Below are 57,671 nucleotides of genomic sequence, written 5' to 3' on the forward strand. Positions count from 1 at the left end.
TGGCTACGTCCCAGAACTGCACTACGCCGGTGCCGTTGTCGAGGTTGCTGCCGCCGCTGGCGAGGGTTTTGCCGTCGGGGCTGAATGCGACGGTTTCCACGCCGTTGTCGTGTGTGAGGGGTTCGCCGCGTGGTTGGCCGGTGGCTACGTCCCAGAACTGCACTACGCCGGTGCCGTTGTCGAGGTTGCTGCCGCCGCTGGCGAGGGTTTTGCCGTCGGGGCTGAATGCGACGGTTTCCACGCCGTTGTCGTGTGTGAGGGGTTCGCCATGTGGTTGGCCGGTGGCCACGTCCCACAGCCGCACCAGACCGTGGCTGCCGCTGGCGAGGGTTTCGCCGTCAGGGCTGAAGGCCACCGAAGTCACCATATCGCTGGCCGAGGGGAGATCAGCCTGTGGTTGACCCGTTTCCACATCCCATAGCCGCACTACGCCGACACCGTCAACGAAATCGACGCCGCCGCTCGCAAGCGTGCGCCCGTCGGGGCTGAAAGCCAGCGAAGTCACTTCTTGTTCTGTGGGCAGAAGACCGACAAGCTTTCGGTCGGCGGCCCGGAGGAGGCTCGCGCGAGCTTCAGCGGTCGGCGAGGTGCGGTAGGCGCTGACAGCCATCAGAGACGCCAGCTCGGGGTTCGTATCGAAGAGAGCTTGCGATTGGGCAGCGAGTTGGCGGGACTGTGCTTCATTTCTCGCAGCGAGAGCGTCGTTACGGGCGGCATCGGCCGCCTGCTGTTGCCAGAACGCGAATCCCGTCGCGATGAGGGCCAGGGCGAGCAGCGTGGCGAGAACGGTGTTGAGACGTCGGGTGCGGCGCTCGCTCGCCTGCTGATGGTGCTCGCTCGCCGCCAGGAAGTCGTCGATCCCCGGGGGTAGGCGGCCAGTCCAGTCACGTCCTTCCGCGAGCGCGGTGCCGGACAGAAGGTCCGCCGAGAGGCCGGACTCGGTGTGGCGGTGATGTTGTTCCGTGGCGCGGTGGAGCCAGGTCTGGAAGCGGCGATCGCGGTCGACCCAGTCTCGCAGGGTGGCCCAGTCGCGGAGCAGCGCGTCGTGGATGAGTTCCGCGGTGGGCTCGCCGGGGGAGCCGTCGGGGCCGAGCGCGGTCCTGGTGGTGATGATGCGGTCCCTGCTCAACGCGGCCAACGTCCCCTCGAAGACCACCTCCGAGGGGACGGGGCCCTCGGCGTGGCGACCGGCGCTCGCCAGCTCCTTCAGCCGTGACAGGGGAACGTGCTGGCGGGTGGCGGGGATTCCGAGGATCTCGTCGGAGGGGCGGACGAGTGCGGTCAACAGGCGTTGCGCGGTGGGGCGGTGGCCCGCGGGCAGGGCGTCAAGCGCGTTGTCGCACCAGGCCGTCAGCGCTCCGGTGGCCTCGCCGATGCGCTGGTAGGCGCCGTGGGTCAGGCGGCCGTCGACGCGGTGGTCCCAGAGTTGGACCAGGGCCAGTTGCAGTGGTGGGAGCAGAGTGGCGGCGACGCGTCCGTCGGGGTCGGTCGCGCGCAGGTCCTCGATGACGCGTTCAGGCAGCCCGTCTTCGAAGTGGGCGCCGGCGTCGTGGGCGGGGCGCGTGATGATGTCCCGCAGATCGGGGATGGTGACAGCGGCGGGGAGGTTGACTAGTCCAGGTGTCGCGGCCTTCAGCAGTTGAGGGCAGAGCTCGGCCAGCCGGGGGTAGAAATCGTTGCGTACCGCCAGCAGCAGGCTGACCTTTGGATGCGCCTCCAGCGTGCCGAGCAGGTCGTCGATGGCGGCCAGTCCCGCGCCCGTCTGGTCGGCTGAGGCCGCTGGCTGAGTGAGGAGTTCTTCGAACTGATCGATCACCACCAGCAGGCGCCCCGATCCCTGATCGGCAGTCAGCCGGTGCTCCACCGCCGGGCCGATTCCCGCTGTGGCGGCGCCCTCCAGACCTGCGCGTTCCAGCTCCGACGGAAGATCCTCGCCCGGCCGGGCCACCACCCGCGCCCAACCGTCGCTGCCTGGCAGCCTGCTTTCGTCCAGCGCGGGCAGGACCCCGGCCCGCACCAACGAGGACTTCCCCGCACCGGAAGGCCCCAGTACCAGCACCAGGCGATGTCGGCGTAACCGCTCCACAACGTCGTCCACCACGGCCTGCCGGCCGTGGAACCAGTCCGCGTCCTGCTCGGTGAACGGTTCCAACCCCCGGTAGGGCGCAAGCTGTTGCTCGGCCAGCCCCGGCACCACGTCGCGCAGGACTTCAGCGGGTGTGGCGTAGGCGATGCCCACGCCCCGGCTGTAACGGTCCGCCGGGGAGATCGCCGTGACCATGCCCACCACCAGACCGGTCATCTCGTCCCTGACCGGCCCGCCGGAGAACCCCGTCGTCAGATCGTTGGCCCCGGTCAACTGCAACAACCTGCCCGCACGCTCGCCAGGCAGCAGGTCCCCCGCCGTGCCGTATCCGTAGTGCCCACCGTCCGGGGCCTGAGCCGGAAAGCCGAACGACGAGACCCGGCGCCCGCTGCACCCCGCCGCCGAACCCAAAGGCGCCCGGCCCGCACTATCCGGTACCCGGACCAGCCGAACAGCGGCCACGTCCTCCGCGTCAGGCGCCCGCCACGCCTCCGCCGACACGACGCCCTCAACCCTTGGTGCCCGGGGCAGGTGCGGGAAGCGCACCGTAACCGATTGCCCGGGGCCGCTGCCGGCCGCTCGCACCACGTGCGCGCAGGTCATCACGACCTCTCCGGCAGCCAGGAAACCGGCACCGGCCACGCTCCCGTCCTGCGCCACCACCTGCACCATCGCGTCGAGCAGCCGGGAACCCGACGCCTCCACGCCGCACTCCCCGCCCGTCCTCGGCTCCTGGCCGTCCCCCACCGTCTTCGCCCCTCCTACACCCCGTTCCCGTCCCCGGGCCCGCGCTGCCACAACACCCGCACCCGTAGATGGGCTGTCGCCTCACCTTTGCTGACGACGACTCCGACCTGAGCCGAGAGATCCACCCCGAACTCCACCTCGACCTCCGCTGGCCCCGCCTCACGCAACTGAGTCACCACCGCACCCGCCAACTCCCGCACCGGTGCTAGGGCCTCCTGCAACGTGCGGGGCAAGTCCCGCATCGCGTCCCCCACTCGCCCGGCCTTCACCGGCCCCGCAGCGTCCGACTCCCCGACTGTCTCGAACAGAACCTCCCCGCCGCCCTCCAGTGGAATCCGCCCCACCGACGCCATCAACGCCCCCTACCTCTCTTGGCCGTGTCCTACGGCATTCTGCCCACAAGTCCCTTCCCCTGTTCTCGGTATCCAGGAAAATTGACGCCTGACGATCCATACGGTGATAGCAAAGGATTTCCCGGCCCGGCTATCAGACCTTCGCTTGCACGGCGAGCGGACGTAGGGAGGCGGTTCGGCCTCACGAGCGTCGCGACGCGCGTTCGCAGTGGTCACCGTCGCCCTGCCACGATGGCCCTCGACGCTCGGCAGCGGGCGCCCTCAGATCCTCGGTTCCCGCACCCGCGGTGCGAGCGCTCTCGGGCGTTCTTCGGTCCGGCGGTCGTCGTCGCCGTAGGCGTCCGCGAGTTGCATCTCCAGGTCCGGGCGGACGGGTGGGAGGCGGTACTGGGGGTCGCGGGAGGTGATGCGTCCATGGGTGGTGGCGGGGGTGGTGACGCCGGCGACGTGGGGTGGTGTCCAGTGCTCGGCCTCGGAGAGCAGCGCGTGGACGATCGAGTCCAGCCGGGCGCGGGGGAGGTCCGTGCCGAGGGTTCGGGCGGCGCGTTCCAGCTCGGTGGTGGCTCGTTCCTGGGCGGTCGCCGCGGAGTGGAACACCTCGCAGAGTCCGTCGAGTTGGCGTGCGGTGATCGGATACCACCTGGTTCGGGTGGGCGAGGGAACGGGACGGTGCTCGGGGGCGTCGCTGACCAGGTGCGGCCTGGCGCGGCGCAGCAGGCGCGGCGCCTGGTGGGCCAGGAAGCGGGCGGCTGCCAGCGGTTGGTGGAGCACGCGCAGCAGCCCGCCCGGCGTCCCGGCCCCGGCGTCGGTCAGGAGGTCGGCGGCGGGCCGGGCCAGGGGACGTGGGTCGGTGGGCTGCCACCGTTCCCCGTAGAGGAGTTGGCCGACGCGGACCCCCAAACCCCAGGCGGTCTCGGTGGCCGGGTGGGGTGCGGTGCGGGGCATGGGGTTGGCGCGACCGGAGCGGACGTCGTGGTGGGTGTAGCGCGGGAGGCGCGGGGTCTCGCGCGGGTCGGACAGGTCGACGACGCGGGCGAAGGCACGGGCGACGAGCCCCCACTGCCGGGCCGACTCCCGGAGCGCGTTCGCCGTGTGGCCGAGCCGCTGCCCGGCGGCGGGGTCGGCGGATTCGGAGACGTGGAGAAGCAGCCGGCCGGTCAGGAGGTTGACGAGGGTGAGGTGGCGGGCGATCTGGTGGAGGTCGCTTCCGCTGAGCGGTCGGCCGTCGGCGCGGGTGGCCTGGAAGACGGCCCGGATCAGTCGGTCGCTGTTCTGCGGCAGGTCAAGTGGCCGTACGCCGTCGGGTTGAACGGTCGGGGTCGGCGCGGTGGGCAGCTCCGCGTACTCGGGCATCACCGGGCGGCCGGCGTCTCGGCCGAGGACCACGGCCTGGTGCAGTGCCCGGCGGGCACCGGCGAGCAGCTCGGCCACGCCCGGGTCGGCGGTGCGTTCGGCGAGGTGTCCGGCCAGCCGGCCGGCCTCCCAGGCGAGGTCGGTGATCCGCAGCAGCACGTAGCGCTGCGCGCCGGCCTGCGTCTGAAGGGAGAGGTACGGGGTGAGTGGTTCGCCGTCCGGGCCCCGGTGGCTCGCCAACACCTCCTGTGCCAGGCGCAGTCGCACCCGCGCCTCGGCGAGGTGGCTCCCGGCCGCGCCGCCCGGGCTGCTCAGCGGCGCGCAGCGGGTGAGCGCCAGCTTCAGGCGGTCCTCGGCGGCGGTCAGGTGCGGGGTGAGATGCGCCCGCGTGCGCCCCATGACGGTGGCCGGGCGCGGCACGCGGACCGTGCTTCGGGTGAAGTGGTCCGGGGCGGTGCGCAACGCGGCGACGAGCCCCGTCAGTTGGTGGATCAGGGTGCGCACCTGTCCTCGGGGCGGCAGGGCGGGGAGGGCGCGGACGGACGCCCGCGTCGCCTCGACGGAGGCGTCGAACGCCGAGCCGAGTGTGAGGGGCATCGGATCAGTCCGAGACGAGGGCGCGCAGCGACCGGGCGGACTGGTCGGCCAGTTCCCCGGCGCGACGCAGAACGTCCCCGGAGAGGGGGAGTTCGGCAGTCGGGCAGCCGTCGGCCAGCGCGGTGAGCGCGGCGCTCGTGTCGTCCAGGAGCGTGGCGCAGCGTTGGGCGCTCGCGGCCGAGGGGGCGGGTGGCGTGATCGGGCGGCCGTGGACGGGGAGCGGGAGCAACGCTCGTCCCTCCGCGCAGAGTTGACCGGCGACGACGGCCTGGAGTTCGTCGAGGCCGTCCTCCCAGGCGGCGGCGTCGGCCAGACCGAGGCCGACATCGAACGCCTCCCAGGCGGCGGCGAGCATCTCCTCCGGCCGGGGGCTGGCCAGGGCCCGGTTCAGATCGTCGAGTGCGGCGGACATGGTCATGGCGCTCCTGGGTTTCAGATGGCGGGTGGTTCGGGGCGGTACGGCGCGGGGCGCGGTGAACGGTCCTCGCGGTAGGCGTCTTCGAGGCGCGCGTCCACCTCGGCGGGCGCGGGGCGGGGAGGCTCGGCGGCCCGCCGGGCGTCGGCGTGGGCTCGGAGCAGTTCGGGGGCCAGCTCCTCCAGCGCCCGGCGGGCGGTGTCGCGTTCCTCCGCCGCGTGGCGTGCGCGTTCCCGGGCGACCTCGGCGCGTCGCACCAGCCGGGGGTCCGCCGAAGTCCCGACGGTCGCGGCACGGTTGGCCGCGTCCCGCGCCTCCTGAGCCGTCAGCACCGCTTGGCGCTCGGCGGCGTGGAAACGGTCGGCGGCTGCCTCGGCGGCCTCGACGTGTGCCCGCGCCGCGTGGCCGCGCGCCTCGACCAGGTCCGGGGAGACGTCGCCGTTCTCCGGAGCGGCGGTCAGGTGCCAGCGTGCGAGGGCGCGGGAAGCGGCGCGGTGGTCGGCGGCCCGGACCGGGTCGTTCGGGGCGGGGCCGAGCGCGTCGGTCTCGTGGCCGTGGTCCCAGAGGGTGCGGTACAGGTTCACGGCGTGGGCGGCGCGGTCCCACAACGGGCGCTGCCGATGGCCGGGTTCGGGGCGGGGGCCCAGAACAGCGAGCCAGCGGGGCGGTCGGGCGGCCAGACGGGCGGCGGCCAGGGGCGCGGGCGCGTCGTCGGGTTGGGCCGCGCGCCAGAGGCCGCGCAGGTGGCGGTGGTCTTCGTCGGGCGCGGGCCCCGTGGGGTCGGCGCCCCGGTGGTTGGCGAGGTCGCGGTAGGCCGCGGCGGCGGCGAGGCGGTCGCGCCAGGCGAGTTGGTTCGCGACATCCGGCGGCTCGGGGCCGTAGTCGGCGGCCCAGCCCCGGCCGGCGCGGGCCTCGTCGAGGGCTGAGGCGGCCAGTGCCTCGGCGCGGTCGGTCAACTGCCGCGCCAGGGCGTGGGCGTAGTCGCGGAGTTCGTCTCGTCCGTCGGCCGGGCGGGCGGCCGGGAGGCGCAGGCCGAGGGCCGCCAGCAGGTCGTCGCCACGGGCGACGGGCGGGGCGAGGTGGGTGGCGGCGGTGGCCGGACGCGGCGCGTGCTCGCGTCGGCGGTAGCCGTCGGGGGAGCCGCCGTCGTCCGGGTCCAGGGCGCGGCGGTTGCGGGCGTGGAGGATGGCCGCCATGTCGTCGACCGGCTTTCCCTCCGCGTCGACGAAGTCCCGTTCGTGGTAGGTGCGGCGCAGGAGCCGGTCGGTGTCGACGCCCTCGTCGGCGAGCTGGTCGAGCTGGGCGCGGAGCGCGGGCCAGGCGGGTGCGGTGGTCAGCTGGTCGGCGGCCTTCGCGCCGAGGAGGCGGGCCAGCGCCTCGGCGGTGTCGGCTTCGGCGAGGTCGGTGAGGACCTGGCGCAGCCGGGGTTCGTGGGTGCGGAGGGCCTCGCTCTCGTCGAGGGCCGCGCGTTGCCGGGCGGTGGCGGTGCGCGGGGTGCCGTCGCGGGCGACGATCGCGGCCCAGAGCTGTCGCCCGGTCAACTCCGGGCCCAGCTCGCCGGTTTCGGGGTCGGTGGCCGGTTGGCGGACGAGATAGCCGTGGTTCTCCAAGGCGCCGCGGGTGAGCGCGGGGTAGGCGCCGTTGCGGTCCATCCCGGCCAGGAGCAGGGCGTGCGCGGTGTGGACGGTGACGCCCTGGGCGCGGCTGTGGGTGAGGGCGTAGCCGAGTTCGGCGGAGGTGGCGCGGTAGTCGGCGGGCAGGGTGAGCACGCCGCCGGTGCGGGTGTGGCGCACCCGCAGGCCGCCCTCGTCCGTGACGGCGACCACGGCCCAGACGTCACCGTTGCGCACATACTGCCGATGGCGGTTCTCGCAGGTCAGGCGACGGTCGTTAACGCGGGTGACGAGCTGGTCGCCGACGCCGGCCGCTTGATCGTCGGCCAGGGGAACGGTCCGCCGGTCGTCGACCAGGCCGGCGGCGATCCGCTCGGCGCGCACGGTGTGGGAGAGGCGCGCGGCCAGCGCGTTGGTCGGGGCGATCAGCACGCTGGCCAGCCCCTCGCCGACGTCGCGTCGCCAGGCGGCGCACACCTCCCCGACGACCTGGTCGAGCGCGCCCTCGTGGAGCCGGCCGCGCTCGGCGTAGGTGCGCCAGGCGGCGTCACCGTCGCCCTCGGAGACGGCGCGGGCGGCCTCGATCTCCCAGGTGCGGGGTCGGCCGTCGGCGTCGCGGAACCGGCGGATCTCCGTCAACGTCAGGCAGTCGGCGTCGCTGGCGAGGGCGTCCAGCACGCCGGCGGGGCCGGGGGCACCGAGTTGGCGCGGGTCGCCGATCGGCAGCAGCCGGCCGCCGGCCGCCTCGACCTGACACAGCAACGCGTGCAGCGTCCCGGTGTCCGCCTGCCCGGCCTCGTCGACGATGACGACGGCGTCGGCGGGCACCGTCCACTCCGGGGTGCCCGGGGCGTGCACCTCGGACATGTGGCGCCAACGGGCCAGGTTCTCGGCCCGGACGCCGGCGCGCTCGGCCAGGGCGTCCGCCTGCATCTGGCCGGACGCCAGCCCGAGCACGGGGATGCCGTGGGCGTGCGCGACCTCGCGGACCAGCGCCATGATCGTGGTCTTCCCGGTCCCCGCCCGGCCGATGACCGCCCGCACCCGCACGTCCCCGGTGAAGACTCCGCGCACCACCCGGCGCTGCTCCTCGGAGGGGGCGAAGCCGCGGACCGCCGCGCCCTCGTCCAGCACCCGGTCGACCTGTGCGGCGGTCAGCCGGCGCACGGGCGCGGGCCGGCGGGCGGCGTCGACCAGCGCGGCCTCCTTCGCCTTCAACGTGTGGCTGGTGTACCGGGCGGCGTCGTGCGCGACGAAGACAGGTGAGCCGTCGGCGCGCAGGTAGCGGGCGGGGATCGGCACGGATTCCGGTGCGGAGATCAGCTCGCAACGGTCCGGGTGCAGGACGTGCTCCACGACGCGGGCGATGTCCGCCTCCCACCCGGGCGCGAGATGCCGGCCGGCGGCGGCCAGCTGACGGTACGTCTCGGCCTCGACGTTGGCCCGCGTCCACGACTCCCGGTCGCCCTCGACGGTGGCCAGCACCCGGGCGGCGACCACCGGCAGCGGAACGGTCTCCCGCCGGTGCGCGCGCGAGGCGCGGCGGGCGCGGCGGAGCCAACGTTCCGGGTGGCGCACGCCCAGCCGACGAGCGCCCGCACGCCACCGCGCGCGCTCTCCCTCACGGTCGTGCGCCTGCTTGTCGGGGCGCGCGGTGAGCGTCGCGCGCTGGGCCAGTTCGTACTCCTCCGCCCTGCTCGGCTCGCGCCCCCGCAGCTGCCGGAACTCGGCGAGCAACCCGGCCAGCTGCCGTTCCGTCTGCGCCCGGCGCGCGGAGAACGCCCGCACCACCGCGTCCGGCACCCCGAGGAACTCCCGCACCGGTCGCCTGTCCGGCCGCACGGTGTCCGCGCGGGGCGCCGCGAGCACCCCGAACTCCCGGTGCATCCCGCGCTCGATCTCCGCCGTGTACCGCGCCGAGAGCGACACCACCAGCCGGTGCAGCGGTCGGGCGTCCAGCGCCAGCCAGCGACCGTCCTCCGTGTGCACCTTCGCTGAGATCGCCACGTGCCGGTGCCAGTCCGGATCGCCCGCCCGACTGGACCGGTGCTCGAACGCGGCGGCGATCAGCCCGCGCCCCGCGACCCGCACCACGCCGCCCGGCCCGCTGCGCGTCCAGCACGCCTCCCGTTCCAGCTGGTCGAACACCGAGTGGAACGCCGCGCGCTCCACCGCCTCCAGCCGCTCGCGCGTCGCGTCGTCGGCCGTTCCCCACAGCAACGCGAAGCTCTTGACCGGTGAGCACACCATCTCCCAGCCCGAGCGCGCGGTGCGGTTGCCGACCTTCTCCGCCTGCTCCCGCAGCTGCTCCCGACGGGCGGCCGAGGCCGCCGGCTCGGCGGCCAGCAGGGCGGCGAAGTGCTCCTCGGCGGTGGGGTAACGCGGCCAGAGCCGGCCCAGCGCGGCGCCGGTCGCGGGGTCGACGCCGTCCTTGAAGACCGCGTTCGCCGCGTCCTCGGCGACTCGGCCGGTCAGCCCGAGGTCGGTGGCCTGCCGACCGAGCCAGACGCCCGGGGTGTCGCCGCCGGAGGACCAGTAGGCGGCGGCCTCCTGACGGCCCAGCGGAACGTCCCCGGAGGCGACCGTCCGCATCAGGTAGTCGATGCCCGAACCCGCGCTGATCGGATGCAACGTGATCACGGCAGCGCACCCCGGACGGCCAGTCCGGTCACCATCAGAAGCGATGTGGTCACAGTAAGAGATCGTACGAGGTCGCGGGCGAGTTCGCCGGAGTGCAAACGGTGTGCCTGAAGAAGATCGTCCAAAAATCGGATGCTCGGTGGATCGGTTCTTTCTCTGCTGGCTCTCCCATCTGGTACTTCTCCGAGTCCTCGCCTTCGGTGCTCCCTCTCTCACGCTTCGATGGATGTGAGTGCGTGCGGTCCGCACGGGGGAACGGGTCGGCGAACGGGTGAGCGCGGGCGGCCATCGCGGGGAGCGCGGCGAGCCGCCACGGTTCGTGTGATCATCCGGCGACAGCATGGGCGCCATGGCATCGCGAAACGACAAGGCTGTTCAGGAACGCCGACGCCGACTTCGGGAACGACAGGAGCGCGAACGCCGCGAGGTGAAGCGCCGACAGCAGACTCAGATGGCCGTGCTCAACGACCTGGACGCAGCCGTCGAACGCGTCACCGCCGCACGCGCCGCACTGGCCGCCACCGTCGTCCGGGGCGTCGAGACGTTCGACTCGGTCGACGCGCTCGCCGAGGTCACCGCCTTCGACCCGCGCGAGATCCGCGCACTCCAACGCGAACACCGGCGCCGCCACGTCCCCGCGCAGATCGAAGCCGGCAAGCCCACCGTCACCCCGGCCGACGCGTAGCGTCCACGAGTTCGGCGCGGGCCTGAGCGACGAGCCGCTCCGCCTGACGGCGCGAGACGGACAGCTCCTCCGCGAGCTGTTCGGGGCGCGGCCACCGGCCCTCGACGAGCAGCTCCCGCACCCGCTCGCGCCGTTCCTCCGCTCGCCGGTGGCGGGGGTCGCCGGAGCGGTCGCGCGGCCGGCTGTCCCGCGCCCCCTCCGGGCGCCCTCCGCCGGCCCCGCGCCCCGGGCGCGCGGCCAACCAGGCGGGGAGTGTGCGGCGACGGAAGTGCGGCACCCCGAACACGAACTCGTCGGGTTCCGGCCCCCGCCCGGTCGAGACATAGCTGGCCCAGGTCGCGGCCGTGGGACGTCGCTCCTCGGGGAGCGCCAGCCGGGCCTCCTCCAGGTCCAACAGATCGTCGGGGTGCGGGGCGTCCGGCAGCGGCGGCACCGGCCACCCCTCGACGGCCGCCACCAGCTGTTCCTCGTCCCAGATCCGCTGCCGCGCCCCGGGCCGACTCACGATGCGCGGCAACCGTTCCCACGCCCGTCGGTTGCGGAAGGTGCCCAGGCTGACGCCGAGAAGTTGGGCGGCGCGCGCGGAGTCGGCGGGCGTGCGGCCGGCTGGGATCAAGGGGGCCTCCGTCACCTCGCTGGCGAAGTTCTGGAAGCCATGATCCGCGAGAACCCGGCGCGAGACGACCCGCCCCCGCCGGCCGCCGCCCAGGACGGTCAGCCCTTGACCAGGCGCGGCCGGGGCCTTTCCGGTCCGGCGAGCAGGTAGAGGTGGCCGACCGTGCGGGCCACCAGCTCCCGTTCCTCCGCTCCACGCTGGAGGAGGCGGAAGAACAGGCCGGTGGCGCGTTCGTGGACGCGGCTGTCGGTGTGCCGGAGGGTGACCATGTAGGCGAGGACGTGGATACCGAACGCCTTGGACTCGACGAGGGCGCGCAACGGCTGGCCGGTGAGGTCGGCGATCAGCCTCAAGTGCTCCATCAGGTAGGCGGTCGCTCGTGCCACCTCCTTCTCGTCGTGCTCTTCCCGATGGTCCGGGTCGGGAACGGGGCGCAGATGGTCTGCCATGGGAACGCCTTTCGCGAGGGTGGTGGTTCGTGGTGGGGCGGCCGGGGCCAACCGGCCGGACGGAACGAGACGCGGTCGCCGCGTCACGTCGTGTGACGGGGCGGTAGGGTGAAGCATCTGCGTATCTCACCTTTGGGTGGGTGCGTGGTTCGTGGGAACGGCGGCCGGGCCAGCCTCTTCGGAGGTCCGTCCTGGTGGCGGACGGCCGCCGTTCCGTCAGCTCGACTCAGCTCTGTGCCTGCGGCACTCGATCGACGCTGACGCGGCGTTCGATCTCGCTGAGGGTGTAGCCCTCAGCTGCCAGGAAGCCGAGCCATTCACGGAGTTCGGTACTCGGGGCGTGCCAGGCGCGGTCGCCCATCACCTCGCTCTCCCAGGCGGCTGCCACCTGAGCCAACAGGGGACGCCAGCGGCGGGTCCTTCCCGTGCGTGCGACCACCTGCCGCAGCTTGTCCACCGACCCGCGGTCGGCCTCGGCGACGCCGAGGAACCGGGCGATCAACTCCGAACACCGCCGCTGCCCGAATCGGCTGTAGAAGCGGGGGTTTTCGAGCACCGTCGACAGCACGAGCTGCCACGTCGCGTCGGACGCGGTCTTCCGCGCGCACAACTCGACCAGGAACGACCAACGCACTTCACGGGCCGCACGCCACGCCTGCTCGTTCTCGCTCAGGTGCTGGCGCCTGGCCGCCTCCGCCGCCCGATCCTCCGATCGGCGCCCCTCGTCCTCCCGCGCCCGCTGGTTGAGGAGGTGGCCACGGCGGCGCCAGTCCGAGCAGACGAACACCGGCTCTGAGTCCGGACCGAGCGCCGCCGCGTGCCCCGGGCAGCTCGCGGCGTGCGCCTCCGGTGTCAGAGGACGCCGCAACCCGGTCGTCAGATCCGCCAACGGCCGTGCGGGACCGCTGGACCACGAGGGTCGGTGGGCGACAACCGGGACCTTGGCGGCGGCCAACTCCGCCTCCACGCGCTCCCGTTGCTGGCGTTCGGCTTTCTCCTGCCGCAACCGCCCCAACGCGTGGGCCCAGTGGCCCCGGCCGTTCTTCCCCTCTCGCCGATCGTCCGCCTTGGCCGCCGACAGCGCGTCCAGGGCGCCCGGCACGTCGTTCACCTCGGCGAGCTCGGCGGCCTCGACCAGATCGAACGACGCGGCCAGTGCGGAGGCCAGCTCCCGATCACCCAGCCCCGCCGCCCCGTTGGCCGCCCGAACCTCGGCCGCGCGATAGCCCAGGGCCTTCGCGTAGCGTGCCCGCCTGCCGTCGCTCATCTCCATCAACGACAACTGGACCAACGCGTCCACGTCATCGCGCTCGCCCGCCGCCGCGCGGTGGGTGTTCTCCACCATGCTGGCCATCAGCGCCTCGTCGTCCGCCCCGGCCAGATCCTTCCGTACCAGGCAGGGCACCAGGGCGTACGGACGCCCGCGCTTCCGCGCCTCGGCCGCTACGGCCAACGCGGCCCTCAACCGGCGCTGGCCCCACACCACTCCCAACCCGGCTCCGTCCGCCTGCGGACGGACCAGCAGCGGCACCTGCACCCCCACGGCGCGCACACTTGCCAACAGGGCCGCGTCCGGCTCGGTCGCGTCACCGGACTCCCGCTTCTTCCGGTGGTTGAACGCGTCGACCACGAGGTCGTGCGGGTCCAGATACTCCAGCCGTCCGACATCACGCCGAACGGTCAGTTTTTCCCGCTCCTCGTTCTTCGAGGCGCTTTTCTTCGCCGTCTTCGTGGAACTCATTCTGTGTCTCCGTATCTCGACTCACATTTCCTACGGGAATGCGAGGATTCGCTCTCTTCTGTGCGCTCGGTCAGCCGAGGCGGTATCAGAACTCAGGACTCCTCGTGCCGCATGACGGCCAGTACCGGCTCCCCGGAATCACCCGGGGCCGATCTCCACGACCAGCAGCACCCGCTGCGTGGGAGGTGAGGCACCGCACGACGCGACGGCCCCGCTTGGCGCGTCCGACGCGTGGCGCAGCCGGTCATGACCAGCAGATCCGGCAGCCGTCCGGTCTCGTCCTTGGGCGTGTCGTCCCCGTTGCCTCAGGCGACGCGGTCGCCGTACACCTCGGCGATCAACGCCACCGGGACCCGGAATTCGGCCTCCCGGGCGAGACGTTCGTCAACGGCTCCCAGAAAGCAGTCCGCCAGTGTTTCGTCATGCGGGTGCCGGCCTTCGGGTTCCTGTGCGGGCTTTTCGAGGTCCGGATCGGGATGAGTAGACATAATTCTGCCCTTCGGGTCGGCGTGTGGTTCGTGGCGCTTCCCGGGGCCAACCGGTTGGCGACATGCACAACATTACCAATTCTTACGCACCATCTGGCGCTGAATTCACCCCGCTGAGGAGTGAATGGCCGTGGTTTTTCTGGCCGAGTTGGGAACTGTCCCGCGTGCTTAGCGCTAATTTGCGGAAGTGGCCGACGCGCGGGATATGTCGACTGGGAATATGTTCACGCGGCAGCGTGGTCGTTGACCTGCTGAGACCCGGATACCTCGTGTGGGCGCCGTCTGCCGCGCCACTCCTCGGGTAGTCCAGCGCTGGGTTGGGCCCGGGACGGCGCTGCGCCGGGGCAGGCCCGGCGCAGCCGGGTGCGCGCCACGCCCGCCCCCACCGGCCGACCGGCCTCCGGCATCGACGCGGTCATGGCGCCCGGATGGCACGGCCGCAAGGGCCGATCCCCGCTCGACAACGACCACGGATCCCGGGAGCCGCCCTCCCCTCCCAGCCGCCTTCTTGCGGCCATCCGCTGAACCCGCACCCGGCCGACCACCCGCCACGTAGACCGCCCACCGTGGTCGCGTTGCCAGCCCTCACCGGCGATGGTGAGCAGCGTTGGTTGGTGGGTGGTAGGAGGAAGGGCGCAGACTTCGTTGCGGCTACTCGCGGAGCCCGGCACGGCTGCCCTTTCTCCCGCAGCCAGCCGGACCACTTCCGCTCGCGCGGAGAGCACTGCAGATCGCCGTGGCCAAAGGCACCAACCGCGGACCACCTCCGCTCGCGCGGAGAGTACCTCTCCCGGGCCGGCGCCCGGGTCGTGCGGGTCGGACCACCTCCGCTGGCGCGGAGAGCACGCCTCACGGTAGAGGTTCCAAGCCTCCGCCCCCGGACCACCTCCGCTCGCGCGGAGAGCACGGTGACACCGTCGATGGCACCCGCGTACCTCCCGGACCACCTCCGCTCACGCGGAGAGCACCCTACCCGGCGCCGCAGAGGACGGCAGCAGGGCGGACCACCTCCGCTCGCGCGGAGAGCACGGTCGGCATCACGCCTCCAGAGGGACGGTCGCCGGACCACCTCCGCTCGCGCGGAGAGCACCGAGCCGCCGGCCGCCCCCAGCACCTCGGCGGCGGACCACCTCCGCTCGCGCGGAGAGCACGCGCCTCTACGCCGAATGGCACCGGGCTACCAAGGACCACCTCCGCTCGCGGAGAGCACCAGGGCGCGTTCGGCGGCCCGCTGGGTGGTGACGGACCACCTCCGCTCGCGCGGAGAGCACGGCGACAGCGATTTCGTCGGTTACATGGGCGACGGACCACCTCCGCTCGCGCGGAGAGCACACGCGGGCCGCTTTGAGTTGCGCGCCCAGTCGCGGACCACCTCCGCTCGCGCGGAGAGCACTCAGATACGTGCGTCCGGTGGACGTAGCGGGCCGGACCACCTCCGCTCGCGCGGAGAGCACGCGTCGCAGAAGAAGTCGCAGTGTGAATCAAGCGGACCACCTCCGCTCGCGCGGAGAGCACGGATGCCGGTGGCCTCGGTGATGGCGCGCTCCAGGACCACCTCCGCTCGCGCGGAGAGCACGGTCGCCCCGCCCATTCCGGTGGCCAGCCGCGCGGACCACCTCCGCTCGCGCGGAGAGCACACTACGCGTCGGTACGCCCGTAGCGCAGATGACGGACCACCTCCGCTCGCGCGGAGAGCACGCCCGGCGCCCCGGACCCAGCCGCGCCCCAGTCGGACCACCTCCGCTCGCGCGGAGAGCACTCCAGAATCCGCCGTACCTCAGGGTAGAGGCGCGGACCACCTCCGCTCGCGCGGAGAGCACTTGGCGATAGCGGCGTTCCACGTACCGAGGTACGGACCACCTCCGCTCGCGCGGAGAGCACGGCGGCCTGCTCGGCGTCGTCCGGGTGCACGTCGGACCACCTCCGCTCGCGCGGAGAGCACGGCACCACCGGACCCGACCGCGCCAATCGTCCCGGACCACTTCCGCTCGCGCGGAGAGCACAGGGCCCGCACCGAGCGAACCGGTGCGGGCCTCGGACCACCTCCGCTCGCGCGGAGAGCACGGGATGGAAGACGCGAACGAAGAACCCCGCGCCGGACCACCTCCGCTCGCGCGGAGAGCACCGAAGCCGGCCGGCCTTGATGAAGTAGAGAAACGGACCACCTCCGCTCGCGCGGAGAGCACATCTCGCCTCCGTGGTGTTCCGCCTGCTCCAGCGGACCACCTCCGCTCGCGCGGAGAGCACGGCCAGCCACTCAGCGGCCTGGACCCATCCCGCGGACCACCTCCGCTCGCGCGGAGAGCACGCGGCGAGCGTCTGCCTCGTCCTCTTCACCAGCGGACCACCTCCGCTCGCGCGGAGAGCACGCCACGTTCAGCAGCTCCTCGGCGCGGGCTGGAGGACCACCTCCGCTCGCGCGGAGAGCACCAGCCGTCCGCACGGCCGACCAGGCGTGCCCGAGGACCACCTCCGCTCGCGCGGAGAGCACCAGACCGGTGCCGAGCTGGCGGCCGAGAAGCGCGGACCACCTCCGCTCGCGCGGAGAGCACCATACCTCCGTCAGCACGGCCAGGCTGTAGCTCGGACCACCTCCGCTCGCGCGGAGAGCACACATGTTCCCCGGCCGCGATGCCCTCCAGCACCGGACCACCTCCGCTCGCGCGGAGAGCACACAGGAGCGTGAACTGCGCCAGCACGCTGGTGCGGACCACCTCCGCTCGCGCGGAGAGCACCAGGTAGCTGATGAGCGCCACCCACGTCGGGGCGGACCACCTCCGCTCGCGCGGAGAGCACTCCGAGCCATCAGCCCTGCGCCTTCCTGTTCTGCGGACCACCTCCGCTCGCGCGGAGAGCACGCTGCCCGTTTGAGCGCGCGGTTCGACCCGGGCGGACCACCTCCGCTCGCGCGGAGAGCACGGGCGCCGAGTAATGCTCGGCGCCCCCTTCCTCGGACCACCTCCGCTCGCGCGGAGAGCACATCACCATCACCGACGCCGCCAGCGACGGCGCCGGACCACCTCCGCTCGCGCGGAGAGCACGAGGAGAAGCCACTCAGTGCGTCAACCAGCTACGGACCACCTCCGCTCGCGCGGAGAGCACGGAAACGCACTGGATTTGGTGCCTGGTGCCGACGGACCACCTCTGCTCGCGCGGAGAGCACGGCCATGCGCGGCATCCTGCCCAACGCGGCCAAGGACCACCTCCGCTCGCGCGGAGAGCACGAACATCTGCGACAGAGCGGGAAGCAGGGACCCGGACCACCTCCGCTCGCGCGGAGAGCACTTGTTGCCGGCGACCGTGGCGAAGCCCACCAACGGACCACCTCCGCTCGCGCGGAGAGCACACGCCCCGGTAGCCGGCGGCCGTGGCTCCGGACGGACCACCTCCGCTCGCGCGGAGAGCACGTTCTGGGCCATGCTGTGCGCCATCTCGCGGCCGGACCACCTCCGCTCGCGCGGAGAGCACCCTTTTTGACCTGCGGCGTTAGAGGCGGTTTGCCATTCCTTTACCGTCGGCGACCGCACGCCTCTGGTCGGTCCTGCTACTCATGCCCGTGAGTCTAGGCGCCGTTTGATGCGCCGTGCCGGGTTCCAAAGTGTGGGTGGCGTGCGTCGTCGGCGAGGCCTGTCGTACACGGGGGCTATACGGCAACGACCGTGCGATAGGGATGTTTTCTGGACGTGAGCGGCAGGAGTCGATTTTCCCTGGCGTTTGTCTCGAAAACGACGGTGGTGAACACCGCCTCCGGCGCTCGTTCGCAGCGATTGGGCACTTCACGGCTGGTCACTAAGAGTCCGTGTGATCGTTCAGGTGGTGACGGCCGCATGGTGATCTTTCCGTGTATGGCCGGAAGTTAGTCGCTGTCGAGCCCCCGTAGGCGTCCGGAACCCGCTTCGTAGGGCTCGATTGTCAGTGGGGCTTGCTTCGATACCCCCGTGACTGACGAGCGACTCAGAGTGGCGACGTGCGCAGCGCTGGACTCCCGGCTGTGGGGCAAGGAGCACGGTCTGGACAGGCCATACCCCGTGGTGTGTCACCTGCTGGATACGGGGGCGGTCTACCGCGTGCTGTGGGGGACCGTGTTGGGCGAGACCATGCGGGCCCGTATCGCCGCGGCGCTCGGTCTCACGATTGAGGAGGCGCGCGAAGTCACGGCGTTCTGGGCTGCCTTGCACGACCTCGGGAAGATCACCCCACCGTTCCAAGCCCAGGTCCCGGCCGCGTTCGGCCGACTGAGCGGGGAGTCGTTCTACCGCTTCAGTCCGGGGATCGAGAAGCGGCGCGAGTTCCGGCACGAGATGGCCACCCACTGGGCGCTGGTCGGTCTGCTGACCGAGATCGGCTACCCGGAGCACACGATGAGCCGCAGGTCCGTTGCCCACCAGGTGGCTCAGCTTCTCGGCGGTCACCACGGGCATTTCGGTGGCGTGATCCAGCGGAAGGATCTGCTGCTGGACAGCCGGCGCCGACCTGCGTTGGGTGAGGAGGGCTGGCGCGAGCAACGACGCGCCCACCTTCGCGAAGTGCGGCGGGTCCTCGGGGCCGACGCAGTCCCTACCGCAGGGCTGCCAGCCGAGTTGGCCGTCGTCGTCGCCGGGCTCGTGGTCGTTTCCGACTGGTTGGCCAGCCAGACATCGAGCGTCCGCGCACTTCTCCCCCCACCCGACTGGGCCGGCACGCCGGAGCAGTTGGACGCGCACTTCGCGCGTGCCGTTCTCCAGGCCGAGGACGCCGTCGGCAGAAGTCGCCTCGGCCGAGCGCGCTTCGACGAACGAAGCTTCGACGCGGTCTTCCCCTTCTCGCCGAACCCTCTCCAGCGGGACATCGTCGAGCAGTTGCCGGCGTTGGTCGAGGAACGGGGACCGGGGCTCGTTCTGGTGACCGCGCCCACCGGGGACGGGAAGACGGAGGCCGCTCTGTTCGCCGCGTCCGTCCTGGGGCGCGCCGCTGACGCCCGGGGCCTGTACTTCGCGTTGCCCACGATGGCGACGGCCGACGGGATGTTCCCTCGCGTGCGGAAGTACGCCAAGGCCGCGCTGTCGGGCGAACGCGCGCTCACCCTCCTCCACTCCATGGCGTGGCTCAGCCCCGTCTACGCCGACGACCCCGCCGACGAGCCGGATGGGGTCGACGCCCCGACCGAGTTGGGGGAGGTCAGCGCGACGCTGGCCACGGTCATCGAGTCCGACGGCTGGTTGCGTGGCGCCAGGCGGCCGATCCTGGCGTCTCTCGGTGCCGGGACCATCGACCAGGCCCTGGCGGCGATGCTGCCCGTCAAGCACAACGCGCTCCGGCTCTTCGGGCTGTCGGAGAAGGTCTTCATCGTTGACGAGGCGCACGCCTACGGGCCCTGGATGCAGCAGCATCTGGTGCGCCTTCTCGAATGGCTCGGAGCGATGAGGACGCCGGTCGTGCTTCTCTCGGCGACACTCACCGGGCAGGCCGCCGGCTCCCTCGTGGAGGCCTATCGCCGGGGCGCCGGCTTCACGGAACCGCTGGAGTTCGAACCCTGTTACCCGGGCTGGCTGTTCGCGGACGTGCGAACGGGTCAGGTCACGAAGCCACGGCCCACGGGAACGCTGCGTGGTCGAACCCTCGACGTCGATCTCCGGATGGTCGCCTGGGACGTCAGGGAGCCGCACCTCAACCCCACCCGGCAGGGCGGGCGTCGGGCGGTCCTTCGCGAGGTACTCGCCCCGATCTCGGCTGAGGGCGGCACCGCGCTGGTCTGCTGCACGACCGTCGCCGAAGCGCAGCAGACGTATCGCGACCTGTGCGGGGCGTTTCCCGAACTGGCGGAACGGGACGGCGGCATCCGCCTGCTGCACTCACGCTTCCCCGCCCACGAGCGCCAACGAATCAGCGAGGAGTGCGAAGCGGCCTACGGCAAGCTCCGCACCGACCAGGGCGACTCCCCGGTGGAAGCCCGGCCGGGCTCGATCCTGGTGGCCACCCAGGTCGTCGAGCAGTCGCTCGATCTGGACTTCGACCTCGTCGTCAGCGATCTGGCGCCGTTGGCCCAGCTCCTGCAACGCGCCGGCCGCTGCTGCCGCCACGCCCGAGGGCGGTCCGGCCGGCCCACTTGGCTCGCCGACGAGGACCGCCCACCTCTGGTGGTTCTGGCCCCGGCCGGCAGCACCAGCGCCTCGGGACTCCCCGGCGCGATGACCGCGGTCTACGACCCGAGCCTGCTGGTCCGCACGGTGACCCTGCTCGACCAGCTCCCCGACGGCCGGATCGCCGTACCCGACGACGTTCAGCACCTCGTCGACGAGGTGTACGCGGAGGATTTCACGCATGGGCTGGATGAGGCGGCGCGGAGCGAACTCAAGGGAATGGATCTCGATCGGAGCGCCCGCGAGATGGTCGAGAAGAGCATGGCGGCGACGGTCGACGTGGTCTCGCCCGACGGCGTGTATGGCGATCTCGGCCGGCTGAGCAAGCGGGACTTGGGCGTCACGGAGGATCTTCTGACCACCCGCCTCGGCGCGGACACCGGCCGGGTGCTCTGCCTCTACAAGCAGTCGCCGGACCGCTTCACCCTGGACCGGGAAGGGACGGTTCCCCTGCCACGCGACTGGGACAAGCGGCCATCGCGCGACTCGGTGCGTCAGCTCATACGGTTCGTGACCCCGGTCCCGGGCAAGTGGGCGCGCGAGGCGGACGGCCTGAAGAAACGGCCGGAGAGCTGGGAGAAGCAGGCGCTGCTTCGGGAGTTGGTACTGCTCCCCATGACGTCGTCCGCCGCAGGCGGCGTCTGGAGCGTTGAGGTCGGGAGCGGCGTTCTCTCCAGCTCGCACGTCGGGCTTGAGCTGAGTGGTTGAGCGACGGCAGTGCCTACGCATCCGCCGTCGCCCGTCCCCCGTCGTCGGAGTTCTGGAACCCGCCACCTTCATGAGGAGAAAACGATGTCCCCGGGCAGATACAGCCTGCTCAACGCCCCTTGGATTCCCGTGCGTTGGGTCCCACCCGCGGAGGGTTCCGCGACGGATGACCTACCCGAACACGTCGGGTTCGCCGAGCTGTTGCGCCGTGCCCATGAGATCGCGGGGTTGGCCGTGGTGGACCCGCCGGCGCACTCCGCGCTGTTGCGGGTGCTGTACGCGCTGACCGTGCGTGTCACCGGCCTCGACAGGGTGGACACCTCGGAGGACGACTGGGCCGACCGGCGTCAACAGGTGTGGGAGGACGGTCGGCTGCCGGTCGACGGGATCGCGGAGTACGCCGACCGCTATGCGCACCGCTTCCTCGCGTTCGACCCCGAGGGGGGACGTCCGTGGATGCAGGACCCGAGGCTGGAGAAGCAGTGCGACCCGGCCAAAACCGCCGGGGTCAACAAGCTGGTCGTGACGCGGCCCGCGGGCAACAACCATGCCTGGTTCCGCCACAACTCGGACGCGAAGCCGGATCTGCCGACGGTTTCGGAGGCCGTTCTCAACCTGCTGGTGTGGCACTACTGGGGGCCCTCAGGGCGGTGCTCCGCCCGAGAGGTGGACGGGGAGAAGACCGCCAGCGCGACGGCGGGCCCGCTTCGGACCGCTCTGTCGTACCACCCGGAGGGGGAGACGCTCTTCGAGACGCTGCTGGCCGGGCTCGTGCCGCCTGACCCGCGCGACCGGCTCGACGAGGACTACTGCCCTTGGGAGTTGGCGGAGCTGCCGGACCCCGCCGCGGTGCCGAGGGAGCCGGTGGGGCCCTGCTCCCGGCTGACCTGCCGCTCCCAGCACGCGCTGCTGCTCGTACCGGACGACGACTCGCGCGACGACCACGGCACGCCCACCCTGGTGCGCGACGCGTACATCACCTGGGGAAACCGGGCGGGACGCATGGCGAGGGACGACGACTTCCTCATCTGGCAGATCAGCCAGCAGGGCAACCGCTACCCGCGCCCGGCGGACTCGCGGCGCGCGCTCTGGCGAGACCTGGACGCGTTGCTGCTCGCTGAGCCGGGGGGTTCGGCTCGGGCCAAGCGGCCGAAGGTGTTCGACTCGGCCGCCGAGATGCCCGAGGAGGTCGAACTCCGGGTACGCGCCCTCGGATTTGAGCAGGACGGCCAGGCCAAGGACACGCAGTTCGTCGACGGCTCCACGCCGCCGGTTCTCGGATTCGTGGAGGAGAGGCTCCCGCAGATCGCTTACCCCGTCGCCGAGCTGAAGGAGTTGGGCGAGCGTTACGGCTTCCGTATGGACCGGGCGCTGAAGCGGGCCTGGAAGACGTACATGGACGATCCCAAGGGCGACGCGGACGCGTGGACGACGCCTGCCAAGGCCCGGTACTGGCCCGCGGCGGAGGACCAGTTCTGGGCCGTCTTTCGGGAGTTGAGCCGCGATCCCGCACGGATCGATACGGGCTTCGACTTCGAGGGCGCCCGTAGGGCCTTTCTCCGGCTCGCGGAGAACGCCTACGACGAGGTCACGCGCAGCGTCACGGGGAGCCAACGGGGCGCCAAGGCGGTGTTCGAGGCACGTGTCGGACTGCGGCTGCCTTCCGGGAACAGACCGACGCAGGGGCTGACAGCCGACAGGAGCTGAGCGGGACCCACAAGATCAAGATGGAGGGGAGACAGACCTTGACCACCACCGAGTCGCCAAAGCTCGATCGGGCGGCGAAGCACCGTCAGAGGCTCGTCGCGTACGTGAACTGGATCGACCGCACCTGTTCTGAGAATCCGGGCGCCCGGGTCGCGCTCCGAGCCGGGCTACGGCAGAACATCAACAACCGCGCCACCTTCGCGATGAACCGCTACATCGCCCCATGGCTCCCGGAGAACGCCCCCGACGCCACCCAGCGGGCCTACTTCACCGTCGCCGCGTTGATCGCTTCCCGTCCCCGGGCCGCGCAGGACGAGGACGACGAGGACGAGGCCCCGGAGGGAGCGAACGCCGAGCGCCCCGACAGCGGCCCCGGCTCCACCGGCGCCGGCGACGAGGCCGAGTCCGCTGCGCCGGCCGAGCCCGAGGAACCCGAGCGTTGGGGACCCAGCCTGGGCAGCGCCTTCGCCGAGGCCGTGGCGGAAGCCCCCGGCAGGGACGGGGAGATGAGGGAGAGCGCGGCGGAGAGCCGTTTGAACATGCTCACCCGGCAGGGCACCAACGGCATCCACCGGAGCCTGCCCGCGTCCGTTCTCTATCTCCGCCAGCTCGACGTTCCCGTCGACTGGGCCCAGCTGCTGGCCGACCTCATCGCCTGGCCGGACCATTCCGGGCGCATCGCCCGGCGCTGGCTCCAGGACTTCTACCGCCGGCGTCACCGCGACGCGCACCAGGCCGGCGGGGACGGGGAGACCCCGGGGAACTCCCCCGAAGAGCCCCCGGCATAGTCCGGCCCGACGCCCCTGGCTCGCACCCGGTGCCCGCCTTCCAGACCTTTCGAAGCCATCAACAGCAGCATGGAGAAGACCGTGTCCGCAATGCCTCGTCCTGCCCGTTTCATCGACATTCACGTGATTCAGTCGGTCCCCTTCGCCAATCTGAACAGGGACGATACGAATTCGGTGAAGACCGTTCAGTACGGCAACGCCCAGCGCACACGGGTGAGTAGCCAGTCCTGGAAGCGCGCGGCGCGGGAGAAGTTCCAGGAGGAGATCGGCGAACGAGCCCTTCGCACACGCCGGATCGGCGAGCGCGTCACGCGCGAGTTGGCGGAGGCGCGTGGCTGGCCGCTGCCCCTCGCCGAGCGCGCCGGCGCCCACGTGGCCGCCGGCAGCAGCATCAAGTTCGAGCTGGCGAAGGAGAAGCCGAGGGAGGGAGCGGAGGGCGGTACGGCGAAGAAGGACACCAAGACGGTCGTCCCCAACAAGGTGTTCACCAACGCGCTGGTGTACGTCCCGGAGACCGCCGTGCGGGAGCTGGCGGACATCGCCGAGGAGCACCGCGAGAAGCTGGAGTCCGCCAAGGACATCAAGAAGCCTGCCGACAAGAGCGTGCTGCCCCAGGCGGCGATCGACGGTGTGCTGAAAGCGCGCAACGGTGTGATCAACCTCTTCGGCCGGATGCTCGCCGAGGTCGACGACGCCGGCGTGGACGGGGCCGTTCAGGTCGCGCACGCGATGACCACCCACGAGACCGACGTGGAGTTCGACTACTTCTCGGCCGTGGACGACATCAGCCAGGAGTGGAACGACGCCACCGGCAGCGGTCACATGGGGCACGGCCAGTACAGCGCCGGCACGTTCTACCGTTTCGCCACCCTTGATCTGGAGGAGCTGGCGGGCAACCTCGGCGACGACCCCGCGAGCGTGCGCGAGCTGACCGGTGCGTTCCTCGCGACGTTCGTCGAGTCGTTGCCCGGTGCCAAGAAGAACTCCACCGCCCCGTACACCCCTCCCGGGCTCATCCATCTCGCCGTCCGCGCCGACCGGCCGCTCTCCTTCGCCGCCGCCTTCGAGAAGCCGGTGACGTCCTCGCGCGGTCAGGGCTTCGAGGAGCCCTCCGTCGCCCGGCTGACGGCCTACGCGGCGCAGGCCAACAAGATGCTGGGCAGCCGTCGGCTGCTGACCTCCGGCTGGACCAGCATCGGGCACGAGGACGCGAAGCACGTGGGGGACCGGTACGACGGCATCGAGGAGCTGGTGGAGGCCACGCTGCTCGGTGCCCTGGGCGAGAAGACCGGCGAGGTCTCCTCGTGACCAGTTCGGAAGCCGAAGACCGGCCCGGTCTGCTGCTGCGGCTGGCCGGTCCGCTCCAGTCCTGGGGCGAGAAGAGCCACTTCACCGAGCGGGACACCGCAAGGTTCCCGACCCGTTCCGGCGTCATTGGGATGCTCGCCGCCGCGCTCGGCCGCAAGCGTGGCGAGCCGCTGGACGACCTGACCGCCCTCTCGCTGACCGTGCGCGAGGACCGGCCGGGCGTGATGACGACCGACCTGCACACGGTGGGAGGCGGCCTGCCGAACCGCGACACCGTCACCACCGCCGAGGGCAAGAAGCGTGGCGGCGCGACCGCCACGCTGCTCAGCCACCGCGACTACCTCGCCGACGCGGCGTTCACCGTCGCGCTGACGAGCACCCTCGGCGGGCCGGACGCGGAGGCCCTGGACCGGTACGCCGAGGCACTCCGCGAGCCACGCTGGCCGTTCTACCTCGGTCGGCGCTCCTGCCCGCCCGAGGGTCCTGTGCTGCTGGCGCGGAGCGACCGGGCGCTGGAGGAGCTGGTCGGGCTGCCGGTCTCGGCCGAACGTGCCAAGGGCGCCGGTCCTTCGCACCTCGTCTTCCTTTCCGACGAGCCCCTGGACGCGCTGCCGGTGCCCGAGGAGTGGGAGTCCTCTCCGGCCGACGAGTCCGCGCGGCCGACCAGCACGATCAACGACGACCCCCGTTCCTTTCACCCGAAGCGGCGGACCTACCGGGTGCGCCCGCTCTACCGCCGCACCGTCGCCGTTCCCGAGGAACGGTTCGCCGGGCTCGGCGCCCCCTACCTCGCCGCGCTGGAGAAGCACCTGGCGGAGCATCGGGTGCCGTCCGAGGAGGGGATGACCCCGTGACCGTCTGGCTCAGCCGACTCATGCTCAACCCGCTTTCCCGCGCGGTCCAAGCCGACCTGGGGAGCAGCAAAGCGGCGATCAACCTGCATCGACGCGTGATGTCCCTCTTCCCGGAGACCGAGGGCGACGACGCGCGCGCCCAGTTCGGCGTGCTGTTCCGCGTCGAGGACGCGCCCCAGGGGTACGCCGTCCTGATCCAGAGCGCCCACGAGCCCGACTCCGCCCGCCTGCCCGAGGGCTACGGCGCGTTGCGGAGCAGGCCCCTCGACCCGCTGCTCGACGCGCTCAAGCCGGGACGCCGGATTCGCTACCGTTGCGTGGCGAACGCCGTGCGCCGCCCCGGCGCGACCACCCGCGAGCTGTACCAGCTGAAGGCCGTCGTGCCGCTGAGCGGGCGGGTCGCCGACGAGTGGTGGCAACGCAAGGCAACCGCGGCCGGCCTGGAGGTCGAAAGCGTGCTCTCCCACCCGGTCGACACGGTGCGCGGCCCGCGCGGCACCTCGGGCGAGGCCGCGAAGCAGCACATGCGGCACCACCGCACCCAGTTCGACGGTACCGCCGTCGTCACTGACGCGGACCAGCTGCGGCAGCACATCGTCGCCGGCGTCGGGCGCGCCAAGTCCTACGGCTGCGGCCTGCTGACCGTCGCGCCCGCCGGGAGCGTCGGATGACCGCCACCCCACCGCGCGACCCCGGTCAGACTCCCGGCCAGGCGCGGCGCCGGCTGGCCGCACCCACCGTCGCGATGCTGCCCCGCGTCGCCGACTCCCTGTCGTTCCTGTACCTCGACGTCGTGCGCGTGCAGCAGGACGACACCGGCGTCTGCGCCGAGATCACCAGCGCACGCCACGGCACCGAGACCGTCTACCTGCCGACGGCCGCGCTGAGTTGCGTGCTGCTCGGCCCCGGTACGTCCGTCACCGCCCGGGCCCTGTCCACCCTGGCCCGCCACGGGACCACCGTGCTGGTCGTGGGCTCGGGCGGCGTCCGCTGCTACGCGGCGACGCTGCCGGACTCCCTCACCACCCACTGGCTGGAGCGCCAGGCCCGATCCTGGGCGAACGACGAACAACGCCTGGGCGTCGCCCGCGCGATGTACGCGAAGCGCTTCGGGAGCGGAACGGCCCCGGCCGACGCCTCGCTCTTCCAACTGCGCGGGTTCGAGGGCGCGCGGGTCAAGGCGCACTACCAACTCCTCGCGAAGCAGTACAAGATCGGCCGCTTCCGCCGCAACTACGACCCGGAGTCTTGGGAGGACCAGGACCCGGTGAACCTCGCGCTCTCGGCGGCCAACACCTGCCTGTACGGGATCGTCCACGCGGCGATCGTCGCGCTCGGCTGCTCCCCGGCGCTCGGTTACGTCCACAGCGGCAATCAGCAGGCGTTCGTCTACGACGTGGCCGACCTGTACAAGGCGCAGCTCACGATCCCGCTGGCGTTCTCGCTCCACGCGTCGACGAACCCCGAGGCCCAGGCCCGCCGCTCCTTCCGCGACGGGCTGCGGCTGTTCAAGCTGCTGCCGCGCGTCGTCGCGGACATCCAGCAACTGCTGGACCCGTCGGGGGAGTACGAGGCCGAGGACCCGGACGAGCAGCTTGTCGACCTCTGGGACCCGATCGCGGGCGCCATCCCCGGCGGGATCAACCACGGGTTGGCGACGTGAGCCCCGGTGGCGGGGCACCGGTTCCCGGGCCGGAAGGAGGGCCGTCTCCGTGGCATCCATGATCGTGATCTCGGCGACGGCGGTCCCCGACCACCTTCGCGGCGCCCTCAGCCGCTGGCTGCTGGAGGTGACCCCGCAGCTCTACGTCGGCACGGTCTCGGCCCGCGTCCGCGACGAGCTGTGGACCTCGGTCAGCGCCAGCATCGCCGGCGGCACGGCGGTCCTCGCCTACCCCGACGCCAACGAACAGGGTTTCACGCTGCGCACGGCGGGAACGCGTCGCCGACACCCGCTGGACTTCGACGGGTTGACGCTGATCGGCTTCCGGAAGGAGCGTCAAGAAACGGCAAAGCCGTTCTGACGTCGCAGGTCGCGAAGGGTGCTCTCCGCGCGAGCGGAGGTGGTCCGACCTGCTCTACGGGGTGTGGGCGGACGCGGTCGTGCTCTCCGCGCGAGCGGAGGTGGTCCGGCGGTCCTACACGCGCTGGCCGATATCGACTTGTGCTCTCCGCGCGAGCGGAGGTGGTCCGTCGCACAGCGGCCTCCTGCGCCTCCTGCCCCTGTGCTCTCCGCGCGAGCGGAGGTGGTCCGGCGAGCAATTCGTGGGAGGCGGGCATGTGGATGTGCTCTCCGCGCGAGCGGAGGTGGTCCGAGACCGGCATCCGCGTGCCGACGGACGACCTGGTGCTCTCCGCGCGAGCGGAGGTGGTCCGGAGGATCCGGCAAATCCACCATCATCGCCCACGTGCTCTCCGCGCGAGCGGAGGTGGTCCGACGATCGATCGCCTCGCCACAGCCTTGGGGGCGTGCTCTCCGCGCGAGCGGAGGTGGTCCGCGCGTGGTGGCGCCTTGGCTGTCGCAGCGTGCGTGCTCTCCGCGCGAGCGGAGGTGGTCCGGTGGAGGAGAGATCTCTGCGACTCACGCAAGCGTGCTCTCCGCGCGAGCGGAGGTGGTCCGTCCCATGAGACTTACAAGACATGGGGTACCCAGTGCTCTCCGCGCGGGTGGAGGTGGTCCGCCGTCCGTCTCCCGCTTCAGCCCGCCGATCTGGTGCTCTCCGCGCGCGGGGGGACAGGTGCGGCAACGACACCCTCAACCGCAGCGCGGGAACACCCCGCTCGCGCGGGGAGGCCCCGCTCCGCCTCGGTAGGTGCCGGCTCGGATGCGGAACACCCCCGCTCGCGCGGGGAGGACCCCCGGGCCGACCGCCCCGGCGACTACGCCCGCGGAACACCCCCGCTCGCGCGGGGAGGACGTCCACTCCTTCCCCCGTGAGGCCCGTTCCTGCGGAACACCCCCGCTCGCGCGGGGAGGACCTACGGATCGTCCGGTGCAGGCTCGCCATCCCCGGAACACCCCCGCTCGCGCGGGGAGGACCCGGAACGCTGCTGGGGCACCCGCTCAACCGCCGGAACGCCCCCGCTCGCGCGGGGAGGACCAACTATGAGTGATGGCCCGAAGGCGTGTCGCCGGAACACCCCCGCTCGCGCGGGGAGAACCCGCCCACCAACTGGCGGCCGCCACCACCCAACGGAACACCCCCGCTCGCGCGGGGAGGACGCTCGGACGACGGAGCGCTGGTGCTGGTCGACCGGAACACCCCCGCTCGCGCGGGGAGGACCAGCCGCTGCTGGGGACTCATGTCCCGTATCTCGGAACACCCCCGCTCGCGCGGGGAGGACATCATCACCTGATGCGGAGTATGTCCGTTTCCCGGAACACCCCCGCTCGCGCGGGGAGGACCGCGCGGCGGTGCCGAAGGCGCGGACAGTCAGCGGAACACCCCCGCTCGCGCGGGGAGGACGTCGGTGGTCAGCTGGCGCCGCCGGTGAACGTCGGAACACCCCCGCTCGCGCGGGGAGGACGTACCGATAGCCCTCGGGAGGACCTGATGAGTCGGAACACCCCCGCTCGCGCGGGGAGGACATTGGGGCCAGCGGGGATGTCTCGCTGCACAACGGAACACCCCCGCTCGCGCGGGGAGGACGCCAGACACTACGACGCCCGCCCGCGTCAGGACGGAACACCCCCGCTCGCGCGGGGAGGACCCTGGGATTCGGGGAGGTGGATGGTTCCGATCCGGAACACCCCCGCTCGCGCGGGGAGGACCGGAGCGCCGCGCTCCAGGAGCCGGTTGGCCTCGGAACACCCCCGCTCGCGCGGGGAGGACGATAGAGGAATTCTGCGACCCAGTAGGGGTCGCGGAACACCCCCGCTCGCGCGGGGAGGACACCGCGTAGGTCCAGGAAGCGCCCTGGTGGGGCGGAACACCCCCGCTCGCGCGGGGAGGACCCGGCCGTGCGGCGCTCCTCCTCCTGAACGGCCGGAACACCCCCGCTCGCGCGGGGAGGACCGGGAATGGCCCCGGATCACGCGCCGGTCGAACGGAACACCCCCGCTCGCGCGGGGAGGACGCCCTTCTCCGGGACTTCGACTCGTAGCCAGGCGGAACACCCCCGCTCGCGCGGGGAGGACGACAGGATCTCGGCGGCCTTCCTCAGCGCCGCCGGAACACCCCCGCTCGCGCGGGGAGGACATCGAGGAAGCGGCGGCCGTCTCCCCGTTCAGCGGAACACCCCCGCTCGCGCGGGGAGGACCTCGGCGAGGGTCATGAGGCCGGTGAGGGTGTCGGAACACCCCCGCTCGCGCGGGGAGGACTGCACCGCCTGGTGGACGAGGGCTTGGTCGCGCGGAACACCCCCGCTCGCGCGGGGAGGACACCGCCAGCCTGACCCTCGGTAAGAAGACCGACGGAACACCCCCGCTCGCGCGGGGAGGACGGGGATCGAAGAGCGTGCCGGGGGAAGGGGTGCGGAACACCCCCGCTCGCGCGGGGAGGACGCCGCTTCGACGGTCCGACGCAGCTGCTCGATCGGAACACCCCCGCTCGCGCGGGGAGGACGGCCGGGCCGCTCGCTGCCGCACCGACACCACCGGAACACCCCCGCTCGCGCGGGGAGGACCCTTTTTGACCTGCGCTATCAGGAGGGCTTTGCCGTTCCTTTGCCTGCCGTGTGTGAAGGGGAAAGCGCGTGTCTCGCAGATGGGGAGGGCATGGTGGGGCCTCGTCGTGGGTGTTGGGGGACCGTTCGTTCGAGGTTATCGCCACCCGCTGACACGTGAGGGCGGAACGTTCCCGAGGAGCCAACGCTCCACCAGCACGCCACGTCGGAGGAGATACGGCACGTCCCGACGTTCACTTCAGCGGTTGCGCGCAGAGCCAGGTGAGGTGGGTGGGCTATCAGGGGCGTCTCGCTCACGGAGTGGGTGGCGCGGGGCATCTCGGTGGCGGGGCGGAGAAGGAGGTAACCGCCGATGAGGGGGCAGGGGCGGGGGTAGCGGGCCCGGGCATCGAGCACATCTCGAAGTGAGAGCTCTCCGCGCGGGCGGAGGAGGTCCGCGGCATCGGGACAACGTCACCCAACAAACGCAGTGTTGTACGCGCGGGCGGAGGTGGCCCGGACCACCCCGACGACTGGCTGAGCGACGAGGAGTGCTCCCCTCCGCGCGGGCGGAGATGGTTCGAACGGCTCTGGCTTCTCCTCGCGATAGGCAGCGTGGTCTTCGTGCGGGCGCGGAAGGCGCTGGGGGCCGATGGCCAGCGTCGGTGCTTGCCGATTCCGTCGGCGAAGGCCGTCAAGCGCCAGCCGGCAAGACGTCTTCTCCCCCAGGCGTTCCCCAACTCCCGGCAACTGCCACACCGCCACCGCAAAGCGGCAGCTCAACGCCCCTGCCGCGCCGGAAGGCTGAGCCCGCTGTAAATCTGCCGGCTCAGCCTTCCCAGGTTCGAATCCTGGCGCCGCCACAGTGCGAGAGAGGCCCTCTGACCAGCGAATACGGCTGGGCGGGGGGTCTTTTTGCTGGGGCTGGGCTGGGGGTGTTCGAACGGGCGGCGGTCGAACAGCGCGACTGCCCGCGCTCGCGCCGGGAGGACGTGACCGTGACCGACGTGGAACCGTTCGTCTGGGACGCCGAACACCCCGCTCGTGCGGGGAGGACGCATGGCAGAGACACTTTGCGCGCGGCGGGCCCGTGCGGAGGCGGGGGCCGATAGCTGGACACGGGGGCGGTCTACCGCGCGCTGTGGGGCACCGTGGTGAGCAGGACCGTGCGGGCCCGTATCGCCGCGGCGCTCGGTCTCGCGGTCGAGGAGGCGCGCGAAGTCACGGCGTTCTGGGCGGCCCTGCACGACATGGGGAAGATCACCCCGCCCTTCCAGATGCAGGTCCCGCCGCGTTCGATCGGATGAGCGGGGAGTCGTTCTACCGCTTCAGCCAGGGGAGCGAGAAGCGGCGCGAGTTCCGAACGAGATGGCCACCTACTGGGCGCTGCTCGGTCTGCTGGCCGAGGTCGGCTACCCGGAACATGCGATGAGCCGCAGGTCCGTTGCCCACCAGGTGGCTCAGCTTTTCGGCGGTCACCACGGGCATTTCGGTGGCGTGCTCAAACGGAAGGACCTGCTGCTGGACACGTCTTGAGTCAGGTCGACCCGTCGGGTCGACTCCCTCTCCGGGGCCGAACTCGACAGCCGGTTCTTCGCCATTGTCACCGACCAGGTCGGGACGCCCGCCGAACTCGTTGACGAGAACGGCGACATAGCCTGGCGCGCCCGCGCCACCCTCTGGGGAGTCACGGCTTGGCCGGCCGAAAGCCACGCGTATACCCCGCTGCGCTTCCCGGGCCAGTACCACGACCCCGAAAGGGGACTCCACTACAACCGCTACCGCTACTACGACCCGGCGGTGGCACGCTTCCTGTCACCCGACCCGCTCGGCTTGGAACCGGCCCCCAACCCGTTCACGTACCCATACAACCCGCACGTCTTCGTCGATCCGCTCGGCCTGTCGCCCTACGGTGGCTTCCGAGGCCGGATGAGAGCCTGGTTCGGTGGTGACAGGGTCCGACAGGAAGCTGTCGATCAGCAGATGCGTGCGGCCCGTACACCGACACGGCTAGGAGATCTGGAAGGGATCGAACTTCCCGACATAGGAACTGACCCTATGAAGGAGGGGATCATGCGCAGCATGGGTGACGAGCAGCTTCTCGAAGCCATCAACGCCCCGGACGGCATCGGTCACGTGGTCACGCTGGGGGAGGGCTCGGTCTCTCAGGGAAAACATCGGATCAACGAGGCGCTCTCACGGATGAACAACCCACGGCATCCGGGGATTACGCCCGACACGGAGATTCTGGTGCTCGGCGACAGATGGGGCGACGCTTCGTGAGATTCCGACGCATTCGTATGCATTTCGAGCGACGTATCCCATCCCCCGTAGGCTGGCCGGTTCCTGCCCACCCCAGGCGTGCGACCCCACTGGAGATCGCAGAGCTGATCGAGAAGGCGAAGAGGCGAGGTGACAGCCGTATCGGACGCGGATATGTTCCGGTGAGCCAGGATGCCTGGTGTGCGATCACTCCCATTCAGTACGAAGAGTCACCGGACCCAGCCTGGATCTGCGTTTTTTGGCAGTATGGTGGACGGGAGAGCTACCGTTTGGGAATCTCTCATCAAGATTTCTCGCTTTTGGACTTGCTTTCGCGTGATGAGCAGGTGCAGGCGATGCAGCGGCTCATGCTCAGGGCGTCCCTGGGGAAGCGCAAGTCCAATTGATGGCTGCGTGGAATCTGCGATTCTTCCCCTACTGAGGTTTTCTCGGTGAGTTCGACCGTGTTCGAAGCGGGTGAGGACGGGTCAGGCGCGGGTGACTTCCCCGATTCGGCTGAGGGTGAGGGTGAAGGTGACGTGTTGTAGGGCTTTCCAGCGGGTTTTGAGTAGGGCCGTGGCACGTTCGCCGAGGGCCCGGAGTCGGGTGAGGTGGTCGTTGAGTAACATGAAATTCGGTGTCATTCGAACGCGCTTCGAGCGGCGGGTTCCATCGCCTTTCGGTTGGCTTGTTCCCGCTCGCCCCAGACGTGTATATCCGCAGGAAATGGCCCGGTTGATCGAGAAGGCGGAGGGGCGTGGCTACAGCAGGCGCGCTCGGGGGTATGTGCCGTCTCCGGGCAAGGGTGAATGGTGCGCCGTCGTGGCCATACTCTACGAGGCCACACCCGAGCCGGCTCATGTCTGTCTTGTGTGGCCCAAGGGTGCCGAGGAGAGCTATCGGCTTGACGTTTCGCTGAAGGATTACGCCCGGTTGGACAGGCTCTCCAGGGTCCAACAGGCAGAGGTTATGCAGAGGCTCATGCTCAGGATGGTCGGGAAGGGTGCGCCCAAGAGCTGAAGTTTGCTGAGTATTATTCCTGTCGGCTCTGGGTTTCTGGAGACTAGTGGGATCCCGGTGTTGAGCTGTCAGTCCGAGGTGCGGATAAGTGGGATCGGGTGGGCAGCGGTTCAGCGGCCTGCGGGTGCGAATCCGCCACACGGAGCAGTGCATCTTGACGGTTCTGCGTTGCGGGTGGTGTGCCCCTGGGGGTAGGTGGGCGTTTCTCTGGAGCCGTTCTCCGTGAAGTAGAGCAGCTTCGAGTGTGTGGTTGTCGAACGTTGTCCCCGCCTGGTTCCCGGTTCGAATCCTGGCGCCGCCGCAGCAAAGAAATGACCCCTGGCCTGCGGGAACGCAGTCAGGTGTCGCTCTTCTGGTCGCCAGGACCTTCGAGGTCGAATGCATCTTATGTTCCCTTCTGTCACACCCGAATTCGCCTGCTGACCAGCGCGTGTGGGGTGTCTGTGGAAAGAAACGGGGCCTCGATCGCTGGGTGTCAGGCCGCGAGTCGGGCGGCAATCTCGGCGTTCTCGGCGTCGTCGGTGTCCTTGATGAACCTTGTGTAGACGTGGAGCAGCGCCGCGACGCTGTGGCCGGCGCGCTTGGCGGCGGTCTGCGGGCCCTACTCCCTGCTGGCTCCTTCTCGCTCCTCTCGTCTCCCGGCGAGAACGTCACCGACCGCATCGCCGCATCGCCGCATCGCCGCGTTGGCTAACGCCCTGCGCCGCGGGGCGTCCGACCCGCACCGCCCACCGCACGAGTGGGTTCGCGTCCGGGGGCCGACCTCCTGACCGTCGGGTCGCTTCCGTGCCGGCGTGGGTGGTTCAGCCGCTGGTCTCGCTGAGTGCGGTGTAGGCGGCTTCGGCGCGGCGGCCTGGGGTGGCGTCGGTGGGGGCGTGGGCGAGGAAGCCGTCGGTGGTTCCGGTGTAGCGGATGCGTCCGGCTTGCAGGACGGTGACGTGGTCGGACTCCTCGGCGAGGTCGGCGACGTCGTGGGTGGAGAGCAGGACGGTGACCTCGTCGGTCAGGGCGGCCAGGACGTCGCGGAAGATGCGTCGTTGGCGGGGGTCCATGCCGGCGGTGGGTTCGTCGAGGAGGAGGACGCGGGCCTGGTGGACGAGTGCGGCGGCGACGCCGACGCGGCGGAGTTGTCCGCCGGAGAGGCGTCGTGCGCGGGTGTCGGCCTGGTCGGCGAGGTCGACCCTGGCCAGGGCCGTGGCGGAGGCGGTCCAGGCGTCGGTGCGGTTCATGCCCTTCAACCAGCCGGTGTAGGCGACCTGTTCGCGTGCGGTCAGGGCGGTCATGGCGGTGATGTGCTGCGGCATCCAGGCGACGGCGCCTCGGTAGGCGCGGGCGCGTGAGGGGAGGTCGCCGAGGTGGACGTTTCCGGTGCGGGGGCGGGTGACGCCGGCGGCGAGGCGGAGCAGGGTGGACTTGCCGGCGCCGTTGGGGCCCAGGAGAACGGTCACCCCCGGGGGCAGCTGGTAGTCGAGGTTGCTGAGTACCGGGCGGGCCCAGGGGCGGTAGGCGTAGGTGCAGGCGCGTAGGTGGAGAGTCATGGGCCCTCAGTTCGGGGACGGGGTCTCGGTCGGGCGGACCGTGCCGTGCAGGAGGAGGCCCGAGGCCAGGGCGAGGCAGGCGGCGAGGGCCGCGGGCAGGTCGCCGTTCGGCTCGGGCAGAACGGTCCAGAACGCCGCGTGCCCGCCCCGGGAGAAGCCGGCGAAGATCACGGCGAAGATCCACAGCACGGGGGCGGCGATCGCGGCCTGGCCGACGAACACCCGGGCGCACAGCAGGAGTCCGGTGAGGAAGGCGACGTTGCGCCCGGCGGCCACGGCGTAGGTGTCGCCGGTCAGCAGGTGGACCGCGCCGCCGACGGCCAGGGCGAGGGCGCAGACGCCGAGGACGAGCCCCGCGTCCAGCGCCCGCACCCGCCGGGTCGCCGTCTCCTCCGCCTCGGCCAGCCGGGAGCCGAGGGAGAGTTCGAGCGCGGCGCAAAGGGGGATGGGGGCCATCAGCACGAAGAGCACGGGGTTGGCCGAGCCGCTCAGGATCGAGGGCAGTTCGACGGTGGCGTCGCCCAGCACCGCCACGGCCGCCGCGAAGGCGCCAAGCCCCCACGCCAGCACGGAGAACGCGCGCCGTCCCTTCAGCCACCACCACATCAGACGTTCCCCGCGTTCTCGCCCGGGGCGCAGGCCGACGCCACTGCTTCCCGATACCAGTCGGCCTGCTCCGGGGGCGGCAACGCGTCGACGGCGGCGGCTCGTTGCTCGATGTCGGCGAGTACCTGGGCGCCGTCCTGGTAGAGCGGCAGCTCGTCCTGCTGGCGGCGCAGGTAGGCGTCGGCGCTGCCGGCGACGCCGGCGGCCCACAGCATGACGGTGCGCGCGGTGGTGCCGTCCGGTTCGGCGCAGGGGAAGAGCACCACGGTGTCGACGACGGCCAGCCGGGTCGTCTCGGCGGCGTGCAGACTGGTCAGGGGCAGGCGCCAGGTGCCGGCCGCGCGCACGCCGGAGGCGGTCAACCGGTCCTCCACCCGCGCCGGCGGCTCGACCGCCACGCCGGCGTCCGCCAGCAGCCGGAGCGTTTCGTCGATGTCGGCGCGCACGGCGGGCAGGTCCTCGGCGGTCGCCGCCGGCATACACACGACGGGTGCGTCACCGGCGCAGCTCGCCGGCGCGTGACCGGAGGAGGTCGGGGGAGAGTGCCCCCACTCCCGCACCATCGCGTAGGCGCCGACGGTGCCGCCCAACATCGCGACGCAGCCGGCCACCGCGCACAGCACCCGCCACGTCGGCCGCCAGACGGGCGTGGTCAGCAGAGTGAGACCCACGGCGAGTGCCCCCGCGAACAGCACGGGCGCGGCGACGGACGCCGGCGTCGGCAGCTCCCCGAAGCCCAACTCCTCCGGATACTGGCCCGATATGTGCCGCAACCAGAACGGCTCATAGGACCAGGCGGCGGCCACCGCGTAGAACACCGCCAGCGCGAGCACCGGCGCCACCACCACCCGGGGCAGCACCAGCCCGGCCGCGAAACCGATCAGCGAGTGCGCCACCGAGACCAGCCACGCCATCCCCGGCAGCACCAGACTCGCCAGGCTCGGCGCCTGCCCCTCGCGCACCAGGGCGAGCGAGACGGCCAGCGCGACCATGACACCCGACAACAACCACACCGGCGCCAACTCCCGCACGACCACCCCGACTCGGGAACGCGCGGGCCCCAACGCCCAGACCCCGTCCCGCCGCAGCCGGCCGCTCTCCCACGCCCCCAGCGCCGCCGCCGTCGCGTAGACCAACGGATACACGCTCAGCAGCACGGACGAGACGGTGCGCGGCGCGTACCCCAGACGCGGGTCCCCGGGGCGGTGGTCGGCGACGTAACCGCCGAAGAAGTACAGCACGATCAACGCCAGCGCCAACGGCGCCAGCCACAGCGCGGCCGAGGCGCGCAACCAGGTTCGAAGTCTCATCAGGGTCCGGTCGTGAGAGGAGATGACACCTTGCGTGGCCAACGCTTCACAGAAGCTACACGCCGCGGCACGCGGCGGTCATCCCCTGCTTCTGCTCGCCGGTCCACGGCTGTCCCACCACGGCATCCACATGCGACCCCGCGTCAGATCCTCGGTCCCGGCACCCGCGGCGCGAGCGCGCGCGGGCGTCGTTCGGTCCGGTGGTCGTCGTCGGGCGCGGGCCCCTCCGTCCAAGCCACCGTTTACGCCATGGGAGGGATCAGGCGTTTTGAAGAACCCAAATGAACGGCAGCGCGGGACGGCGGAGCCATGCGGGGTGGCGATCGATGTGCCCGTCGATCGATTCAAGATACTGTTTCAGTTGGCTAAAGAGCTGCCGAATGTGAACGGCGATGCGATCAGAACAAGCGCGTGTTCGCGCGAAGATGCCGAAATGGTGGTGCGCACTTTTCGGTCCGTCAGGGGTGTGCTCAATGATTCGGTGGTGAACGTGCGGATCTGCGTAGCCGCGGATGTGGTGTGGACCGACACTTGAAGCGCTGCTGTCCAGGGTGCAGATCTCTGTGTCGACGGAGGATGCTCGTAAGTGGCATCCGCTGCTGAATCTGGTGCGCTGCACGCTGGGTAGCCGGGAGCTGTTTCTCAGAACTGGATATCGTAGTGATGAGTTGGTCGATGCGGTCGATATCCTCTTGGACCTTTGATGTCTCTGTTTCAGTCGCAGACGGCAGGGGTGCTATGGAGTGTCTCGGGGCTGATGGTCGCGGGTGAGTTGATCTTGCTGTGTCTGGTGTGGTCACCGCGCCGCAGCCCTCCTGGCAGGATCTGGCGGCGCAGCCGCCCCAGGGCCGCACCGTGACGCCCGCTCACGGCGAGAGGCGTGCCGTCGTCGGGGTGGGGGCCGGGGCCGGGGCGGTGCCGCCGTGGTGGCGGAGGTAGGCCAGGACGGCGCGCACGCGGCGGTGGCCGCTGTCGCCGACGGACAGGCCGAGTTTGTGGAAGACGTTGCCGATGTGCTTGTGCACGGCGTTGTCCGTGATGACGAGCCGTCGGGCGATGGTCGCGTTGTCGTGCCCCTCGGCCATCAGCGAGAGGACCTCCCGCTCGCGCGGGGTCAGGGCGTCGACGGGGTCGCCCCGTGCGGCGAGGAGTTGCGCGATGACGTCGCGGTCCATGGCGGTGCCGCCGCCGGCGACCCGGCGCAGTGCGTCGGTGAACTCCTCGACGCGGCTCACCCGGTCCTTGAGCAGGTATCCGATGCCGCCCCCGGCGTCGGCGAGGAGGCGGCCCGCGTACTCCTGTTCCACGTACTGCGAAAGGACCAGGACGGGGAGTCCCGGGTGGTCGCGGCGGGCCTGGACCGCGGCTCGGACGCCCTCGTCGCGGAAGGTCGGGGGCAGTCGCACGTCCACGATGGCGACGTCCGGGCGGTGCGTCCGGACGGCGGTGAGGAGGCCGGGCCCGTCGGTCACGATCGTGACGACCTCGAAGCCCTCGGAGGCGAGCAGAAGCCTCAGCCCGGACGACAGCAGGACGTTGTCCTCGGCGATCACTACGCGCACGGCAACTCCACGGTGATGACGGTTGGCCCGCCCGGAGGGCTGTTGACGTCCATGGTGCCGTCCAGAGCGGCGGCGCGGCGCCGCATTCCGTCCAGGCCGGACCCCCGGGTGGCGTCCGCCCCGCCGGTTCCGTCGTCGACGATCTCCGCGCGCAGCAGCGGACCGTGGCGGTCCACGCGCACGGACGCGCTGGTGGCCCCGCTGTGCCGGGCGATGTTGGCCAGCGCCTCGGTGACGACGAAGTAGGCGACGGCTTCGACCGCCGCGGGAACCTCACCGAGCGGGCCGACGTCGATGCGGGTCGGCACCCCCGACCTGCTGGTCAGGGCGCCGAGCGCGCCCGAGAGGCCCTGGTCGGCCAGTACCGGGGGGTAGATGGTGCGGATGACGGAACGCAGCTCGGTCATCGCGTTCTCGGTCTCGGCGTGGGCGTCCCGCACCAGGACGGCGGCCCCCTCGGGGTCGCGCGGGAGGTTTCTGCCGGCCACCGCGAGCCGCATCGCGATGGCCACGAGCCGGGCCTGCGTCCCGTCGTGCAGGTCCCGCTCGATACGGCGCAGTTCCGCGCTGTGCGCCTGGAGGACGTCCGCGCGCGTCCTGCTGAGTTCGGTGACGCGTGCGACGAGGCGCTCGGCGGGCGACGCCGCCAGGACCGCGAGGCAGCAGCGGGCGTGGGCTCGGGCGAGTGGCGGGAGGACGAGGGCGGCCAGCGCCGCCAGGACCACGACGTTCGTCAGGCCCAGGGGCAACGCGGTACCCCAACTGGTGAGGGGCGTGCTGACCACGGGCAGCCACGGCGTCGTGGGAAGAGCCCACCACGACGCGGTGAGGACGGGAACGCTGAGCAGACAGCCCAGGAGGAGCAGCGCGAGGGCGCCCGCCGGCAGTCCGGTGACCAGCTGGGTCGCGAGCCACCTCAGGACGCGCGGGGTGGGGTGCGGGCGCGGCTCGACCGGCCGCCCCAACAGGCTTCCCGCGCGCCGGCGATGGAACTCGACCCAGGGCCGCGCCAGCGACGGAACGCACATCAGGGGCGCGGCGGCGAGCGTCACCGTCGCGGTCAGCAGGTTCTCCAGCAGGTAACGCCCGCCACGCCAGGTGACGCGCCACCGGTCGTGGGCCGCGTTGAGTACACCGAGCACGCGCGTCGCTTTCCGTGGTCGTACGGGAGTGGTCGTACGGGAGGGGAGGGCTCCCGGCACGGACTGTAGGGGGCCGCGCGGCCGGTGGCACTACAGGTGGCTGTACCTCTCGTTCGGGAGCCCGTGGTAGCGATCGGCGACCGCGCGTCTCCCTAGCGTCGGGGCATGGCACACACACCTTCACCCGCTCGTCCCGCGTCGCCGCGCCGTCGCCGCGCCTCGGGCCGTTGGCTGGCCTTCGCCGCGGTCGCCCTCACCGTCGGCGCGGCCGTCGCCACCCGACCGCCGGCCGATCCGCACGGCGCGACGGCGTCGGGGTACGGACAGGACGACCTGCGCCGGGACGCCGACGCCCTCACGGCGCTGGGTGTCACCGGTGTCCAGGCACGGGTGACGACCGGCGCCGACCGGGACCTGGTCGCCACCAGCGGCGTCGCCGAGGTGGGCACCGACCGCCCGGTGCCCGACGACGGCTACTTCCGGATCGCCAGTACCGGCAAGGCGCTGGTGGCCACCGTGGTCCTGGGACTGGTCGACGAGGGGCGACTGGCGCTCGACGACACGGTGGACCACTGGCTGCCCGGTCTGGTGGACGGCAACGGCAACGACGGGCGCCGGATCACCATCCGTCACCTTCTCCAGCACACCGCAGGTCTGCACGACGATCTCCCGGGCTTCGCCACCCCGGAGGAGTACCGCGAGCACCGGTACGACACCCACACGGACCGGGAGATCGTCGCGCGGGCGATGCGGCACCCGCCGGACTTCGCGCCCGGGGAGGGGTGGGGCTACTCCAACGCCGGCTATGTCCTGCTCGACATGGTCATCGAGGAGGTCACGGGCCGCCCGTGGCACCGGGAGGTCGAGGACCGGATCCTGCGGCCACTCGGCATGGACCACACCTACCTGCCGGGCGAGACGCCCACCCTCCGCCGCCCCCACGCCCGCGCCTACGAGGTCTACCCTTCCGGCGAACGGGTCGACGTCACCCGCGTGATCGTCCCCGACCCCGGTGGCTACGTCTCCACCACCGCTGACGTCAACCGCTTCTTCCGGGCCCTGCTCGGCGGCGAGCTGCTGACCGCGGCGCGACTGGCCGAGATGCGGGACACCGTACCGGTCGACGAGGAAACGCGGGTGCTCTGGCCGGGCGGGCGCTACGGCCTCGGCCTGGTCAACCGGCCGTTGTCGTGCGGCGGCGACTACTGGAGCCACGAGGGCGGCGAGAGCGGCTACATCACCCTCAACGGGGCGACCACCGACGGCAGCCGCGCCGTCACCGTCTCCATGACCACCGCCCTGGGTGGCTCGCCCGACGACCCGGTCCGCCAGGAGCGGGCCGCGAGTCGCCTCGTCGACCGCGCGCTCTGCGGCACCGCCGGCCCCGCCGGTCGGGACGGCTGACGGGCGTGCCACGCGACTGACGGGCGCGCCACGCGACGTCCCGGCGGTCCCCGGGAGGCCGTGTGCTCTGCTGGGGGGATGGACATGCGGGGTGACGAGGAGGCGGGGGAGCGCGGCGAGTTGGTGGTGCGCCCGCAGGCGCTGCTGCTGACGCTGTTCGGCGACCACGTGCTGGACCGCGGGGTGGCCGTCTCCACGGGCAGTGTGGTGGCGGTGCTGGAGCGGCTGGGCGTGGGGGAGCACGCGACGCGCACCGCCGTGGCGCGGATGGTGCGGCGCGACCTGCTGGGAACGGTCCGCCGGGGCCGCCGGGTCTTCCTCGGGCTGACGCGGCACGGGGGAGAGGTGCTGCGGGACGGGCGGCACCGTCTGACGACCGACGTGGTCGACAGCGACTGGGACGGCCGTTGGACGCTGCTGTCGTTCTCGGTCCCCGAGGCGCGGCGGGCCGACCGGCACGCGTTGCGCAAGCGACTCGGCTGGCTGGGGTTCGCTCCGCTCCGCAGCGGGGTGTGGGTGTCCCCCGGGGCGGCGGACGTCGAGCGCGTCCTCGCGGAGCTGGATCTCCTGGACCACGCGGAGGTGTTCCGGGCGGAGGCCGCCGGCTGGACCGACCCGGCGCGGATCGTCCGCGAGGCGTGGGACCTGCCCGCCATCGAGGCCGACTACCGGGCGTTCCTGTCGCGTTGGGAGGACGGGACGTACGACGCTCTCGACGTGCTGTGCCGCCGGGTGCGCCTCACCGCCGAGTGGCTGCTGCTCGTGCGGCAGGACCCGCGGCTGCCCGCCTCGCTGCTGCCGGCCGGCTGGCCGGGGGTGGTCGCCCAGCGGCGCTTCCGCGCCCTGCACGGCCGTCTCGTCGCCCCGTCCGTCGCGTGTGCGGAGAGGGAACTCGCGGTCGTCGCGACCGGGTGAACGAGGGGCGGCCCCAAGGTTCGTCAGATTATTGACGACCGATACATGTGCGCCTAACTTCGGGTGGGGGCACTCACCTAGGAGGCACCGATGACGCGTGCAAGAGCCGCGTTCACCGCATTCGCCAGCACCCTGTTACTCATCGCCGCGGCCCTCGCCTTCCCCTCGACGGCACAGGCCGCACAGCTCGTCGAGGTCACCGACTTCGGCGAGAACCCCGGAGGCGCGCGCATGCACCTCTACGTTCCCGACGTCACCCAGGACAGCCCGCCGGTGGTCGTGGCCATGCACGGCTGCGGGGGCGACGGGCCGGGCTTCGCCCAGTCCAGCGGCTTCAACTCCCTGGCCGACCAGTACGGTTTCCTCGTCATCTATCCGACGGCGACCCAGCAGACCGCGTTCGGCACCTGCTTCGACGTGTGGTCGCCCGCGTCCAAGACCCGGGGCGGCGGCAGCGACCCCGTCTCCATCGCCTCGATGGTCGCCTACACCCACCAGCAGTACGGCGCCGACCCGTCGCGCACCTTCGCGACCGGCAGTTCCTCGGGCGGCATGGAGACCAACGCGCTGCTCGCCCTCTACCCGGACGTGTTCGCGGCGGGCGCCGCGTTCATGGGCGTCCCGTTCGGCTGCTTCCTCAACGAGGCGGACTTCCCGCCGTGGAACAGCCAGTGCGTCAACGGTGCCAAGGACGAGACCCCGGGGACCTGGGGCGACGCGGTACGCGCGGCCTACCCGGACTACGCGGGCCCCCGCCCGCCGGTGCAGCTGTGGCACGGCACCGAGGACAACCTGGTGCCGTTCTCCCTGCTGCGTGAGGCGACCGAGCAGTGGACGGACGTGCACGGGCTGAGCCAGACGCCCAGTTTCACGGACGAGCCGCAACCCGGTTGGGAACGCGCGCACTACGCCGACGCGGACGGCACCGTGTGGGTGGAGTCGATCACCGTCCGGGGCGCGGGGCACACCCTGCCGGCGGGCGGCATGGCCGCCGAGGCGGTCGCGTTCTTCGGCATCTCCGGCGGCTGAGGCCGGCGCGGTGGCCCGGGCGCCGGGCGAGAGGGCGCCCGGGCCACCGGGGGCGCGTCGGCCCGCCGGCGGCTCACGGCCCGCCGTGCCGCTCGCGGACCGCGGACCTTCTGACCTTGCCGCTCGGGGTACGCGGCAGTTCCGCCACGAGCACCACCGACCTCGGCGACTTGTAGCGGGCGAGACGGCCCGAGAGGTACGCCGAGATTCCGGCGAGCGTGGGCGACGCGCCGTCGCGTGGTACGACCACCGCCCGCGGGACCTCGCCCCACAGGGGATCGGGCACGCCCGTCACGACGCAGTCCGCTATCTCGGGATGGCCGAGCAGAACCCTCTCGACCTCCGCGGGGTAGACGTTCTCCCCGCCCGAGACGATCACGTCACCGAGGCGGTCCACGACGCGCACCCGCCCCCGCGCGTCGCCGCGGGCCGCGTCGCCGCTGCGGAACCACTCGCCGTCGAAGCACGCCGCCGACCGCCCGGCCGCTCCCCAGTAGCCGGCCATGACGTTCGGCCCGGAGACCTGTAGTTCCCCGATGTCGCCGGGTTCACCCGGCCGCCGGTCGGGGCGGACGATCCGCACGTCGGTGAAGAAGTGCGGCACGCCTCCGGGCGCCCCGCCGGTGCCGGGGTCGCGGCCGGTCAGCAGCACGCCGGGGGCGGCCTCCGTCATGCCGTAACCCTGCCGGACGGCGAGCCCGCGCTCCGCGTAGGCGGCGACGAGTTCCGCGGGGATCGGGGCGCCCCCGCACAGCAGCGAACGCAGCGAGGACAGGTCCGCGCCCGGCCACTCGTCCGCCCTGGCCAGCAGCTCGAACATGGTCGGCACCCCGAACAGGAAGGTGATCCGCCGCGCCGCGACCACGTCCAACACCTCGGCGGCGTCGAACCGTTCGAGAAGCACGCAGGTGCCGCCCTTCAACAGGACGGGAAGCGCCAGCATGTTGAGCGCCGCGGCGTGGAAGAGGGGCGCGACGGCCAGCGCCCGTTCCCCGGCCGTCAGGTCGAGGTCGACCAGAACGTTCAGGGCGTTCCAGGTGACGTTGGCGTGCGTCAGCACCGCGCCCTTCGGGGTGCCCGTGGAGCCGGAGGTGTACATGATCAGGCACGGCTGGTCCGGTGACACGGGCTCGTCCACGGGGTCGGCCGCGGCCTCCGCGAGCATCGCCTCGTAGTCCGGCCCGATCCGCACCCGCCACCGGGGGCCCCGCCCACGGGGAGCCGCCGCGCGGACCAGTTCCGCGTGGGAGGGGGCGTACAGCAGGGCCTTCGCCCCGCAGTCCGCGAGCTGGAAAGCCGTCTCGGGCGGCGCCTGGCGGGCGTTGAGCGGGACGAAGACCGCGCCGAGCGCGGCGACGCCGAAGAGCGTCTCCAGGAAGGCGGGGTCGTTGGGACCGAGATAGGCCACCCGGTCGCCTGGCCGCACGCCGCGGGTTCGCAGCGCCCGCGCGAGACGTGTGGTCCGCTCACGCAGCTCGGCGAAGCTGGTGTGGCGGCCCCGGTGGACGAGGGCCGTGTGGTGCGGGGCGCGACGGGCGCACCGCGCGGGCCACGAGCCCAGTCCGTGGTCACGCATCGCATGTCCTTCCTCGCGGCGCGGCCGGCCCCCCTCGAAGACGGGCCCCCGGCCCGTCGGGCACTCCCGCGGGCCCGCGAGCCGTTCGGCGCGGCGGGCCGTCGCGCGGGGCGTTCCGTGTGGACCGCCCCGGGGCGGGGGCTACTCCCACACGAAGGTCGACACGCTCTGTCCCGGCAACTCCGCCGTTAACGAGCCGCCGTTGACGCTCTCCTGGCCCTGGGCCGCGACGGTCCTGCTCGCGTCCGTCACCCAGGACGACACCGTCGAGGCGCCGCTCCCCACGACCGAGAAGGGCTGACTCACGGCGGAGCCGCCCTTGTTGACCGCCACCACGACCACCCGCGAGCCATCGCCCCGGTACGCGGAGGTGAACACGTCGGCCTCCGGGGAGGGCGTGGCGTCGACGCGCACATGACCGGGACGCACGAACCTGGCGAAGTGCGCCATGTTGGCGCCGCGCTTGCTGATCTGGCCGTCCTCGCGCATCGGGCCGTAACCGCGCCGGATGTACCACCACACATAGGCCTGGAAGTCGGCGTCCACCATCGCGTGGTGGATGTGCTCTCCCACGTCGAGCGCGTGCGGCCACAGGTCGGCGGAGTCGCTGCTGTTCGGGTGGTAGACCTCCGTCATCCACAACTCCTTCCCGGCGCCGCGCTGTTGGAAGAGCGGGTAGGGGAAGTCGCCGTACGGCGTGCCGTAGAGGTGGGCGCCGAGGATGTCCATGTTGGCCAGCGCCTGGGAGTCGTCGAGGATCGGGTCGGAGATGTTCTTCAGGTACTGGAAGGACTCCGGCGCGATCACCCGGGTGTCGATCGAGCCGGCGTGCTCGCGCATGAAGCGGAGCAGTTCATCCGGAGTCCACCATGTCCAGTCGTGCGCGTAGTCCGGCTCGTTCTGCACGGAGATGGCGTACAGGTCCACTCCGTTGTCCCTCATGAACGCGGTGAAGTCGTTGAGATGCTGGGCGTAGGCCCCGTACATGTCGTGGCGCAGGCGCCTGGCGTCCTGCTGGTCGCCTCGGACGAACGTCTCGACCATGTGCGCCGGCGGGTTCCACGGCGAGGCGAAGACCGTCGCGCCCAGCTCCTGGGCGCGGCGGGCCGTCGCCACCTCGCCCGCCCAGTTCGACGAGGTCTCGTCCACCGGCATCCGCAGCATCGAGAAGCCCAACTGCCCCTCGCCGGCCCCGAAGGCGGTCTCCCGTTGGGCGGCCGTGAGGTCGCCGATCCAGGGGGTGTGGTTCATCCCGCCGAAGCCCCGGATCGTCTGCCGCTCGGCCGACGGGTCGATCACGACCTCGCCGGCCGCCCGCGTGGCCGCCCGCGCCCCCGAGGCGGCCAGCACCGGCGCCGCGACGGCGGCGACGGGCAGCGCGCCGAGCGAGGCGAGCACCGTTCTGCGGCTCGGTCGCCTCGGACCCCCGCCGCCGTCCCCGGTTCCACCCTGCTGTGCCGTCATGACGCCCCTTTCCGGACGCGAGGCCCGTTCGCTCGTCCCGACCCGCCTGGTGCTTCACCCGCTGCCTTCACCCCGCAGACGCTTGGGAGCGCTCCCAAACGCGCCCGCGGGTCGGCCCTCATCCGTCCTGCCGCAGCCGCATGTTCGGTATCACGAATAGCGTGCGGGGTCCCGGATGTCTGGCACGCTAACGACAGCCCGGCGGGCGGTCAATACGCGGCGCAGGCGCTTTCTGCTGGCGGCACGTGGTCGTTCTCCGGAGCGATTTGGTCACGCGGGGGAAGCGCCGTCTCAACGGGGCGCGGGAGGGGTGGCCCGCCGTTGGGCGGGTCTGTCTTTCCGGCCGCGATTGACGCTCGACTGGCATGAGTGGTTGACTACTCACATGCAGAGGGAACGTGCTCGCCAACTGTCCACCGCGGAAGAGCGCCGCCAGACGGTGTTGCGCACCGCGCTGAGCGCCTTCGCGGCGCGCGGCTACTGGGGTACCACCACGACCGAGGTGGCCAGGGCCGCCGGCATCTCCCAGGCGTATGTGTACCGGCTCTTCCCCAGCAAGGAGGCGCTGTTCGTCGCGGTCGTCGAGCACTGCTTCGTGCGGGTGCGGGCCAGTCTGGAGCGGGGTGTCGCCGAGGCCGAGGGGAGTGGTCCCGAGGTCGTGCTGTCCGTCATGGGGGACGCCTACTCCCGGCTGATCAGCGACAACGACCTGATGCTGATCCAGCTGCACGCCCAGGCCGCCGCCGTGTCGGAGCCGGCCGTGCGGGAGGCCGTGCGGCAGGGGTACGCCCGGCTTGTCGAGTACGTGCGTGGCGCGTCCGGTGGCGGCGAGGAGCAGGTGCAGGAGTTCTTCGCCCGCGGGATGCTGTGCCATCTGATCGTCTCCGCCGGGGCCGACACGGTCGACGCCCCGTGGACGCGCACGTTGTCGATGGGCATCAGGCACCACTGAGGGCCCCTCGTCTCCCGGCCTCGGCGGGGCGCTTCGCGCGGCCCGCCCTTCTTTTGCACCTTCGAGTGAGTGGTTAACCACACATGGATGATTCGCAGCGGGTGGCCACCCGCCCGGGCGCCGCGCTCGCGGTCCTGGCGGGAGCGCAGTTCACCGTCATGCTCGCCACGTCGATCGTGAACGTGGCCCTGCCGCAGATCCGCGCCGGCGTCGGGCTGTCCGACAGCGGGACGACCTGGGTGGTCAACGCCTACGGACTGGCGTTCGGCGTGCTGCTGTTGGCGGGCGGACGCGCCGCCGACCTGTGGGGCCGCCGCCGGGTCCTGCTGGTGGGCACGGCGGTGTTCGTCGTCTCGTCACTCGCTGCCGGGCTCGCCGCCTCGCCCGCCGCGCTGATCGCCGCGCGGGCGGCACAGGGGGTGGGGGCGGCCGTGATCGCGCCCTCCGCGCTGGCTCTGGTGATGAGCCTGTTCCCGCCCGGCCCCGCCCGGGGCAGGGCCCTGGGCGTGTGGGGCGCGGTCTCGGGAGCGGGGGCGGCGGCCGGGGTTCTGCTCGGCGGCGCCCTCACCGAGGTGTGGGGCTGGCCCTGGATCTTCCACGTCACCGCGGCGGGCGCGTTCCTGGTGCTGGTCGCCGTCGCCCTCCACATACCGCGGGTGCCCGCCGTGGACGCCGGGCGGTTCGACCTGGCCGGCACCCTCACCGTCACGCTCGCCCTCACCGCCGCCGTGTGGGGGCTGACCACCGCCCGCGTCTCGGGCTGGACGGACGCCCGCGTGCTCGGCGTCCTCGCCCTCACCGCCGTCCTCCTCGTGGCCTTCGCCCTCGTCGAGCGCCGCCACCGTGCTCCGCTCGTCCCGCCGAGGCTGTTCGCCGGGGGGCAGGTCGTGGCAGGCAACGTCCTCATGGCGCTGCTCGGCTCGGTGTGGATCGCGCTGTTCTTCTTCCTCCCCCTCTACCAGCAGCAGGTGCTCGGCTCCGGCCCGCTGGCCACAGGGCTTGGCCAACTCCCGCTCGCCGCCGCGAACATGCTCGGCTCCACGCTGTCCCCGCACGTGGCCAGGCGGGTCGGGGCCGGGGCGGCGGTGGCGGGCGCCCTGCTCGTCGAGGCGGGTGGGCTGCTGTGGCTGTCGCGGATCAGCCCCGACGGCGGCTACGTCGCCGACGTCCTCGGCCCCAGTGTGTTGATCGGCCTGGGGCTGGGCGCGGCGTTCGTCCAGCTGACCGCGCTGTCCGTCGGGGGCGCCCCGCCGGCGGACGCCGGAGTGGCAGGCGGCCTGGTGAACACGACCCGGCAGGTCGGCGGCGCGGTCGGCCTCGCCGTCCTGGCCACCCTCGCCGGCTCCCGCACCGCCGACGTGGCGACACACCTGCCGCGGGTGGAGGCGCTGACCGCCGGCTACCGCCTGGCGTTCGGCGTCTCGGCGGCGGTGATCGCCGGCGCGGCACTCCTGGCCCTCCTCTCCCTCCGGCGCACCGCGGCCCCCGACCGCCGAGCACACGACCGCGACCGCCGAGCACCTGCCCCCGACCGCCGAGCACACGACCGCGACCGCCGAGCACCGGCCCCCGACCACCCACCACACACCGATGACCGCTGACCGCATCCGCCCTGACCGCGTATCCGGAAACGAAAGGCATCCCTCATGACCAGCAAGCCCTACCTGACCGGCCACTTCGAGCCCGCCGTCGACGAGATCTCCGCCACCGCGCTCTCCGTCGACGGCACCCTCCCGCCTGAGCTGACCGGCCGACTGGTCCGCAACGGCCACAACCCCAAGCCCGGCGTCACGCCGACCCACTGGTTCAAGGGCAGCGGCATGGTGCACGGCATCCGGCTGCGCGACGGGCGGGCCGAGTGGTACCGCAACCGTTGGGTCCGCACCCCCGCCCTCGACGGCGCCCCCTACATGACCGAGAACGGCCCCGACCTGACCGCCAGCACCGCGGGCACCCACATCGTCGAGCACGCGGGACGCCTCCTCGCGCTGTGCGAGGCGAACTTCCCCTTCGCGCTCACCCCCGACCTGGACACCGTCGGCGCCTACGACTTCGACGGCAAGCTGCGCGGCGCGATGACCGCCCACCCCAAGACCGACCCGGTCACCGGCGAGCTGCACTTCTTCGGCTCCTCGCCCTTCCCGCCGTATCTGCTCCACTACGTCGCCGACGCCCACGGCCAGGTCACCCACAGCGCCGAGGTTCCGGGCGCCACGGCCTCCCTCAAGCACGACTTCGCCCTCACCCAGCACCACGTGGTGTTCGTCGAGGGCACCGTCACCTTCGACGCCAACGAACACTCCGGCATCCCCTACGGCTGGGACGACCACCAGCCCGCCCGCATCGGCGTCATGCCCCGGGGCCGCGGCGGCGCCGCGCGCATCCGCTGGTTCCCCGTCGAGCCCGGCAGCGCGCTGCACGTCGTCAACGCCTACGAGGACGCCCGGGGCCGCGTCGTCCTGGAGGCGCCCACCGTGGACCGCGAGGGCTTCCGCCTCTCCTGGAACTGGTGGGTCGGCGCGCCCGACCGGGGCGCCGAGCCCGTCGTCCGTTCCCTCACCCGCCGCTGGGTGGTCGACCTGGCGGCGGGCGCCGTCAGCGAGGAGACGGTGGACGACCTGGCGGTCGAGTTCCCGACCCTCAACGACGCGTTCGTCGGCACCGAGAACCGTTACCAGTACGCCGTCTCCTTCCCCGACGCGGGCGGTCGCGGCGGCTACGGCGTCGTCAAGTACGACCGGGCGACCGGCGCGCGGCTCATCCACGAGGCGGGAGACGCGCGGCTGCCCAGCGAGGCGGTCTTCGTCCCGGCCGCCGGCGCGACGGGGGAGGACGACGGCTACCTGCTCACCGTCGTCTCCGACCTGAAGCAGAACGCCTCCCAGCTGCTCGTCCTCGACGCCTCGGGGCTCGACCCGATAGCCACCGTCCACCTGCCGCGCCGGGTCACGGCCGGCATCCACGGCTCGTGGATCCCCGACACCGCCCTGGAAGGCGGCGCCTCCGACTGAACCCGCGAACGCCGAACGGGGGCCGTCCCGGCAGGGGGCGTCCCCCGTTCGGCGCGGGGCGCACCGCCCGACCGGCCGGCGGGTGACCGGCCCCGGCCGGGGCCGGCCCCTGTCGTCGGCGTCGCGTCAGACCGTCTTGACGGAGCCGCCGTCGATCAGCAGGTCCGAGCCGGACATGCTGGCCGCCAGCGGCGAGGCGAGGTAGGCGACGGCCGTGGCGACCTCGGACGGTTCCAGCAGGCGGCCGGTCGTCATGCCCGACATGGCCGGGAGCCGCGCCAGCAGCTGCTCCTGGCTCACCCCCATGGAGCGGGCCAGCTCCCCGCCGTAGCCCTCGGGGCTGTCCAGCAGCGCGGTGCGTACCGCGCCCGGCGAGATGGTGTTGACGCGCAGGCCCTGCGGTCCGAACTCCTCCGCCAGCGCCTTGCCGAAGGCGGTCAGCGCGGCCTTCGCCGTGGTGTAGGGGACGGGGCCCGCGTGGGGCATCCGGGCGCTGTTGGAGGAGACGTTGACCAGCGCCCCGCAGCGGCGCAGCAGGCTGGGCAGCGCCGCCCGGCTGGTCCGCACGGCGGCCAGGAAGTTCAGGTCGAAGGACCGCTGCCACTGCTGGTCGGTGAAGGAGAGGAAGCCGCCGGTCTGGCCCCCTCCGCTGTCGCCGCCGCCGACGTTGTTGACGAGCAGGTCGAGGTCGCCGAGTTCGGTGGTGGCGCGGTCGACGAGCTGGGCGGGGGCGCCGGGGTCCACCAGGTCCAACGGTATGGCCAGGGCGCCGGTCTCCTTCAGCTCCGGGGTGATGGTGCGGGCGGCAGCCGCCACGCGCACGCCTTCGGCGGTGAGTGCTCGGACGATGGCCAGTCCGATGCCGCGGCTCGCGCCGGTGACCACGGCGGCGGTGTTCGTCAGCCGCAGATCCATGGGGGCACTCCTGTCGTGACGAAGAACTAGTCGCGACTTTCGCGACGCCTTAAATGTAGTAGTCGCGTCACAGTGTTGCAAGTTCTCCGTGAGATGCGTCCCGATGTAGTGTGTGCCCCATGGAGGGGCCCATGGAGACGAGGAGGCGCCCGCTGCGCGCCGACGCGGAGCGGACGGTGCGGACGATCCTGGAGGCCGCCGAACGCACGCTGGCCGCCGACCCGGCGGCGACCATGGAGCAGGTCGCGGCGGCGGCCGGGGTGGCCCGCACCACCGTGCACCGGCGCTTCGCCACCCGCGAGGCGCTGGTCGAGGCGCTGGCGGCCTGGGCGACCGAGCAGTTCCACCAGGCGGTGGAGTCGGCCCGCCCGCTCACCTCCCCGCCGTTGGTCGCTCTGCACCAGGTGACCGTCAACGTCCTCCAGGTGAAGATCGGCTGGAGCTTCGCGATGAGCCGCACCGCTCCGTCCGACCCCGAGACGGCGCGGGTCCATGTCGACGTCCTGGCCCGGTGCGACGAGCTCTTCCGCCGCACGCGGGAGGCCGGCCTGCTGGCCCCGGACGCCGACCTGGAGTGGACCCGCCGGGTCTACTACGCCCTGATCCACGAGGCGGCCGAAGAGGGGCGCGAGGCCGTCGACACCGGCGACCTCGGCGCCATCGACCAGCTGGCGGCACGTGTGGTGGACACCCTGCTCCACGGGGTCGGGGCACCCGGTTAGACCGTGACGCGCGGGCCGTTCGTGGCCGCGCCCGTCCGTTCCCGACGCCGGCTCGGTGAGGGCCGCCGCTCGGGCCGGGCTCCGTTCCGCCACCACCCCGCCCACCGGCGGAGGCGCGCCACCCGGAGCGCGTGGCGCCCCCTCGCGGCCCGGGTCTGACCCTCTCGGTGCACCGCGGCCCGCCACCGCCGCCGAGAGGAACGTGACCCGGGCCGTCGAGGCGCCGGCTCGCCGCGCCCGCCCCCGTGCGGCGCGGCTGCCGAGACATGGGCGCCGTGGGTCCGGCGCGTCACCTGCGGTGCGTCACCTGCGGTAGTGCTGAGCCACCGCCCTGAAGGCGGCCTTGGGCTCCCACTCCATGTCGGGGTAGGTCTCTCCCCGGCGCCCTTCGAGGAGCTTGACGATGCCCAGGCCGGCGCGGTCCAGGTCGTCCCTGGGGTCGCCGTCGGGGCGGTGCGGATAGCCCGGCAGGGAGAACAGGAACACGAACGCGCTGTCCACGCCCTCCGTTTCGAAGATCTCCAGCAGTTCGCTCAGATACGCGGCCTGGCCTTCCTCGTCGCGCTCGTACACGCCGTTCAGCCGCACCGGGGCCCTGGTCTCGGGGTCGTGCTCGACCACTTCCAGCACCCGCCCGCCGCGGTCGCCGGCGCCGCGGTAGGCGGCGGTGCCGAAGCCGGTGATCGCGAGCGGCTTGGAGCCCTGGGCCAGGGTGCGCACCGCCTCCCGGAAGCGGTCGGCGACCTCGGCGGAGCGCAGCAGCTCGAACGTCACCATGTCGAAGAGGTCCCAGTCGACGTGCTCGAACTGGATGGCCGCGTAGGTGAGCCTGCCCTGGAAACGCTCGCGGATCCTGGCCGCCGCCTCGCTGAGGAACGCGTTGATGCGCACGCCGAGTTCGCCGATCGCCTCGGCTCGCCGCTCGGGCTGGCTCAGCAGATGCCCGACCCGTTCCTCGGGGCTGTCGCCGGTCAGGAAGCCGTGGTTCATCACGCTCAGCTCGACCCCGGCGACGAACACGACGGTGGCCCCCTGCCGCCGCAGCCGTTCCGCCCGCTCGGCGCAGTCGCGGAAGAGCGCGAGGATCTCCTCGGGCTTCAGCTCCAGCGGATAGGGCGAGAACCAGACCTCCAGGCCGAGTTCGGCGGCAGCCCCGGCGGCCATCTCCAGGCGGGAGGGGTCGCCACCGATGATCTGGACGGCGTCGCAGTGCAGGTCGTCGCGGATGATGGCGAGTTCGCGCCGGACCACGGCGGGGTCGAAGTGCTCACGGGACGTCTGCCCGTGCACGACGAATCCGGTGTCGTAGGTCATTCCTCTTGCGCGCATGGTGACGCCTCTCCGTCGGTCGCGGGTCGGTCGCGGTCGATCCCTGTGGGGGAACGGTCGTTCTCGGACGGGGACGAGGCTGACAGGAAAAATGCGCGCACGCAAGTTTACGTGCGCGTAACTTTGCGCGGGCGTAGCTTCGTGTGGAACGCTGACACCGTGACGTCACCACCGCCGGGGCTGCGGGAGCGCAAGAAGCGGGCCACGCGCGAGGCGCTGCGCGAAGCCGCCCTGCGCCTGGCCGTGGAGCACGGACCGGACCGGGTGCGGGTCGAGGACATCGCCGAAGCGGCCGGGGTGTCGCCGCGCACCTACAACAACTACTTCGCCAGCCGCGAGCAGGCGATCGTCTCCGCCGTGACCGCGGACCGGGAGGCCGGCATCGCGGCGGCGGTCGCGGCGCGGGGCGCGGGAGTGCGGCTGGCGGACGCCGTCACCGAGGCGGTGGTCGAGCAGTACACCCACACCGGCGAGCGCGCGCAGCGGGCGCTGCTGCTGATCACCGCCCGCACCGCGCTGCGCGACGCCTTCCTCGACGCCACCGCCGACATCGAGCCACCCCTCACCGAGGTGATCGCCGATCGCCTGCGCGACGCCGCCGGGGCGCACACCGCCCGCGTGCTCGCGGCAAGCGCCGCCGCGGCGGTGCGCGTCGCGCTGGAGGGCTGGCTCCGGCCGCCCGAAGGCGCGGAGGCCGCCGGCGGGTTGGGCGCCGGCGGGCTGGTCGTGACCTCGGGCTCGCTGCCCGACCAGCTCCGCGAGGCGCTGGCCCCCCTCGCACCCGCGTTCGACGCGGCCGAGCGGCGCACCCGGCGGTGAGGGCCGGGGGGCGCCGGACGGCCGGTCGGCGACGGCGACGGCGATGCTGACGGCGACTCATGCGGAGAGTGGTGGGAGAACGTGCGACAGAAGTACTCGCCTATACCGGAGTTGAACCTTCTCAGGGAGTTCGAGGAAGGACTCGGGCCGGTCTTCTACTCGGACGGTTTCGAGCTGAGTGAGTTCGGCGCGGACGCCGGTCTCCACACATGGTCGGACGACCCCGAGTTCGTCGGTCGTTTTCTCCCCTTCGCGCTGGCCAACGGTTCCGGTTCCTGCTACGCCCTGTGGCGGTGCGACGAGCGGGCCGAACTCGCCTCGCTCCCCGTCGTCTTCGTCGGCGACGAGGGCGAGCTGTATGTGATCGCACGTTGCCTGACGGAACTGTTCCAGCTGCTCGCCCTCGACAGCGAGCCGATATCCGACGTCGGATTCGTCGGCGCGGAGCGCGACATCGAGGAGCACAGCGAGGGCCACGAGGAGTTCGTCGACTGGCTGCGGCGAACCTTCGGACTGGGCCCGCCGGAGGACGTCGACGCGCTCTGGGCCGAACGCGAGGCGCTCGACGACCGGTTCAGGGCGTGGGCGGGGAACTTCGTCGCGTTGCCGGAGCGTTGAGGGAAGCGCTTCCGCAAGACGGGCGTCCCCACGGCGTCGCTCCGGGGCGCCGGTCTGCCGGACGGATTGTCAGTGGCGACTGCGAGACTCACGTCCGGGAGGTAGTCGTGAACCACACCTATTCCGTCGATGACTTTCTCGTGCACTCCGAGCACTGTGCTCAGAAGGCGGAGGACTTGCTCGATCTGGACTGGGACGAGCACTGGGACATCGCGGTCCGTGTGTATCTGCTGGACCGGTGGCTCCGCGAGGACGATTCCGGGAGGCTTGCCGTCAGCACGGCGTTGCGCGTCGATCAGGAGGACGTCGGGCTGGAAACGGACGACTTGGAGGACAGCGGGCTGTTTCGCGGCGGCGCCTCTGACGGCGCGCCGTGGCGGATTCCTCGCGGCTGCCGTTCCGTGCCGGTGGCCGTCGCCGCCTCCACCGTGGGTCGGGCCGTGCTCGCCGGGGGAGAGGCACCGTCGTCCCGGGTCGCACTGCTCGCCGAGAACCTGCGCGAGACGATCGCGGCGGTGGCGGAGGAGGCGGTACTGGTGACGGTGGAAGACCCCGCCACCGGCGCGCTCGCCTCAGGCGAGACGCATGTGGTTCTGCGGGGGACTCTCTGGGCCACACCGGCCATCCGCGTCAGCGTCATACCTCGCGTCTCCTCTGTATCCCGCATACCGGGTGAGCCGCACACCGCCGGCTCGGGCGAGGGAAGGGGCGAGGGGGGACTCGACCCGGCGTGTGTCCTCGTGGGGTGCGCGCTCGGGGCCCGTCTCGCGCCGGAGGAGCACCGGCTTGCGGAGGGGAGAACACGCGCCGTCTGTGCGGGGACGGTGCTGGCCGCGCTTCAGGAGTGTGACGGGCGCGCCGCCTTCAAGGTCGACTGGCGGCCCCACGGGATCGAGCCGGGACGTCACGACGATCCCGTCGCCGTGCGTGCCTGGTGGGAGAAGACCACCTGGCGTGAGCGGTACACCGAGGATCATGTGGAGATCTACTACGACTACGGCGCGGGTGACTGGATCGGGAAACACACCCATCTGGCGCCCACTGCGGAGGAACTGGCGGCCCTGGACGGCGAGCACGCCGAGGAAGCCGAGGACGACTGGCTGGGGGCACGCATCCTCGACCTCGGCGAGCCCGGTGAGACGCCAGTCGGGTCCTGGATCCTGGGCGAGCCCATGAGCTTCCTGGGCCCGCACGCCTTTTCGGCCGAGGTCGAGGCGCTGCGCCGGACTCTGGCAGCCGGCCTCCGGGACGGCGAGCTGTCCGCCGCCCTGCTGGAGGAGCTACTCATCCGACCTGTGGCGAGGGTCGGCGGCTCCCAGCACCAGGTGGCGGTCTGGGCCGACGCGGACGAGGACGGGGCGTTCTGGCCGACCTTCGACGGCGGGCTTGACCGCTACGAGGACGCGCGGCGGCTCCTGGTCGTCGGACCGACCGAAGCGCTCTACATCGTCTTCAGGGGGGAGATGGGCGAATGAAAGCCCCGCTTGGGAGGAACGCAACGAGACCGGCTGGTAGTGACAGTCGAACGTTTTCCTCCCGCGTGTGTCGGTAGGGCTCCTTGCCATGGAAGGTCCACGGAGCGTGGGGCGGCTGGCACTTTTCGACCTGGATGACACGCTCGTCGATCGCGGCCGGGGATTCGCGCGGTGGGCCCGCGAGTTCGCCCTCTCCCGGGGGTGGGGGGAACGCGAGGAACGGTGGTTGCTGGCGAGCGATCAGGAAAGCACGGGCGGCCGGCGGGAGTTCTTCGGGCGGGTGCGGGAGGAGTTCGGGCTGGCCGAGTCCGCCGACGAGTTGTGGGCCGGGTACCGGTCCCGAATGCCGGACCTGGTGGTCTGTCCACCGGAGACGTTGAACGGACTGACCGCCCTCCGGCGCGCCGGCTGGCGGGTCGGCGTCGTCACCAACGGGGCGCACGACAACCAGTCGGCGAAGATCGAACGCACCGGGATCGGCGCTGTCGTCGACGGTTTCTGCACCTCGGGGGAACTCGGGATCCGCAAGCCCGACGCGCGCGTCTTCCGCGTGGCGGCCGAGCGATGCGGCGCGGACCTCGCGCGCGGTGGATGGATGGTGGGCGACCACCCGACGGACGACATCGCCGGGGGCCGCGCGGCCGGCCTCCACACGGTCTGGATCACCCACGGCCGCCCCCGCCCCGCCGGCACCCCGGCGGAGCTGGAGGCGGCCGACGCGACGGAGGCGATCGCCCTGCTCGGGCGGCGGAGCTGAGCCGGGTGAAGAGCGCGAGGGTTTCGCGTAGGCGAGGGCGTTCGATAATCCTCGGGAAGGGTGGATATCCCCAGGCGACGGAGGAGCCGCGTGCCCCACGAGGACCACGTCCCCACGTTCGACGGTACCGAGCGCGTCGAGGTGCGGACGTTGCGGGACGTGCCCGGTGTCATCGCCGTGGCCCACGAGTTGGGGTACGCGCTGACGACCCACCGGGTGCAGGGCACCGGAGGGCCGATCCTGCTGCGCTTCGTCCGCGACGACGGTGAGCCCGCCCGGGCGCGCGCCGCGTGGGCGCGCTATCACTACGGGGTCAACGGCGCCTGGTGGGCGACCGCGTGGCCGCCGCACGCGCCGCCGGGGTCGCTCGCGCCGCGCGAGGCCGCGAAGTACCGGCTCAAGCTCTTCCTGCTGACGCGGTACCCGCTTCGGCAGGTCAGGGCGCGGGTGGCGGCGCTGAGCGCGGCGCTCGTGGCCGTCGCGGTGTGGCTGCTCTTCGTGGCGTGGGTGCTGATCCCGTTCTGCGTGGCGCTGGCCGCGCTGTACGTGGTGGCCAACCCGGTCTCGGCGGGCCGGCGCGCCACGCGGGAGGCGGAGTACCGGACGGTGTTGAGCCGGTTCGAGGCGCAGCGGGTCTACTGGAGTCACGAGGGCGCGGGCTGAGGCTCTGGCGGGTGAACGCTCTGGGGTGGTCGTTCAAGGGCTGGTGTTGTCGGGAGGTGCCAAAGGATGGCCGGTTCTGATTGACCTTACTTGTGAGTAACGACGTATAGCCGGGCGCCCGGTTCCGCACCTACGGTCGTTTCATGCCGAACCTGCCCGATGTCGTCCTGTGGTCCATACCCGCGTTCGTGCTGCTCACCGTCGTCGAGATGGTGAGCCACCGGCTCCACGGGGACGAGGAGGAAGCCGGCTACGAGACGAAGGACACCGCGACCAGTCTCAGCATGGGCCTGGGGAGTCTCGTGTTCGACTTCCTGTGGAAGATCCCGATCGTCGCGGTCTACACGGTGGTCTACGAACTGACGCCGCTGCGCGTCCCGTTCGGGTGGTGGACGTTCCCGCTGCTGCTGCTCGTGCAGGACTTCTTCTACTACTGGTCGCACCGGGGCCACCACGTCATCCGGATCCTGTGGGCGTGCCACGTGGTGCACCACAGCAGTCAGAAGTTCAACTTCACCACCGCCCTGCGGCAGCCCTGGACCAGTCTGACCTCGTGGCCGTTCTATCTGCCGATGATCGTGCTCGGGGTGCATCCGGCGGCCGTCGCGTTCTGCTCCGCGGTCAACCTCGTGTACCAGTTCTGGATCCACACCGAGCGGGTGGACCGGCTGCCGCGGCCGTTCGAGTTCGTGCTGAACACGCCCTCGCAC

Annotated in this window: 44 protein-coding genes, 1 tRNA gene, 1 pseudogene and 3 CRISPR repeat arrays (1 of these 49 running past the window's edge); of the genes and pseudogenes, 28 read left to right on the top strand and 18 right to left on the bottom strand. The window is 71.8% G+C overall.

Translation table 11 applies throughout. The features are described 5' to 3' along the window. From FH715_RS25320 to mobF, 5 genes are all read right to left on the bottom strand, one after another. The coding region (locus FH715_RS25320) for an nSTAND1 domain-containing NTPase (RefSeq protein ID WP_211367771.1) at positions 1 to 2,791 on the bottom strand (2,791 nt) is incomplete at its 3' end. Between the two features lie 56 nt (positions 2,792 to 2,847). Then, complete coding sequence (locus tag FH715_RS25325; RefSeq protein WP_139649326.1) at positions 2,848 to 3,186, bottom strand: CU044_2847 family protein; 339 nt, start codon at positions 3,184 to 3,186, stop codon at positions 2,848 to 2,850. A 261-nt stretch (positions 3,187 to 3,447) separates the two neighbouring features. Beyond that, on the bottom strand, positions 3,448 to 5,136 hold the full coding sequence (locus tag FH715_RS25330; protein WP_139649328.1) for a hypothetical protein: 1,689 nt from the start codon (positions 5,134 to 5,136) through the stop codon (positions 3,448 to 3,450). Between the two features lie 4 nt (positions 5,137 to 5,140). Beyond that, positions 5,141 to 5,548, bottom strand: coding sequence for a hypothetical protein (locus FH715_RS25335; RefSeq protein ID WP_139649329.1), 408 nt, complete (start codon positions 5,546 to 5,548; stop codon positions 5,141 to 5,143). 20 nt (positions 5,549 to 5,568) lie between these two features. After that, complete coding sequence (mobF, locus tag FH715_RS25340; protein ID WP_170184820.1) at positions 5,569 to 9,804, bottom strand: MobF family relaxase; 4,236 nt, start codon at positions 9,802 to 9,804, stop codon at positions 5,569 to 5,571. Between the two features lie 349 nt (positions 9,805 to 10,153). Here mobF and FH715_RS25345 point away from each other — a divergent pair, with 349 nt between their 5' ends. After that, positions 10,154 to 10,489 carry a hypothetical protein gene (locus FH715_RS25345; protein WP_139649333.1) on the top strand — a complete coding sequence of 112 codons (336 nt, stop codon included), beginning with the start codon at positions 10,154 to 10,156 and terminating at the stop codon, positions 10,487 to 10,489. Here FH715_RS25345 and FH715_RS25350 read toward each other — a convergent pair. The 4 genes from FH715_RS25350 to FH715_RS25365 all read right to left on the bottom strand — a co-directional run bounded on the left by FH715_RS25350 (position 10,470) and on the right by FH715_RS25365 (position 13,783). Further along, positions 10,470 to 11,105, bottom strand: coding sequence for a hypothetical protein (locus FH715_RS25350; RefSeq protein ID WP_139649335.1), 636 nt, complete (start codon positions 11,103 to 11,105; stop codon positions 10,470 to 10,472). The two genes, FH715_RS25345 and FH715_RS25350, sit on opposite strands and share 20 nt — an antisense overlap. Positions 11,106 to 11,203: 98 nt before the next feature. After that, positions 11,204 to 11,554, bottom strand: a complete 351-nt coding sequence (locus FH715_RS25355; RefSeq protein ID WP_139649337.1) for a hypothetical protein — start codon at positions 11,552 to 11,554, stop codon at positions 11,204 to 11,206. 226 nt (positions 11,555 to 11,780) lie between these two features. Further along, complete coding sequence (locus FH715_RS25360) at positions 11,781 to 13,295, bottom strand: ParB N-terminal domain-containing protein (protein ID WP_139649339.1); 1,515 nt, start codon at positions 13,293 to 13,295, stop codon at positions 11,781 to 11,783. 305 nt (positions 13,296 to 13,600) lie between these two features. Continuing rightward, positions 13,601 to 13,783, bottom strand: a complete 183-nt coding sequence (locus FH715_RS25365; RefSeq protein ID WP_139649341.1) for a hypothetical protein — start codon at positions 13,781 to 13,783, stop codon at positions 13,601 to 13,603. A gap of 696 nt (positions 13,784 to 14,479) precedes the next feature. After that, positions 14,480 to 14,935: a CRISPR direct-repeat array (repeat unit 29 nt; unit sequence CGGACCACCTCCGCTCGCGCGGAGAGCAC). Between the two features lie 90 nt (positions 14,936 to 15,025). After that, positions 15,026 to 17,251: direct repeats of the CRISPR family, unit length 29 nt; unit sequence CGGACCACCTCCGCTCGCGCGGAGAGCAC. A gap of 470 nt (positions 17,252 to 17,721) precedes the next feature. On the opposite strand from FH715_RS25365, the gene cas3 reads away from it, so the two are divergent. From cas3 to FH715_RS25415, 13 genes and pseudogenes are all read left to right on the top strand, one after another. Continuing rightward, positions 17,722 to 20,610: a CRISPR-associated helicase Cas3' gene (gene cas3, locus FH715_RS25370; protein WP_170184821.1), complete on the top strand. Its 2,889-nt coding sequence runs from the start codon at positions 17,722 to 17,724 to the stop codon at positions 20,608 to 20,610. Between the two features lie 84 nt (positions 20,611 to 20,694). Continuing rightward, positions 20,695 to 22,317, top strand: a complete 1,623-nt coding sequence (gene casA / locus FH715_RS25375; RefSeq protein WP_139649343.1) for a type I-E CRISPR-associated protein Cse1/CasA — start codon at positions 20,695 to 20,697, stop codon at positions 22,315 to 22,317. 104 nt (positions 22,318 to 22,421) lie between these two features. Further along, positions 22,422 to 23,105: a type I-E CRISPR-associated protein Cse2/CasB gene (gene casB, locus FH715_RS25380; RefSeq protein WP_246108971.1), complete on the top strand. Its 684-nt coding sequence runs from the start codon at positions 22,422 to 22,424 to the stop codon at positions 23,103 to 23,105. Positions 23,106 to 23,195: 90 nt separating this feature from the next. Next, positions 23,196 to 24,413: a type I-E CRISPR-associated protein Cas7/Cse4/CasC gene (gene cas7e, locus FH715_RS25385; protein WP_139649453.1), complete on the top strand. Its 1,218-nt coding sequence runs from the start codon at positions 23,196 to 23,198 to the stop codon at positions 24,411 to 24,413. Beyond that, complete coding sequence (gene cas5e / locus FH715_RS25390; RefSeq protein WP_139649347.1) at positions 24,410 to 25,267, top strand: type I-E CRISPR-associated protein Cas5/CasD; 858 nt, start codon at positions 24,410 to 24,412, stop codon at positions 25,265 to 25,267. Before cas7e ends, cas5e begins: the two co-directional genes overlap by 4 nt. Further along, positions 25,264 to 25,938 carry a type I-E CRISPR-associated protein Cas6/Cse3/CasE gene (gene cas6e / locus FH715_RS25395; RefSeq protein WP_139649349.1) on the top strand — a complete coding sequence of 225 codons (675 nt, stop codon included), beginning with the start codon at positions 25,264 to 25,266 and terminating at the stop codon, positions 25,936 to 25,938. The genes cas5e and cas6e overlap by 4 nt, the downstream gene beginning before the upstream one ends. Further along, entirely contained in the window at positions 25,935 to 26,930 is a 996-nt protein-coding gene (cas1e, locus tag FH715_RS25400) for a type I-E CRISPR-associated endonuclease Cas1e (protein ID WP_246108972.1), read from the top strand. Before cas6e ends, cas1e begins: the two co-directional genes overlap by 4 nt. 49 nt (positions 26,931 to 26,979) lie before the next feature. Further along, entirely contained in the window at positions 26,980 to 27,291 is a 312-nt protein-coding gene (cas2e, locus tag FH715_RS25405; RefSeq protein ID WP_139649351.1) for a type I-E CRISPR-associated endoribonuclease Cas2e, read from the top strand. Positions 27,292 to 27,309: 18 nt separating this feature from the next. Next, positions 27,310 to 27,948: direct repeats of the CRISPR family, unit length 29 nt; unit sequence GTGCTCTCCGCGCGAGCGGAGGTGGTCCG. A 2,697-nt stretch (positions 27,949 to 30,645) separates the two neighbouring features. Next, a tRNA-OTHER gene (locus FH715_RS28395) sits at positions 30,646 to 30,735 on the top strand. Positions 30,736 to 30,984: 249 nt separating this feature from the next. After that, on the top strand, positions 30,985 to 31,179 hold the full coding sequence (locus tag FH715_RS28400) for an HD domain-containing protein (protein WP_281290781.1): 195 nt from the start codon (positions 30,985 to 30,987) through the stop codon (positions 31,177 to 31,179). A 61-nt stretch (positions 31,180 to 31,240) separates the two neighbouring features. Next, positions 31,241 to 31,408 (top strand): hypothetical protein, encoded by a 168-nt coding sequence (locus FH715_RS28405; protein ID WP_170184823.1) that lies wholly within the window; start codon positions 31,241 to 31,243, stop codon positions 31,406 to 31,408. Between the two features lie 39 nt (positions 31,409 to 31,447). Then, positions 31,448 to 31,792 (top strand): annotated as a pseudogene (locus tag FH715_RS29180) (RHS repeat-associated core domain-containing protein); the annotation flags it as partial. A gap of 1,164 nt (positions 31,793 to 32,956) precedes the next feature. Beyond that, complete coding sequence (locus tag FH715_RS25415) at positions 32,957 to 33,154, top strand: hypothetical protein (RefSeq protein WP_139649354.1); 198 nt, start codon at positions 32,957 to 32,959, stop codon at positions 33,152 to 33,154. 803 nt (positions 33,155 to 33,957) lie between these two features. On the opposite strand, the gene FH715_RS25420 is transcribed toward FH715_RS25415, so the two are convergent. The 3 genes from FH715_RS25420 to FH715_RS25430 are packed head-to-tail and all read right to left on the bottom strand — an operon-like array spanning position 33,958 to position 36,608. Continuing rightward, entirely contained in the window at positions 33,958 to 34,692 is a 735-nt protein-coding gene (locus FH715_RS25420) for an ABC transporter ATP-binding protein (RefSeq protein WP_139649357.1), read from the bottom strand. A 6-nt stretch (positions 34,693 to 34,698) separates the two neighbouring features. Beyond that, the gene (locus FH715_RS25425; RefSeq protein WP_139649359.1) at positions 34,699 to 35,298 is read right to left on the bottom strand and encodes a hypothetical protein; all 600 of its coding nucleotides are present in this window, start codon (positions 35,296 to 35,298) and stop codon (positions 34,699 to 34,701) included. Beyond that, the gene (locus FH715_RS25430) at positions 35,298 to 36,608 is read right to left on the bottom strand and encodes a DUF7224 domain-containing protein (RefSeq protein ID WP_139649360.1); all 1,311 of its coding nucleotides are present in this window, start codon (positions 36,606 to 36,608) and stop codon (positions 35,298 to 35,300) included. The genes FH715_RS25425 and FH715_RS25430 overlap by 1 nt, the downstream gene beginning before the upstream one ends. Before the next feature lie 316 nt (positions 36,609 to 36,924). Here FH715_RS25430 and FH715_RS25435 point away from each other — a divergent pair, with 316 nt between their 5' ends. After that, complete coding sequence (locus FH715_RS25435; protein WP_139649362.1) at positions 36,925 to 37,143, top strand: hypothetical protein; 219 nt, start codon at positions 36,925 to 36,927, stop codon at positions 37,141 to 37,143. Positions 37,144 to 37,474: 331 nt separating this feature from the next. Here FH715_RS25435 and FH715_RS25440 read toward each other — a convergent pair whose 3' ends face one another. Together FH715_RS25440 and FH715_RS25445 are read right to left on the bottom strand one after the other, a co-directional pair. Further along, complete coding sequence (locus tag FH715_RS25440; RefSeq protein WP_170184825.1) at positions 37,475 to 38,170, bottom strand: response regulator; 696 nt, start codon at positions 38,168 to 38,170, stop codon at positions 37,475 to 37,477. After that, positions 38,161 to 39,312, bottom strand: coding sequence for a sensor histidine kinase (locus FH715_RS25445; RefSeq protein WP_246108974.1), 1,152 nt, complete (start codon positions 39,310 to 39,312; stop codon positions 38,161 to 38,163). Before FH715_RS25445 ends, FH715_RS25440 begins: the two co-directional genes overlap by 10 nt. 165 nt (positions 39,313 to 39,477) lie before the next feature. Between FH715_RS25445 and FH715_RS25450 the strand changes: the two genes are divergently transcribed. The 3 genes from FH715_RS25450 (at position 39,478) to FH715_RS25460 (ending at position 42,660) form a co-directional block, all read left to right on the top strand. After that, positions 39,478 to 40,716: a serine hydrolase domain-containing protein gene (locus FH715_RS25450; protein WP_139649364.1), complete on the top strand. Its 1,239-nt coding sequence runs from the start codon at positions 39,478 to 39,480 to the stop codon at positions 40,714 to 40,716. Between the two features lie 78 nt (positions 40,717 to 40,794). Then, on the top strand, positions 40,795 to 41,631 hold the full coding sequence (locus tag FH715_RS25455) for a PaaX family transcriptional regulator (protein WP_246108975.1): 837 nt from the start codon (positions 40,795 to 40,797) through the stop codon (positions 41,629 to 41,631). A gap of 90 nt (positions 41,632 to 41,721) precedes the next feature. After that, on the top strand, positions 41,722 to 42,660 hold the full coding sequence (locus FH715_RS25460; protein ID WP_139649366.1) for an extracellular catalytic domain type 1 short-chain-length polyhydroxyalkanoate depolymerase: 939 nt from the start codon (positions 41,722 to 41,724) through the stop codon (positions 42,658 to 42,660). A gap of 73 nt (positions 42,661 to 42,733) precedes the next feature. Here FH715_RS25460 and FH715_RS25465 read toward each other — a convergent pair whose 3' ends face one another. Together FH715_RS25465 and xynC are read right to left on the bottom strand one after the other, a co-directional pair. Further along, positions 42,734 to 44,236 carry an acyl-CoA synthetase gene (locus FH715_RS25465; protein WP_139649368.1) on the bottom strand — a complete coding sequence of 501 codons (1,503 nt, stop codon included), beginning with the start codon at positions 44,234 to 44,236 and terminating at the stop codon, positions 42,734 to 42,736. 141 nt (positions 44,237 to 44,377) lie between these two features. After that, positions 44,378 to 45,700: a glucuronoarabinoxylan endo-1,4-beta-xylanase XynC gene (gene xynC, locus FH715_RS25470; RefSeq protein ID WP_139649370.1), complete on the bottom strand. Its 1,323-nt coding sequence runs from the start codon at positions 45,698 to 45,700 to the stop codon at positions 44,378 to 44,380. A gap of 385 nt (positions 45,701 to 46,085) precedes the next feature. Between xynC and FH715_RS25475 the strand changes: the two genes are divergently transcribed. From FH715_RS25475 to FH715_RS25485, 3 genes are all read left to right on the top strand, one after another. Next, positions 46,086 to 46,652 (top strand): TetR/AcrR family transcriptional regulator, encoded by a 567-nt coding sequence (locus tag FH715_RS25475; RefSeq protein ID WP_139649373.1) that lies wholly within the window; start codon positions 46,086 to 46,088, stop codon positions 46,650 to 46,652. 83 nt (positions 46,653 to 46,735) lie between these two features. Further along, positions 46,736 to 48,253, top strand: a complete 1,518-nt coding sequence (locus tag FH715_RS25480) for an MFS transporter (RefSeq protein ID WP_139649374.1) — start codon at positions 46,736 to 46,738, stop codon at positions 48,251 to 48,253. A gap of 45 nt (positions 48,254 to 48,298) precedes the next feature. Then, positions 48,299 to 49,663: a carotenoid oxygenase family protein gene (locus FH715_RS25485; protein ID WP_139649376.1), complete on the top strand. Its 1,365-nt coding sequence runs from the start codon at positions 48,299 to 48,301 to the stop codon at positions 49,661 to 49,663. Between the two features lie 126 nt (positions 49,664 to 49,789). Here the strand turns inward: FH715_RS25485 and FH715_RS25490 are convergent, their stop codons facing one another. Next, complete coding sequence (locus FH715_RS25490; protein WP_139649378.1) at positions 49,790 to 50,578, bottom strand: SDR family NAD(P)-dependent oxidoreductase; 789 nt, start codon at positions 50,576 to 50,578, stop codon at positions 49,790 to 49,792. A 131-nt stretch (positions 50,579 to 50,709) separates the two neighbouring features. Here FH715_RS25490 and FH715_RS25495 point away from each other — a divergent pair, with 131 nt between their 5' ends. Further along, positions 50,710 to 51,300 (top strand): TetR/AcrR family transcriptional regulator, encoded by a 591-nt coding sequence (locus tag FH715_RS25495; RefSeq protein ID WP_139649380.1) that lies wholly within the window; start codon positions 50,710 to 50,712, stop codon positions 51,298 to 51,300. Between the two features lie 303 nt (positions 51,301 to 51,603). Here FH715_RS25495 and FH715_RS25500 read toward each other — a convergent pair whose 3' ends face one another. After that, a complete protein-coding gene (locus FH715_RS25500; protein ID WP_246108976.1) occupies positions 51,604 to 52,629 on the bottom strand; it encodes a glycoside hydrolase family 113 protein in 1,026 nt (341 codons plus the stop codon). A gap of 159 nt (positions 52,630 to 52,788) precedes the next feature. Here FH715_RS25500 and FH715_RS25505 point away from each other — a divergent pair, with 159 nt between their 5' ends. The 6 genes from FH715_RS25505 to FH715_RS25530 all read left to right on the top strand — a co-directional run. Then, on the top strand, positions 52,789 to 53,448 hold the full coding sequence (locus FH715_RS25505; protein WP_139649382.1) for a TetR/AcrR family transcriptional regulator: 660 nt from the start codon (positions 52,789 to 52,791) through the stop codon (positions 53,446 to 53,448). Between the two features lie 81 nt (positions 53,449 to 53,529). Continuing rightward, entirely contained in the window at positions 53,530 to 54,066 is a 537-nt protein-coding gene (locus FH715_RS25510; protein ID WP_139649384.1) for a hypothetical protein, read from the top strand. Positions 54,067 to 54,173: 107 nt separating this feature from the next. After that, positions 54,174 to 55,541, top strand: coding sequence for a hypothetical protein (locus FH715_RS25515; protein WP_139649386.1), 1,368 nt, complete (start codon positions 54,174 to 54,176; stop codon positions 55,539 to 55,541). Positions 55,542 to 55,629: 88 nt separating this feature from the next. Next, positions 55,630 to 56,298 (top strand): HAD family hydrolase, encoded by a 669-nt coding sequence (locus FH715_RS25520; RefSeq protein ID WP_139649388.1) that lies wholly within the window; start codon positions 55,630 to 55,632, stop codon positions 56,296 to 56,298. Positions 56,299 to 56,388: 90 nt separating this feature from the next. Beyond that, positions 56,389 to 56,961, top strand: coding sequence for a hypothetical protein (locus FH715_RS28410; protein ID WP_170184826.1), 573 nt, complete (start codon positions 56,389 to 56,391; stop codon positions 56,959 to 56,961). A 143-nt stretch (positions 56,962 to 57,104) separates the two neighbouring features. Continuing rightward, positions 57,105 to 57,671 carry the 5' portion of a sterol desaturase family protein gene (locus tag FH715_RS25530; RefSeq protein ID WP_139649392.1) on the top strand. The gene runs 300 nt beyond the window's last position, so 567 of the gene's 867 nt are visible here — the first part of the coding sequence; the start codon lies at positions 57,105 to 57,107; the stop codon falls past the right edge of the window.

The organism is Streptomyces sedi, assembly GCF_006335015.1.
In the GTDB taxonomy this organism is placed as follows: domain Bacteria; phylum Actinomycetota; class Actinomycetes; order Streptomycetales; family Streptomycetaceae; genus Streptomyces; species Streptomyces sedi.

Excerpts from the sequence above, each read along its gene's own strand:
- FH715_RS25325 (WP_139649326.1), bottom strand. The coding sequence starts at position 3,186 with ATGGCGTCGGTGGGGCGGATTCCACTGGAGGGCGGCGGGGAGGTTCTG.
- FH715_RS25330 (WP_139649328.1), bottom strand. The coding sequence starts at position 5,136 with ATGCCCCTCACACTCGGCTCGGCGTTCGACGCCTCCGTCGAGGCGACG.
- FH715_RS25335 (WP_139649329.1), bottom strand. The coding sequence starts at position 5,548 with ATGTCCGCCGCACTCGACGATCTGAACCGGGCCCTGGCCAGCCCCCGG.
- FH715_RS25345 (WP_139649333.1), top strand. The coding sequence starts at position 10,154 with ATGGCATCGCGAAACGACAAGGCTGTTCAGGAACGCCGACGCCGACTT.
- FH715_RS25355 (WP_139649337.1), bottom strand. The coding sequence starts at position 11,554 with ATGGCAGACCATCTGCGCCCCGTTCCCGACCCGGACCATCGGGAAGAG.
- FH715_RS25360 (WP_139649339.1), bottom strand. The coding sequence starts at position 13,295 with ATGAGTTCCACGAAGACGGCGAAGAAAAGCGCCTCGAAGAACGAGGAG.
- FH715_RS25365 (WP_139649341.1), bottom strand. The coding sequence starts at position 13,783 with ATGTCTACTCATCCCGATCCGGACCTCGAAAAGCCCGCACAGGAACCC.
- casA (WP_139649343.1), top strand. The coding sequence starts at position 20,695 with ATGTCCCCGGGCAGATACAGCCTGCTCAACGCCCCTTGGATTCCCGTG.
- cas7e (WP_139649453.1), top strand. The coding sequence starts at position 23,196 with ATGCCTCGTCCTGCCCGTTTCATCGACATTCACGTGATTCAGTCGGTC.
- cas1e (WP_246108972.1), top strand. The coding sequence starts at position 25,935 with ATGACCGCCACCCCACCGCGCGACCCCGGTCAGACTCCCGGCCAGGCG.
- FH715_RS28405 (WP_170184823.1), top strand. The coding sequence starts at position 31,241 with ATGGCCACCTACTGGGCGCTGCTCGGTCTGCTGGCCGAGGTCGGCTAC.
- FH715_RS25420 (WP_139649357.1), bottom strand. The coding sequence starts at position 34,692 with ATGACTCTCCACCTACGCGCCTGCACCTACGCCTACCGCCCCTGGGCC.
- FH715_RS25425 (WP_139649359.1), bottom strand. The coding sequence starts at position 35,298 with ATGTGGTGGTGGCTGAAGGGACGGCGCGCGTTCTCCGTGCTGGCGTGG.
- FH715_RS25430 (WP_139649360.1), bottom strand. The coding sequence starts at position 36,608 with ATGAGACTTCGAACCTGGTTGCGCGCCTCGGCCGCGCTGTGGCTGGCG.
- FH715_RS25450 (WP_139649364.1), top strand. The coding sequence starts at position 39,478 with ATGGCACACACACCTTCACCCGCTCGTCCCGCGTCGCCGCGCCGTCGC.
- FH715_RS25455 (WP_246108975.1), top strand. The coding sequence starts at position 40,795 with ATGGACATGCGGGGTGACGAGGAGGCGGGGGAGCGCGGCGAGTTGGTG.
- FH715_RS25460 (WP_139649366.1), top strand. The coding sequence starts at position 41,722 with ATGACGCGTGCAAGAGCCGCGTTCACCGCATTCGCCAGCACCCTGTTA.
- FH715_RS25465 (WP_139649368.1), bottom strand. The coding sequence starts at position 44,236 with ATGCGTGACCACGGACTGGGCTCGTGGCCCGCGCGGTGCGCCCGTCGC.
- xynC (WP_139649370.1), bottom strand. The coding sequence starts at position 45,700 with ATGACGGCACAGCAGGGTGGAACCGGGGACGGCGGCGGGGGTCCGAGG.
- FH715_RS25475 (WP_139649373.1), top strand. The coding sequence starts at position 46,086 with ATGCAGAGGGAACGTGCTCGCCAACTGTCCACCGCGGAAGAGCGCCGC.
- FH715_RS25480 (WP_139649374.1), top strand. The coding sequence starts at position 46,736 with ATGGATGATTCGCAGCGGGTGGCCACCCGCCCGGGCGCCGCGCTCGCG.
- FH715_RS25485 (WP_139649376.1), top strand. The coding sequence starts at position 48,299 with ATGACCAGCAAGCCCTACCTGACCGGCCACTTCGAGCCCGCCGTCGAC.
- FH715_RS25490 (WP_139649378.1), bottom strand. The coding sequence starts at position 50,578 with ATGGATCTGCGGCTGACGAACACCGCCGCCGTGGTCACCGGCGCGAGC.
- FH715_RS25495 (WP_139649380.1), top strand. The coding sequence starts at position 50,710 with ATGGAGACGAGGAGGCGCCCGCTGCGCGCCGACGCGGAGCGGACGGTG.
- FH715_RS25500 (WP_246108976.1), bottom strand. The coding sequence starts at position 52,629 with ATGCGCGCAAGAGGAATGACCTACGACACCGGATTCGTCGTGCACGGG.
- FH715_RS25520 (WP_139649388.1), top strand. The coding sequence starts at position 55,630 with ATGGAAGGTCCACGGAGCGTGGGGCGGCTGGCACTTTTCGACCTGGAT.